General features: G+C 69.1%; 46 protein-coding genes (2 of these 46 cut by a window edge). 16 read left to right on the top strand and 30 right to left on the bottom strand.

Annotated elements, in window-relative coordinates; translation table 11 throughout:
- The 18 genes from MANAM107_RS05795 to serC form a co-directional block, all read right to left on the bottom strand.
- On the bottom strand, nucleotides 1-606 hold the start of the coding sequence (locus tag MANAM107_RS05795; RefSeq protein ID WP_223912320.1) for an NCS1 family nucleobase:cation symporter-1. 900 nt of this gene lie to the left of the window's left edge; only the first 606 of its 1,506 coding nucleotides appear in the window; its start codon is at nucleotides 604-606; its stop codon lies off the left edge, out of view.
- A 127-nt stretch (nucleotides 607-733) separates the two neighbouring features.
- Nucleotides 734-2,521 (bottom strand): glyoxylate carboligase, encoded by a 1,788-nt coding sequence (gene gcl / locus MANAM107_RS05790; protein WP_308443645.1) that lies wholly within the window; start codon nucleotides 2,519-2,521, stop codon nucleotides 734-736.
- Nucleotides 2,522-2,527: 6 nt separating this feature from the next.
- Nucleotides 2,528-3,493: an NAD(P)-dependent oxidoreductase gene (locus tag MANAM107_RS05785; RefSeq protein ID WP_223912312.1), complete on the bottom strand. Its 966-nt coding sequence runs from the start codon at nucleotides 3,491-3,493 to the stop codon at nucleotides 2,528-2,530.
- Between the two features lie 13 nt (nucleotides 3,494-3,506).
- Nucleotides 3,507-4,427 carry a sugar phosphate isomerase/epimerase family protein gene (locus MANAM107_RS05780; protein WP_223912307.1) on the bottom strand — a complete coding sequence of 307 codons (921 nt, stop codon included), beginning with the start codon at nucleotides 4,425-4,427 and terminating at the stop codon, nucleotides 3,507-3,509.
- Nucleotides 4,428-4,505: 78 nt separating this feature from the next.
- Nucleotides 4,506-5,447 (bottom strand): transketolase family protein, encoded by a 942-nt coding sequence (locus MANAM107_RS05775; protein WP_223912304.1) that lies wholly within the window; start codon nucleotides 5,445-5,447, stop codon nucleotides 4,506-4,508.
- Nucleotides 5,444-6,265, bottom strand: coding sequence for a transketolase (locus MANAM107_RS05770; RefSeq protein WP_223912301.1), 822 nt, complete (start codon nucleotides 6,263-6,265; stop codon nucleotides 5,444-5,446). Before MANAM107_RS05770 ends, MANAM107_RS05775 begins: the two co-directional genes overlap by 4 nt.
- Nucleotides 6,266-6,339: 74 nt before the next feature.
- Nucleotides 6,340-6,753: a DUF3830 family protein gene (locus MANAM107_RS05765; protein ID WP_223912298.1), complete on the bottom strand. Its 414-nt coding sequence runs from the start codon at nucleotides 6,751-6,753 to the stop codon at nucleotides 6,340-6,342.
- 51 nt (nucleotides 6,754-6,804) lie between these two features.
- A complete protein-coding gene (locus tag MANAM107_RS05760; protein WP_223912295.1) occupies nucleotides 6,805-7,800 on the bottom strand; it encodes an aspartate/ornithine carbamoyltransferase family protein in 996 nt (331 codons plus the stop codon).
- Nucleotides 7,801-7,868: 68 nt separating this feature from the next.
- Nucleotides 7,869-9,215, bottom strand: coding sequence for an allantoinase AllB (gene allB / locus MANAM107_RS05755; protein ID WP_223912291.1), 1,347 nt, complete (start codon nucleotides 9,213-9,215; stop codon nucleotides 7,869-7,871).
- Between the two features lie 33 nt (nucleotides 9,216-9,248).
- The gene (locus tag MANAM107_RS05750) at nucleotides 9,249-10,760 is read right to left on the bottom strand and encodes an NCS1 family nucleobase:cation symporter-1 (RefSeq protein ID WP_223912288.1); all 1,512 of its coding nucleotides are present in this window, start codon (nucleotides 10,758-10,760) and stop codon (nucleotides 9,249-9,251) included.
- A gap of 65 nt (nucleotides 10,761-10,825) precedes the next feature.
- Nucleotides 10,826-11,767, bottom strand: coding sequence for a carbamate kinase (arcC, locus tag MANAM107_RS05745; protein ID WP_179900064.1), 942 nt, complete (start codon nucleotides 11,765-11,767; stop codon nucleotides 10,826-10,828).
- A gap of 20 nt (nucleotides 11,768-11,787) precedes the next feature.
- Nucleotides 11,788-12,513, bottom strand: a complete 726-nt coding sequence (locus MANAM107_RS05740; protein ID WP_223912284.1) for an aspartate/glutamate racemase family protein — start codon at nucleotides 12,511-12,513, stop codon at nucleotides 11,788-11,790.
- 299 nt (nucleotides 12,514-12,812) lie between these two features.
- The gene (locus tag MANAM107_RS05735) at nucleotides 12,813-13,088 is read right to left on the bottom strand and encodes a hypothetical protein (RefSeq protein WP_223912280.1); all 276 of its coding nucleotides are present in this window, start codon (nucleotides 13,086-13,088) and stop codon (nucleotides 12,813-12,815) included.
- A 306-nt stretch (nucleotides 13,089-13,394) separates the two neighbouring features.
- Nucleotides 13,395-14,849: a four-carbon acid sugar kinase family protein gene (locus tag MANAM107_RS05730; RefSeq protein WP_223912276.1), complete on the bottom strand. Its 1,455-nt coding sequence runs from the start codon at nucleotides 14,847-14,849 to the stop codon at nucleotides 13,395-13,397.
- Between the two features lie 146 nt (nucleotides 14,850-14,995).
- Entirely contained in the window at nucleotides 14,996-15,718 is a 723-nt protein-coding gene (locus MANAM107_RS05725) for a FadR/GntR family transcriptional regulator (RefSeq protein ID WP_223912273.1), read from the bottom strand.
- Between the two features lie 236 nt (nucleotides 15,719-15,954).
- Complete coding sequence (locus MANAM107_RS05720) at nucleotides 15,955-17,268, bottom strand: MFS transporter (RefSeq protein WP_223912270.1); 1,314 nt, start codon at nucleotides 17,266-17,268, stop codon at nucleotides 15,955-15,957.
- Between the two features lie 90 nt (nucleotides 17,269-17,358).
- Nucleotides 17,359-18,543, bottom strand: a complete 1,185-nt coding sequence (locus MANAM107_RS05715) for a phosphoglycerate dehydrogenase (protein ID WP_223912267.1) — start codon at nucleotides 18,541-18,543, stop codon at nucleotides 17,359-17,361.
- 2 nt (nucleotides 18,544-18,545) lie between these two features.
- The gene (serC, locus tag MANAM107_RS05710; RefSeq protein ID WP_223912263.1) at nucleotides 18,546-19,625 is read right to left on the bottom strand and encodes a 3-phosphoserine/phosphohydroxythreonine transaminase; all 1,080 of its coding nucleotides are present in this window, start codon (nucleotides 19,623-19,625) and stop codon (nucleotides 18,546-18,548) included.
- A gap of 171 nt (nucleotides 19,626-19,796) precedes the next feature.
- Here serC and MANAM107_RS05705 point away from each other — a divergent pair, with 171 nt between their 5' ends.
- Complete coding sequence (locus MANAM107_RS05705) at nucleotides 19,797-21,356, top strand: DUF4832 domain-containing protein (RefSeq protein WP_223912260.1); 1,560 nt, start codon at nucleotides 19,797-19,799, stop codon at nucleotides 21,354-21,356.
- Between the two features lie 80 nt (nucleotides 21,357-21,436).
- Here MANAM107_RS05705 and MANAM107_RS05700 read toward each other — a convergent pair whose 3' ends face one another.
- The 3 genes from MANAM107_RS05700 to MANAM107_RS05690 all read right to left on the bottom strand — a co-directional run bounded on the left by MANAM107_RS05700 (nucleotide 21,437) and on the right by MANAM107_RS05690 (nucleotide 25,948).
- Nucleotides 21,437-22,990, bottom strand: coding sequence for a glycoside hydrolase family 36 protein (locus MANAM107_RS05700; protein ID WP_223912257.1), 1,554 nt, complete (start codon nucleotides 22,988-22,990; stop codon nucleotides 21,437-21,439).
- Nucleotides 22,991-23,135: 145 nt separating this feature from the next.
- The gene (locus MANAM107_RS05695) at nucleotides 23,136-24,317 is read right to left on the bottom strand and encodes a Gfo/Idh/MocA family protein (protein ID WP_223912254.1); all 1,182 of its coding nucleotides are present in this window, start codon (nucleotides 24,315-24,317) and stop codon (nucleotides 23,136-23,138) included.
- 143 nt (nucleotides 24,318-24,460) lie between these two features.
- The gene (locus MANAM107_RS05690; RefSeq protein WP_223912251.1) at nucleotides 24,461-25,948 is read right to left on the bottom strand and encodes a CCA tRNA nucleotidyltransferase; all 1,488 of its coding nucleotides are present in this window, start codon (nucleotides 25,946-25,948) and stop codon (nucleotides 24,461-24,463) included.
- Nucleotides 25,949-26,120: 172 nt separating this feature from the next.
- Between MANAM107_RS05690 and MANAM107_RS05685 the strand changes: the two genes are divergently transcribed.
- From MANAM107_RS05685 to MANAM107_RS05650, 8 genes are all read left to right on the top strand, one after another.
- Entirely contained in the window at nucleotides 26,121-26,630 is a 510-nt protein-coding gene (locus MANAM107_RS05685; RefSeq protein WP_179901023.1) for an NUDIX hydrolase, read from the top strand.
- Complete coding sequence (locus MANAM107_RS05680; protein ID WP_223912248.1) at nucleotides 26,627-29,038, top strand: DUF6049 family protein; 2,412 nt, start codon at nucleotides 26,627-26,629, stop codon at nucleotides 29,036-29,038. Before MANAM107_RS05685 ends, MANAM107_RS05680 begins: the two co-directional genes overlap by 4 nt.
- On the top strand, nucleotides 29,035-33,237 hold the full coding sequence (locus MANAM107_RS05675) for a murein biosynthesis integral membrane protein MurJ (RefSeq protein WP_223912245.1): 4,203 nt from the start codon (nucleotides 29,035-29,037) through the stop codon (nucleotides 33,235-33,237). The genes MANAM107_RS05680 and MANAM107_RS05675 overlap by 4 nt, the downstream gene beginning before the upstream one ends.
- Nucleotides 33,238-33,317: 80 nt before the next feature.
- A complete protein-coding gene (gene trxB, locus MANAM107_RS05670) occupies nucleotides 33,318-34,244 on the top strand; it encodes a thioredoxin-disulfide reductase (protein WP_223912242.1) in 927 nt (308 codons plus the stop codon).
- Between the two features lie 31 nt (nucleotides 34,245-34,275).
- Entirely contained in the window at nucleotides 34,276-34,602 is a 327-nt protein-coding gene (gene trxA, locus MANAM107_RS05665) for a thioredoxin (RefSeq protein ID WP_223912239.1), read from the top strand.
- 232 nt (nucleotides 34,603-34,834) lie between these two features.
- Entirely contained in the window at nucleotides 34,835-36,268 is a 1,434-nt protein-coding gene (gene thrC, locus MANAM107_RS05660; protein ID WP_223912236.1) for a threonine synthase, read from the top strand.
- A gap of 349 nt (nucleotides 36,269-36,617) precedes the next feature.
- Nucleotides 36,618-37,925: an aminotransferase-like domain-containing protein gene (locus MANAM107_RS05655; protein WP_223912233.1), complete on the top strand. Its 1,308-nt coding sequence runs from the start codon at nucleotides 36,618-36,620 to the stop codon at nucleotides 37,923-37,925.
- Between the two features lie 8 nt (nucleotides 37,926-37,933).
- Nucleotides 37,934-38,893: a D-alanine--D-alanine ligase family protein gene (locus tag MANAM107_RS05650; RefSeq protein WP_223912229.1), complete on the top strand. Its 960-nt coding sequence runs from the start codon at nucleotides 37,934-37,936 to the stop codon at nucleotides 38,891-38,893.
- A 198-nt stretch (nucleotides 38,894-39,091) separates the two neighbouring features.
- Here the strand turns inward: MANAM107_RS05650 and MANAM107_RS13235 are convergent, their stop codons facing one another.
- Nucleotides 39,092-39,742: an MBL fold metallo-hydrolase gene (locus tag MANAM107_RS13235; protein ID WP_223912891.1), complete on the bottom strand. Its 651-nt coding sequence runs from the start codon at nucleotides 39,740-39,742 to the stop codon at nucleotides 39,092-39,094.
- Here MANAM107_RS13235 and MANAM107_RS05640 point away from each other — a divergent pair.
- On the top strand, nucleotides 39,665-40,276 hold the full coding sequence (locus tag MANAM107_RS05640) for a MerR family transcriptional regulator (RefSeq protein WP_223912226.1): 612 nt from the start codon (nucleotides 39,665-39,667) through the stop codon (nucleotides 40,274-40,276). The two genes, MANAM107_RS13235 and MANAM107_RS05640, sit on opposite strands and share 78 nt — an antisense overlap.
- Before the next feature lie 2,146 nt (nucleotides 40,277-42,422).
- Here MANAM107_RS05640 and MANAM107_RS05635 read toward each other — a convergent pair.
- The 8 genes from MANAM107_RS05635 to rpmH all read right to left on the bottom strand — a co-directional run bounded on the left by MANAM107_RS05635 (nucleotide 42,423) and on the right by rpmH (nucleotide 48,324).
- Nucleotides 42,423-43,952 (bottom strand): ParB/RepB/Spo0J family partition protein, encoded by a 1,530-nt coding sequence (locus MANAM107_RS05635; protein ID WP_223912223.1) that lies wholly within the window; start codon nucleotides 43,950-43,952, stop codon nucleotides 42,423-42,425.
- The gene (locus MANAM107_RS05630; protein ID WP_223912218.1) at nucleotides 43,952-44,857 is read right to left on the bottom strand and encodes a ParA family protein; all 906 of its coding nucleotides are present in this window, start codon (nucleotides 44,855-44,857) and stop codon (nucleotides 43,952-43,954) included. Before MANAM107_RS05630 ends, MANAM107_RS05635 begins: the two co-directional genes overlap by 1 nt.
- A gap of 101 nt (nucleotides 44,858-44,958) precedes the next feature.
- Nucleotides 44,959-45,558 (bottom strand): 16S rRNA (guanine(527)-N(7))-methyltransferase RsmG, encoded by a 600-nt coding sequence (rsmG, locus tag MANAM107_RS05625; RefSeq protein ID WP_223912881.1) that lies wholly within the window; start codon nucleotides 45,556-45,558, stop codon nucleotides 44,959-44,961.
- A gap of 36 nt (nucleotides 45,559-45,594) precedes the next feature.
- Complete coding sequence (locus MANAM107_RS05620; protein ID WP_223912213.1) at nucleotides 45,595-46,215, bottom strand: Jag family protein; 621 nt, start codon at nucleotides 46,213-46,215, stop codon at nucleotides 45,595-45,597.
- Between the two features lie 55 nt (nucleotides 46,216-46,270).
- Entirely contained in the window at nucleotides 46,271-47,467 is a 1,197-nt protein-coding gene (gene yidC / locus MANAM107_RS05615; protein WP_223912209.1) for a membrane protein insertase YidC, read from the bottom strand.
- A gap of 62 nt (nucleotides 47,468-47,529) precedes the next feature.
- Entirely contained in the window at nucleotides 47,530-47,820 is a 291-nt protein-coding gene (gene yidD, locus MANAM107_RS05610) for a membrane protein insertion efficiency factor YidD (RefSeq protein WP_223912205.1), read from the bottom strand.
- On the bottom strand, nucleotides 47,817-48,185 hold the full coding sequence (gene rnpA / locus MANAM107_RS05605; protein WP_223912200.1) for a ribonuclease P protein component: 369 nt from the start codon (nucleotides 48,183-48,185) through the stop codon (nucleotides 47,817-47,819). The genes yidD and rnpA overlap by 4 nt, the downstream gene beginning before the upstream one ends.
- Before the next feature lies 1 nt (nucleotide 48,186).
- A complete protein-coding gene (gene rpmH, locus MANAM107_RS05600) occupies nucleotides 48,187-48,324 on the bottom strand; it encodes a 50S ribosomal protein L34 (protein ID WP_026426261.1) in 138 nt (45 codons plus the stop codon).
- A gap of 548 nt (nucleotides 48,325-48,872) precedes the next feature.
- Here rpmH and dnaA point away from each other — a divergent pair.
- From dnaA to gyrA, 6 genes are all read left to right on the top strand, one after another.
- A complete protein-coding gene (gene dnaA / locus MANAM107_RS05595) occupies nucleotides 48,873-50,594 on the top strand; it encodes a chromosomal replication initiator protein DnaA (RefSeq protein WP_223912196.1) in 1,722 nt (573 codons plus the stop codon).
- 513 nt (nucleotides 50,595-51,107) lie between these two features.
- Nucleotides 51,108-52,235 carry a DNA polymerase III subunit beta gene (gene dnaN, locus MANAM107_RS05590; RefSeq protein ID WP_179900616.1) on the top strand — a complete coding sequence of 376 codons (1,128 nt, stop codon included), beginning with the start codon at nucleotides 51,108-51,110 and terminating at the stop codon, nucleotides 52,233-52,235.
- A 30-nt stretch (nucleotides 52,236-52,265) separates the two neighbouring features.
- Nucleotides 52,266-53,492, top strand: a complete 1,227-nt coding sequence (gene recF, locus MANAM107_RS05585; RefSeq protein WP_223912193.1) for a DNA replication/repair protein RecF — start codon at nucleotides 52,266-52,268, stop codon at nucleotides 53,490-53,492.
- Nucleotides 53,485-54,183, top strand: coding sequence for a DciA family protein (locus tag MANAM107_RS05580; protein ID WP_223912178.1), 699 nt, complete (start codon nucleotides 53,485-53,487; stop codon nucleotides 54,181-54,183). Before recF ends, MANAM107_RS05580 begins: the two co-directional genes overlap by 8 nt.
- Before the next feature lie 383 nt (nucleotides 54,184-54,566).
- Nucleotides 54,567-56,597: a DNA topoisomerase (ATP-hydrolyzing) subunit B gene (gyrB, locus tag MANAM107_RS05575; RefSeq protein WP_223912175.1), complete on the top strand. Its 2,031-nt coding sequence runs from the start codon at nucleotides 54,567-54,569 to the stop codon at nucleotides 56,595-56,597.
- A gap of 53 nt (nucleotides 56,598-56,650) precedes the next feature.
- Nucleotides 56,651-57,671: the start of a DNA gyrase subunit A gene (gyrA, locus tag MANAM107_RS05570; RefSeq protein WP_223912172.1), read on the top strand. It continues 1,658 nt past the right edge of the window; the window shows 1,021 of its 2,679 coding nt (coding positions 1-1,021); its start codon is at nucleotides 56,651-56,653; its stop codon lies off the right edge, out of view.

The raw sequence follows: 57,671 nt of genomic DNA, 5'->3' as shown, positions 1-57,671 counted from the left end.
CCAGATGATGGGGCCGGCCAGGCCCTGGAAGTGGCGCACCGCATCCATGCCGCGCCACACGATGAACAGCTGGATCGCCGACAGTGCCAGGAAGGCCAGCCACCCCGAGGCCCGCAGCCCCAGGATGGAGGCGTCCCAGGTCTGCATCGCCGGGATGATCCGCATGAGCAGCAGCTCCAGGGAGATCGATGCCAGGTAGGTCTGGATGCCGTACCAGGCGATGGCCACGATCCCACGCACGACGGCGGGGAAGTTCGCACCCCACACGCCCCAGGTCACGCGGGAGATGACGGGGTAGGGGGCACCGGTCTCGTAGCCCATGAGCCCCGAGATGCAGCAGGCCCCGAAGATGATGAGGGTGGCCACGAGCACGCCGATGACGATCGCCAAGGGGGTCATGCCCATGAGCGCGCCCGTCCCGATGAACAGGGCGGCGGCGAAGGTGTAGTTCGAGGCGTTGTGGGCGTCATTCATCCACAGGGAGAACAGGGAGTAGCTGTTCCATGTGCGGTCACCGGGCCGGGCAGGGGCCAGGTCGTCATTGAATAGTCGTCCGTCCGCGTCACCGCGGCTCAGCTCTTCTCGGTCAACTTCCACGGCTTTCATCTGGTTTCTCCTCACGCCGTTGTAGGGAAATGAAAGTGGATGATCGGATGTGGATTCTTCTCAGGGTGCAGTGCCCCAGGGGCACCGCCGTCGCCACGGCGCCCCTGGGATCTGCTCGTCTGTCGGGTCAGGCGGAGTCGGCCCCGCGCAGGCCCACCGCCTGGGGGGCGTCGACCGCCGGATCCTCGGCGATGTCCTCGAACTCGTTGACCGCATCGATAGCCACACCCATGGAGATGTTGGTGACTCGCTCAAGGATGGCCTCGACCACCACCGGGACACGGTCCTTCTCGGCGATCTGGCGGGCGGTGGCCAGCGCCTCGGCCAGCTCCTCGGGGGTGCGCACGCGGATGGCCCGGCAGCCCAGGGCCTCAACGACACCGACGTGATCCACCCCGTAGCCCTCGGTGGCAGGAGCATTGATGTTCTCGAAGGAGAGCTGGACCTGGTAGTCCATGTCGAAGTTGCGCTGGGCCTGGCGGATGAGCCCCAGGTAGGCGTTGTTGACCACCACGTGCACGTAGGGGATCTGGAACTGGGCGGCCACGGCGAGCTCCTCGATGAGGAACTGGAAGTCGTAGTCGCCCGACAGTGCCACCACCGGGGTGTCGGGGTCGGCCACGGACGCCCCGATGGCAGCCGGGACGGTCCAGCCCAGGGGGCCGGCCTGACCCGCATTGACCCAGTGCCGGGGGCGGTAGACGTGCAGCATCTGGGCGGCTGCGATCTGGGACAGCCCGATGGTGGTGACGTAGCGGGTCTCGGGGCCGAAGGCGCGGCACATCTCCTCGTACACCCGCTGCGGCTTCATGGGCACGTTGTCGAAGTGGGTCCTGCGCAGCAGGGTGGACTTGCGCTCGTTGCACTCCTCCACCCAGGCCCCGTAGCGCTCCAAGGGGGCGCCGTAGCGCTCCTGGGCGACCTCCAGCAGGGTGCGCAGCGCCGCACCGGCATCGGAGACGGACCAGAAGTCGGGCGGGAAGACCCGGCCGATCTGGGTGGCCTCGATGTCGATGTGCACGAAGCGGCGGCCCTCGCGGTAGACGTCGATGTTGCCGGTGTGCCGGGCCGCCCACCGGTTGCCCACGCCGATGACCAGGTCGGAGGCCAGGAAGGTGGCGTTGGCGTAGCGCTGGGAGGTCTGGATGCCGGCCATCCCCTGGGCCAGCCGGTGGTCGTCGGGGATGGAGCCCCACCCCATGAGGGTGGAGATGACCGGGACGCCGAGGTACTCGGCCAGGGCCACGAGGTCCTCAGAGGCATCGGCGTTGATGATGCCGCCGCCGGCGATGAGCACGGGGTGCTCGGCGGCGTCGAGCATGTCCAGGATGCGCTCGGCCTGGTGGCGGGACATGGCCGGGCGGGTGACCGGCAGGGGCTCGTAGGCGTCGATGTCGAAGTCGATCTCGGCCATCTGGACGTCCAGGGGCAGGTCGATGAGGACCGGCCCGGGGCGGTCGGAGCGCATGAGCTGGAAGGCCTTGGCGAAGGTGCCGGGGATCTGCGCGGGCTCCAGGACGGTGACCGCCATCTTGGTCACCGGGGCCGCCACTGAGGCGATGTCGACGGCCTGGAACTCCTCCTTGTGGAGCATGGGGACGGTGGCCTGCCCGGTCAGGCACAGGATCGGGATGGAGTCGGCGCTGGCCGAGTACAGGCCGGTGACCATGTCGGTCCCGCCCGGCCCCGAGGTTCCGATGCACACGCCGATGTTGCCCGCGCGCGTCCTGGTGTAGCCCTCGGCCATGTGGGAGGCGGCCTCGACGTGACGGGCCAGGATGTGCCGGATGCCGCCGTGCTGCTTCATCGCCGAGTACAGGGGGTTGATCGCCGCCCCGGGCACGCCGAAGGCCTGAGTGGCACCCTCCTTCTCCAGGATGAGGGCGATCGCGTCAACTGCTCGCATTCGTGCCATGACTTCTCACTTCCGGTCGTTACGGTGGGTGCCGCTGAGCAGTTCTGTCACCCGGACCACCGCAGCGTGGTCCAGGTCGGCCAGCCCATTGGCGACAGCGGCATTGAGCGTCTGGGTGACCGTCTCGGAAACGGGCAGGACGCAGCCGAGCGAGCCGGCCAGGTCCTGGGCGATTCTCATGTCCTTGGCGTGAAGCCCTGCGGTGAAGGTCGGGGTGAAGTCCCGGGAGAGGATGGTGGGGGCCTTGACCTCCATGATCCGTGAGCCCGCGAGGCCGCCGGACAGGGCCGACAGCGCGCGCTCGGCGTCCAGGCCGCTGGCCTCCAGCAGCACGACCGCCTCGCCCAGGGCCACCAGGCCGGCGCCGACGATCATCTGGTTGGCGGCCTTGGCCACCTGCCCCGAGCCGGCGGGCCCCAGGTGCGTGATCGTGGTGCCCATGGCCTCCAGGAGCGGCCGGGCGCGCTCCAGGGCCTGCTCGGATCCCCCCACCATGATGGTCAGGGTCCCGGCCTGCGCGCCCTTGACGCCGCCGGAGACGGGTGCGTCGAGGACCTCGATCCCCAGCTCCCCGCCCCGGTCGGCCAGTGCGCTCGCCTCCCGGGGGCTGGCGGTGGTCATGTCGATGAGCAGGGTGCCGGCGGGCACGGTCTGCGCCACGCCGCCGTCCTGCTCCATGACCTCGCTGACGACGGCGCCGTCGGGGAGCATGGTGATGACGACGTCGGCCCCCTGGAGGGTCTCGGTCAGGGTGGCGCAGGCCCGGCCCCCGGCCGCCGTGAAGCGCTCCAGGCGCTGGGCGTCGCGCGAGCCCCCGCGGACCCGGTAGCCGGCCTCCAGGAGCCGCAGGGCCATGGGCAGGCCCATGGCTCCCAGGCCGACGAATCCGATGGTCCGCGGCGGGGCGCCGGCGTGGCCCTCCGGGCCCCCCTGCCCGCTGGGACCGGCTGCGCCGCTGTGCGTCATCATCATGCCCCCCGACCCGTCACAGGATGCGCCAGGCCTCGCGCAGGACGCGCTTGGCCTCGGCGATGATGACGGCGGTGCGCTGGTCGCCCAGCGGCTGGACCTCAAAGGCCACGACGCTGCGCTCGGGGGCGTCCTCGCGCAGGTAGCCGATGTCCAGCAGTCCGCGCAGGAAGTCCCGCACCTGCGGCACGTTGTTCTCGCCCTTGGGGTGCCCGAAGTGGGGGTGGAGGTCGCCGTAGGCGGGGTCCTGGGTGTCGCGGATGACGCAGTTGCCGATGTGGGCGTGGTTGATGAACTCCTCGGTGGCGCTCAGCGCCTGGCGGATGGTCTCGCCCTGCATGGGCAGGTGGGACAGGTCCACCATGAGGCCGAAGTCCGGGATGGCCTTGCGCACCTCGTAGGCCAGCTCGCAGGCCAGCCGGTTGGTGCCGATGAGCGCCTTCTTGTCGGTGGAGTCGTCGAAGGTCTCCAGGGAGAGCACCAGGTCGCCCTTGGACTTGGCGTACCGGCCCAGCTCGATGATGGAGTCGGCCAGCAGCTCCAGGGCCCGGTCCCGGTCCTGCGCGGGCGGCTTGGGGCCCGACAGGAAGCCGAGCTTGCCGGCACCGACCTCGTAGGCCTGGTCGATGGCCGACTTCAGGGTGTCGATGGCCTTGCTGCGCTCCTCCTCATGGGTGGAGTTCAGGTCCAGCTTGCCCTTGAGGATGTAGGGCTGGGCCCCGAATCCCACGGTCATGCCGGAACTGGCCAGCAGGCCCTTGACGGCGTCGCGCTCGGCCTGGTCATTGACGCGGGTGATCTCGATCTCGTCGAAGAACTCGTCCTCGACGATCTCGGCCACTGATTCCGCGATCCTTCCCTCGCCACTGAGGGCGAAGGGGTAGGCCATGAAGTGGACGATACCGACCTTCATGTAGTCGTGCAGAGAATCCTTCACAGTTCCCGCTCCTTATGGTCTGACTGGCCCGGATGGGCCAGGTGGTCCTTTCCAGTACGGTTGATCTCGGTGATCGGGTCAGCTGCGGCGGGCACGGACCCGGCGTGCGGCCTCGGCGATATTGGCCGCCCGCAGGCCGAAGTGGTCGAAGAGCTCGTCCATGGTCCCTGACAGGCCGAAGACGTCCCGCGTCCCCACCCGCTCCAGCGGTGCCGGGTGCTGCTCGCCCAGGAGCTCGGCGACGGCGGAGCCCAGTCCGCCGATGATCGAGTGCTCCTCGATGGTGACCACGCAGCCCGTGCGGCGCACCGACTCCAGGATGGCCTCGGCGTCCAGCGGCTTGACGGTGTGGAGGTGGAGGACCTCGGCGCTGATGCCCTCATCCTTGAGCAGCTCGGCGGCGCCCAGGGCCTCGGAGGCGGTGCAGCCGGTGTTGAGGATGGTGACGTCGCCGCCCTCGCGCAGCGGGACCGCCTTGCCGATCTCGAAGGGCGTGTCCGGGCTGGTAACCACGGGCACGGGCAGCTTGCCCACGCGCAGGTAGACCGGTCCGGGGTGGTCGTAGACGGCGTGGACCGCCTTGCGCATCTCCACGGCGTCGCAGGGGACGATCACGGTCATGCCCGGCAGTGCCCGCATGAGGCCAACATCCTCCAGGGGCAGGTGGGTGGCGCCCTCCTGCGCGGCGGTGGTTCCCGCGTTGTGGCCCACGACGGTGACCTTGCGCTCGGAGTAGGCCACCGAGACGCGCACCTGGTCGAAGCCCCGCCCGGTCAGGAAGTTGGCGTAGGCGTTGGCGAAGGGCACCTTGCCCTGGGCGGCCATCCCAGCGGCGGTGCCGATGATGTCGCACTCGGCGATGCCGATGTTGAAGAAGCGGTCGGGGTAGGCCTCCTGGAAGCGGGCCGTGTAGTTCGGCTTGGCGCAGTCCCCGTCCAGGACGAAGACGTCGTCGTGCTCCCGCCCGATCTCCAGCAGGCCCTCGGCGTAGCCGTCGCGGGGCTCTCTCTTCTCAGTCATCGCAGCTCCTCCAGCGCAGTCTCGAGCTCCTCGGGGGTGGGCGCGAGCCCGTGGAACTTCGCGGTGTTCTCCATGAAGGACACTCCCTTGCCCTTGATGGTGTGGGAGATGATCACGGTGGGCCTGCCCCGGGTGGCCTTGGCCTCCTCCAGGGCATCATCCACCTGGCGCATGTCGTGCCCATCGATCTCGATGACATGCCAGCCGAAGGCGCGCCACTTGGCGGGCACGTCCCCCAGGGACTTGACGCTGTCGACGGTGCCATCGAGCTGGATGCCATTGGCATCGACGATGGCGCAGACGTGGTCGAGGTCGTAGGCGGCGGCGGTCATCGCGGCCTCCCAGACCTGTCCCTCCTGGATCTCCCCATCACCGAGCATGACGTAGTAGCGGGAGTCCTGGCCGTCGTGCCTGGCGGCCAGAGCGGCGCCGTTGGCCAGCGACAGCCCCTGGCCCAGGGAGCCCGAGGAGGAGTCCACTCCGGGCAGGTGGGTGTTGGAGGGGTGCCCCTGGAGCCTGGTGTGCATCTCCCGGAAGGTCATGAGCTCCTCGCGGGGGAAGTACCCGCGTGCGGACATGGCGGTGTAGTAGGCGGGGGTGCAGTGGCCCTTGGACAGGAAGAACATGTCGCGCTGGGGCCACATGGGCTCCTCGGGGCGGATGTTCAGGTGCCGGAAGTAGAGGACGACAAGCGCATCGATCGCGGAGAGCGACCCTCCGGGGTGCCCACTGCCCGCCTTGTTCGTCATGCGGACGATATCGCGCCGGCACTGACGCGCAATATCCTCCAGCTCCTGTAGTTGTGCGTCATTCATCATCATTGTCTCCTCGTCAGTCCGGTGGTCCGGGAGGCGCCTGGACGCCTCCCGGACCACCGACGTCATCTCATCGGTCAGACTTCGCGGAAGGAGATCTCCTGGGCTCCCTCCCACAGGAACTTCTCACCGAGCTCCTGGAGGTGCTCGTTGCCCTCGACGATCGTGGCGAAGTGGTTCCCGGCGAGCTGCCCGGCCTTGGAGGCGAAGTTGACGTAACCGTAGCCGATGAGCAGCTCGGTCTCCGAGACGCCACCGGGGTAGATGACGATCTCGCCGGGGTGCGGGTAGCAGGTGCCGTTCTCCGGCTCCAGCTCCAGGTCGAGGTCGCCGAAGGGGATCCAGCCGGCCTGCCCCGACCAGCGCACGTGGATGATCCGCGAGTCCAGCGGGAGCAGCTTCTCGCGGAAGGCCGCGATCGTGCGGGGGGCCGCCTCCTCCTCGTAGCGAGCCTTGAAGGTGAATCCTCCGGCCTTGATCTCAAGCATCATTGCATGTCTCTCTTTCTCAGCGGTTGTTGTTCAGGTGAGGACGATCCGGGCTCACAGGCCCAGGATCGCGGTGATCAGGGCCATGCGGATGGACACGGACTGCAGGATGGCCCGGAAGTACAGCTGGTGCGGGCTGTCATCGATGCGCAGGTCCATCTCGCCGGCGCGGCGGGGAAGGGTGTGGGTGACGTAGATCTGGTGCCCCTTGTCCGCTTCCTCCTTGAGGGTGTCGTAGCGCACCAGGTAGCGGTCCATGAGCGTCTTGAACTCATCGGCCTTGGCGCCGGCGGGCGCCGAGCAGCCGGGCAGGTAGATGAGGTCCTGACTGCGCACGAAGTCGTTGAAGGTGTCCTGCTCGAAGTCGAACTGCTCGGACAGCTCGCAGTTGAAGTCGCTGCGGATGCGCTTGGTGACCTCCTCGGGGGTGCGCCGGTCGGAGTCGGAGCAGATGGTGACATTGGCGCCTAGGCGGGCCAGGCCGTAGGCCATGGAGTGGCCGGTGCGGGCCTCGACCATGTCGGGGGAGACCACCGCGACGTTGAGGCCCTCGATCCTGCCGAAGCGCCGCCACATGGTGTACAGGTCGAGCAGGGCCTGGGTGGGGTGCTCCCAGTGGCCCCAGCCGCCGTTGATGATGGGGCAGGTCGCGGCCTCGGCGCCGCGGCGGGCCTCCTCCTCGTCGTAGTGGCGCAGCACGACGAGGTTGGCGTACTGGGACACGCAGCGCATGGTGTCCTCCATGGACTCCTCCTTGGCCACCGAGGAGGTGACCTTGGGGTTTGCCTCGACGATCGTGTTGCCGCCCAGGCGCTCCATTGCGGTCTGGAAGCTCATGCGGGTGCGGGTCGAGGGCTGGAAGAACAGCAGCGCGAGCATGTTGCCGCCCAGCAGGTCGATCTTGGAGCGGTTGTACAGCTCCAGGTTCTTGGCCAGCTCGAAGAGGTTGTAGAGCTGGTCGTCGGTCATGTCGTTGATCGAGATGAAGCTCTTGCCGACGTGGTCGACGGCCTCGACCAGGCCCTTCATCGAGCGCATGTACTGGGACATGAGTATCTCCTCACTGTGATAACGGATCGTTGGTGATCAGGGTGTGTCGTTGGGGATCGGGTGGCGGCTCAGTCGCGCTCGATGATCCGCCCCCGCTTGGAGTCGCGGTCCACGGTCCTGCCGCGCAGGATCGTGCGCTGGACGACGCCGGAGAGGGTGCGTCCGTGGTAGGGCGAGATCTTGTTCTTGTGCTCCAGCTCCTCGACGTCGACCTCGAAGGCGGCCTGCGGGTCGAGGATGGCCAGGTCGGCGTCGTTGCCCACGGCGATGGACCCCTTGCGCGGGATGCCGAAGGTGGCCGACGGCCTGGCGGCGAACCAGCGGGCGATGTCCTCCAGGGTGACGCCGAACTCCTGGCCGGCGGTCCACACGGCCGGCAGGCCCAGCTGCACGGAGGCCACGCCTCCCCAGGCCTTCCCGAAGTCCCCGGTGTCGCGGCACTTGAGGTCCACGGTGCACGGGGAGTGGTCGGAGGCGATGTGATCGATGGTCCCGTCCTTGAGGCCGGCCCACAGCTGGCGCCTGTTGGCCTCCTCGCGCACCGGCGGGGCGCACTTGTACTCGGTGGCGCCGTCGGGCACGGCCTCCGCGGCGAAGGTGAGGTAGTGGGGGCAGGTCTCCACAGTGATCCTCACCCCCTCCTCCTTGGCCTTGCGGATCATCGGCAGGGCCTCGGCGGAGGACAGGTGGAGGATGTGCACCCTGGCACCGGTGCGGCGGGCCGCATCGATGACCCTCTCGATGGCCGTGTTCTCCGCCTCTCGGGGCCGTGAGGCCAGGTACCCGGCGTAGGGCCGGCCGAAGTCCTGGGGCGCGGCGGCCAGGGCCGCGGGGTCCTCGGCGTGGACGATGAGGACGGCGCCCAGGCGGGCGATCTCCTCCAGGGCCTCCTCGACCTCCTCATAGCCCAGGCATCCGTACTCATCGATCCCCGAGTGGGCCGTGAAGCACTTGAAGCCGAAGACGCCCCGCCCCCACAGGGGCTCGAGCTGGTCGACATTGCCGGGCACCGCCCCGCCCCACAGGCCCACGTCCACCGAGAGCTGGCCCTCGGCGGCCTGCCGCTTGTCCTCCAGGGCCTGGATCGTGGTGGTGGGCGGCGAGGAGTTGAGCGGCATGTCGATGATGGTGGTGATGCCGCCGGCCAGGGCGGCGCGGGTGGCGCTCTCGTAGCCCTCCCAGGGGGTGCGCCCGGGCTCGTTGACGTGGACGTGGGAATCCACCAGGCCGGGCATGAGCACCTGGTCGTCGGGGACTGCGATCTCCTCGGCGGCAGTCACGGCGGCGTCGTAGTCCTCGATGGCGGTGATGGTCTGATCGTCGATGACCACGCAGGCGGGCCGGATGCCGTCGGGCAGGACGGTGCGGCGGGCCCTGACCACCAGGTCGTGGGTCGGTTGCTTCTCATCAGTCATGATCTTGTCTCCTGAAGTCGTCATGGCCGGTGGTCACCGGGCCACGGATTCGCGGTCGGCATCGAGGTCCAGGGCCTCGGCCTGCTGGACGGCGCGGATGACGTAGGGGTCGTCACGGGAGATGGCCAGGTGCAGTCCGAAGCCCAGTGCCGCCCCGATGAACCAGGAGAACGGGCTGAGGAACCGGCAGATCTCGGTGGGGACCACGGCCACGATGATCGAGGGGATGGAGGCCAGGACGAAGGCCCACACGGCGCGCATGTTCCAGCCGTTGCCGAAGGCGTGCAGGCCCTTGGCCCGGAACAGCTCGGAGACCTGGACCTTCTCGCGGCGCAGGTAGTAGTAGTCGGCGATGATGATGCCGAACAGGGGGCCCAGAACGGCGCCCAGGGCCGCCAGGAAGACGTTGATGATCACCGGGTTGTTGAACAGGTTCCACGGGGTGATGACCAGGGCGATGCAGGCGGAGATGAAGCCGCCGCGCACGAAGTTGATCTTCGAGGGCCAGGCGTTGGCCAGGTCGTAGGCGGGGGACACGAAGTTCGCCACGACGTTGATGCCCAGCGTGGCCACGGTGAAGGTCACGGCGCCCAGGATGATGGCCACCGGGTGGTCGATGCGGGCCACCAGGTCGATCGGGTCGAAGATGTACTCGCCGTAGATCTGCAGGGAGCCGGCCGTCACCAGGACCGAGACCACGGAGAAGGCGATGAAGTTGACCGGCAGGCCCCACAGGTTGGCCATCCACACGGCCTTGCGCGAGGGTGAGAAGCGCGAGAAGTCGCAGAAGTTGAGCAGGAGGGTGGAGAAGTAGGCCACCGTCAGCGACACAGCTGCCAGGACGGCGTGCAGAGTGCCCCACTCAGCCGGCTCGGTGGCCAGGTTGAGGGAGATGTGCCAATCGGCGAGCATGAGGATGTAGACGGTGAGGATGAACATGACCACCCACACCGCCGGCCCGGCCCAGTCCTGGAACTTGCGGATGGTCTCCATGCCGTTGCGCAGGAGCAGCAGCTGGAGGGCCCACATGAACAGGAAGGCGGCCCAGCCCAGGAGGCTCTCTCCCAGGAATCGGGCCTGGCCGTACTCGAGGATGTGCGGCCAGATCCCCCCGACCAGGACGATGACGGCCTTGGAGGCCAGCCAGGTCTGGATCCCGTACCAGCAGATGGCCACGAATCCACGCAGGAGGGCGGGCAGGTTGGATCCGACCGTCCCGAAGGTGATGCGCGCCAGGACGGGGTAGCACAGACCCGTCTTCTGGCCCGCGAATCCCACGAGGTTCATGAGGAAGAAGACGACGATGATGCCGATCGTCAGGGAGGTGAACACATAGGCCGCACCCAGGCCCAGGGCGAAGAGCCCGGCGGCGAATGTGTATCCACCAATGGAGTGGATGTCGGACATCCACATGGCGAAGAGGGAGAAGAATCCCCAGTCACGGCTCTTGGCGGGAGCCAGATCATCATTGATCAGATGAGGGTCGATGTCCGCCGGCTCCACCGGCACGCCTTCCTGGGTTGAAGGCGCTGCGCTGCTTTCCACGGCAGTGTCCTTTCAGGTGTTCTCTTGGCCCGGGCGGGCACCGTTGCCCGCCCGGGGAGGAGGTGTCAGTTGGTGATGCACGTCCCGGCCTTGCCGGCCACGGCGTCCTGGAGGGCCTCGAGGGAGGTGATGATGGCCCGCTGGCCACCGGCCTGGAGGAAGTTGAGGGCGGCCTCGATCTTGGGGGCCATGGAGCCCTTCCCGAAGTGCCCCTCCTCCAGGTAGGAGCGGGCCTCCTGTGCGGTGATCGTGTCCAGCGCCTTCTGCTCGGGGGTGCCGAAGTTGAGGTAGACCTGCTCCACGGCAGTGCAGATGACCAGGTCCGGCACGCCGAGCTCGGAGGCCAGGAGGGCGGAGGCCAGGTCCTTGTCGATGACGGCCTCGACCCCGCTGAGCCGGCCGTCCTCGCGGCTGACGGGGATGCCGCCACCGCCTGCGGCCACCACGATGCAGCCGGAGTCGACCAGGGAGCGGATGACCTCGCACTCGACGATCTCCACGGGCACCGGGGAGGGCACGACCCGCCGCCAGCCGCGGCCGGAGTCCTCGCGCACGGACCAGCCGTCCTTCTCCTCGTGCTCGCGGGCCTCCTGCTCACTCATGAAGGAGCCCACGGGCTTGGAGGGGGCGGCGAAGGCCGGGTCCTCGGGGTCGACGACGCTCTGGGTGACCACCGCGGCGACCTCGCGCTCGATACCCTGCTGGGCCAGGCATCCGCGCAGGCTGCGGGTGAAGAAGTAGCCGGTGGCGCCCTGGGTGTCGGCGCCCAGGACGTCCAGGGGCAGCGGGGGCAGCTCGTCGAGGGCGAGCTCGGCCCGACGCAGCAGGAAGCCGACCTGCGGGCCGTTGCCGTGGGTGACCACCGGGGTGTAGCCCGCAGCGATGAGCGAGGTGATGTGCTCGGCGGACTCCTGGACGGCCTCGGCCTGGCTCGCGACCGACACCTCCTTGGGGTCCTTGATGAGGGCGTTGCCACCGACGGCGATGACGAGTGCCTTGTGGGTCATGGGGTGTTCTCCTCTCCTGCTCAGTGGTGTGCGGACAATGGCCAGCCATCGATCCGCTTGGGTCGTGGGGGTGCGTAGGTGCGGGACTTCGAGGTCCTCAGGCCCAGGCCGACGAGGGACTCGGCGAGCTTGACGGCGCAGGCCACACCCTCGACGACAGGCACCCCCAGGTCTCGGCTCAGCTCGGCGTCGAGTCCGGCCATGCCGCCGCATCCCAGGACGATGACCTCGGCACGGTCCTCGGACACGGCCTGCCCGGCCTCGCGCTTGATCGCCTGGGCGGCGCGCTCGGCGTCCTCGAGCTCCAGGACTCCCAGGCCGGTGGAGCGCACGGATGCGCAGTGCGCGAGCAGCCCGAAGGACAGCAGCCGGTCCTCGATGAGGGGCACGGCCCGGTCCAGGGTGGTCACCGCGGAGAAGCGGTAGCCCAGGAGCATGGCCATATGCGCTGCGGCCTCGGTGATGTCGACGACGGGGACCTCGAGGAGCTCCATGAGCCCCTCCTTGCCGTGCTCGCCGAATCCGGCGAGGATCACGGCGTCGAAGTCGCCCTCATAGGTGGTCACGGCGTCCATGACGGCGACGGCGGCGAGATGGGACTCGAAGTTCCCCTCGACCGAGTCCGCCCCGATGCTCGGGGTGAGCTCGATGATCTCGGTGCCCTCGTTGGCCACGGCGCGCGCAGCCTCACCGATGCTGCGGGTCATGGATTGGGTGGTGTTGACGTTGACTGCGAGGATCTTCATTGCTCCGCGCTCTCTGGTTCCTGTACCTGCGTCGTGGGGATGGGATGGGGGTGTGCCGCGATGCACACTCCATCAATTCTCTGAGGTCAGTCCTCTGAGGTGTTGATGTCAATTAGATCACTGCTCGGCCGTCTTGGCAAGCCCCTCAGAACCAGGGAGGGCGGCACTCAACGATGAGTGCAACCACCTCACCCATCACCAAAGATAGACAAAAAGCAGGAGGGGGACGCCCGCGGGCGTCCCCCTCCTCGTGGTGACCGTCAGCACGTCGCGATAACGAGCACCAAACGTGTCATGAATCACATTCCAGCGCGGTGGAGCTCCCGGAAGGCGGTGCCCACGCACACGACCACGGACAGCAGCGCGCTGACGACCACGACGGGCATGGCGCCGGCCAGGGCGGCGAAGGCGGTGAACATGCCCAGGATCGCGAGGATCGCGAGCACAGTGGTCACCACGGAGATGTCGGCGTGACCAGTGGCGGCGACGCGCCGCTCCTCACGAGCCTTCTCCACCACGGGGGTGCGGACGGCCTCAACGACGGGGGTGGTGACGGGTGCGACCAGAGTCGACATGAATACTCCTGCTTCTTCTTCTCATCTCATGCGGCAGGAGCACCGCCTAGTCGGCCGTGCCCCTGCACGGCCTTGTGCGTCTCTCGTGGAGACCTGCGGCGAGCATATATCACCTCAGAGCACTGAGCGGCGTCAGATTCATCACCACCCCTGCCATAGGGCTCCGGCCCCGCCATGGGGGTGAGCCCCAGGCCGCGGCGCCCGCCTCACCGGGCCCTCGATGAGCACCCGCGCGTCCACCGCCCCGCGCCGGCCCGTCGCCCGGGGCCGGGGCGGGCCCGCTCAATCCGCTCAGCCCTCGTCGCTCTAGCGATCCTGGCCGAGCAGGACCCGCACCACTGCCGTCAGTGCCGTCTCATCCCCGACGTTGCCGGGGAAGACGATGTAGGGCACACCCTGCGCCGGGCCGTCGTGGGCCGTCCACAGTGAGACGATGCCCGGCAGCATGGGCCCCACACACTGGGCGCGCCTCATGCCAAGACCGCGGGAGGCCACATCGGAGGAAGTGATCCCGCCCTTGGCCAGGACGAAGAGGGGGCGGATGCGCTCCAGGATCCCGGCCACCGTCTCCACCACCGCCGTGGAGACCCGGCGGGAGAGCTCCAGGGACTCCTCGGCGTCGGCGCCCGTGATGAGGGTCCTGGAGGTGCGCACGATGACGGTGCCCTCCTCCAGATGCTCCACGGCCTGGGCGATGAGCTCCTCCAGATGGGCCGGCCCGGTGGTCTCATCGAGGACCTTGGGGACCTCCACCTCCAGGACGGGGGCCCCGACGTTGGCGATGAGATCCTCGAGCTGCCTGGTGGTCAGCGCCACGTGGGAGCCGACGACGACCAGTCCGCCGGCGGCGGTGCGCTCAGCACCCCGGCCTACCGCCGGCCGGCGCACCTCCTCGACCTCCCGGCTAGTCAGGGGCGGGTGGACCTCCTGTCCCAGCCGGGCCCGCATGAAGGGCGGGCCGACGCGGTAGACGAAGGTGCGCCCCTGGGCCTCGGCCACGATGAGCGCCCGGGACAGGGCCAGCAGGTCCTGCTCGCAGGCGATGTCGGGGGCGATGACCTGGCGGTGGCGCGCCGAGGCGAGGACCTCGACCAGGGCCTCGGGGCGGGTGCGGACCTCGGTGAGGTCCGGGGTGAGCACCTGGGAGGCGCGGACGACCCCGGCCGTCTTCTCCTCCACCCACTGGGCCAGGCCCGAGGCGGTGTAGCCGAAGGTCGCATCGCGGGCGAACTCGGTCTGCCCGCTGGGCAGGAAGTCCTCGCCGATGCGCGTGTAGTGGACGCCCCCCACGGTCACCCGCCCGGCCTCGGGGAAGGCCGGTACCAGGAGGATGCCGTCGACCGGCTGCCCCTCCTCCTCCAGCAGGTCGGCGATGAGCCGGGGCTCGAGCGGGAAGTGCCCCCGCAGCGTGGAGTCGGAGCGGCTGACGAAGGCCAGGCGCCTACCGGCCTGTCGGGCGGCGGCACTGGCAGCGCCCACGACCTCACGGGTGACGCGCTCGGCGTCCTGCGGCGAGAGCGAGCGCGAGTTGGTCATGACGTAGACGGCCGGGGCGCCAGTGCCCAGCGCCCAGGCGACGTCGTCCTGGGTCCAGGAGGTCAGGACCGGCAGGCCCGAGACGGACTGGGTGCCGGTGGGGTCGTCATCGAGAACGACGAAGAATGGGGCGGTGTCCGCGGCTCCGGCCGCATCTCTGACATCGGACGGCGTCAGATCGGGGGCGGGCGGATAGGGCGCCACGATCTCGCTGAGGGTAGCCACGCTGCTCTCCTTCACCAAGGAACTTAGACCTCTGAGGTCTTAGAGGTTACCACGATCAGGGCGCTCCCAGGTGCTCGACCCGAGCCCGCCCGGGGCGCTCCCCGAGGCCTCCTGGGGATGCGCGGGAGGCTCCGTGGGAGGTGCTGTCAGAGGTTCTCCGAGAGCTCCCCGCCGCGGCGCTCCCTGGCGGTGAGGATGTCTCGCCGGGTCTGCGCCATGTGCTCGTGCATGAGACGGGCGGCGCCCTCGGCGTCCTGGGCCTCGATGGCCTGAAGGATCTGGAGGTGGTGGGAGACCACCATGGCCCGCACCTCCTCGGACTCCGAGGCCCGGAACCTGGTGCCCAGCAGGGCGTCGCGGAAGGGGTGCATCGTCGAGGCGACGAACTGGTTGCCGGTGGCGGCCAGAATGGCGTCGTGGAAGGCGTGGTCGAGTCCGATGAGCGCCTGGATGTCATCGGCCTTGGCCGCGATCCGGTACTCCTCGACGCAGCGGCGCATCTCCTGAAGGTCCTCCTCGGAGCGCTGGACTGCGGCCAGTCTGACGGCGCCGACCTCCAGCATCTCCTCCACGCCGAGCAGGTCGAGCTCGACCTCCTGCACGCGCCCCTCATGGGCGGCCACGTACAGCAGGTAGCGCAGCTCGCGCCAGCGGAAGCGGGGGAGCAGGAAGGTGCCCCGCCCGTGGACGACGTTGAGGACCCCGCCCATGGACAGGTTCCTCACCGCCTCCCTCATCGTGGGTCGCGAGACCCGCAGGAAACGGGCCAGCTCGGCCTCGGCGGGCAGGGGCTCCTCCTCCACGAAGGTCCTGTCGACGACGGCGTCCAGGACGCCCTCAACGGCGCGCTCCACCAGGTCGTTGGCCATCAGGATCTCCTTGGTCACACACTCGTCACCGGTGCCGGTGGCACCACATACATCATTAGCAGCCCTCCACCGCGAATAACGGTGTCGGGAGCGGCACCTCTCTGGAGCCGGCACTCTCGCACTCCTGTGGGAGGCGAGCCCTCGGCAGGCCGATGAGAGGAGCCGGGCCGTGCCCCAATCATCTCAATGCTACTGCCGTCACGCGTTCTTATCCCCCGAAACGCCTGGTCACAGCATTACAACCGAGAATACGGCATATTCTGGGATGGTTTTGCCCGACCCCGCATGCGGAACCGAAACCACAGGGCCACGGCCCAGACCATCACCACCAGCACCCCCTGCACCCCCGGGGACCAGCCTGTATGCGGCAGCACCAGGACGGCCATCGCGGCGGCCAGGCACTCCGAGGTGTTGAACAGCACGTCGTAGATGGCGAAGGCGCGCCCCCGATACGCGTCGGCGGTGCCGGCCTGGACAATGGTGTCCACGGCGATCTTGGCGCCCTGAACCCCCACGCCGAACACGAAGACGCCCGCCATCACCCACCTCAGGTCATGGGTGGCCACCAGGACCATCTGACCCACTGTTCCCCCCAGGAGGCAGATCACCACCCAGGCGGGCGGCTCCACCCACTCGTGCGCCACCGCCGTGAGCACCACCGCCAGCGCATGCCCCGCGATCATCGCGCCCATGAGGGCGCCGAAGGCCGCCAGTCCCGCATCGGCGTCCTGCGGGGCGGCCAGGAGGTTGCGGGCCATGAGGATGAGGGTGATGAGCTCCATGCCGTAGACGAAGCGGTGCAGGGCCATGGCGGTCAGGGCCAGCGCCGGGGCGCCGCGCCGGCGCAGGTGGGCCAGGGCCCGGGCCAGCTCCGTGGCGGTGGCAGCGAGCGCCGCCGCCACGCCGGGCCTGGGGCCGGGCAGGAGGGCGGGCCCCAGCTGATCGGGTCGCAGGCGTGTGACGATGGCGGCCGCCGCGCAGTACAGGAGCGCCGCGCTCAGGAGGCTGGCGGTGTCCTGCGCGCTGCCGGGGGGCAGGAGGAGGCGCAGGAGGAGCCCGAGGGCTGCTCCCAGGGCGGTGGCCGCCCCGCCCAGAGTGGGCACGATGGAGTTGGCCACCAGGAGGCGCTCATGGTCGATGATCCGGGGCAGGCCCGCGGATAGGACGGACAGCAGGAAGCGGCTCATGCCCATGGCGACCAGGACCAGCAGGTAGATGGCCGTCCCGATCCCGGCGGTGTGCAGGATCGCCGCGATGAGGACCACCAGGCCGCAGCGCAGCAGGTTGGCGTGCAGGAGTATCTGGCGCCGTGGCCAGCGGTCGATGAGGGGGCCGGTCAGGGGGCCCACGAGGCTGAAGGGCAGCAGCATGACCACCAGCGCCGTGGCGACCCCGCTGACGCTGGTCATCTTCTGGGGCTGGAAGAAGAACAGCGAGGCCAGGCCGGCCTGGAGCATGCCGTCACCGCTCTGGGAGGCCAGCCGCACGGCGAGCAGGGTGCGGAAGGCCGGGACGGTGGCCAGGTCCCGCAGGTCCTCGGTCAGGCGCATGCCCCCATCGTTGCCGGCCCCGGCCCGGCGGTCCAGTCCGCCGGGCAGGGCGGGTCCGGGGGCCGGCAGGGCCAGGGGGCGGAAGCGGGCTCAGATGCCCCGGGCCGAGAGCACCCCGTCGATGGCCCGCAGCTCATCGAGCACCTCGGGCTGCAGGCCGCCCTCGACATCCACCAGGGTGACCGCCAGCTCGCCGCGGGACTTGTTGAGCAGGTTGGCGATGTTCTGGCCGTGCTGGGCCACGATGGTGGAGACCTGGCCCACCATGTTGGGCACGTTGCGGTTGACGATGACCAGGCGCCGCGTGCCCTCCTGGCGGGCCATGACGGCCTCGGGGAAGTTCACGGAGTTGTGCACCTGCCCGTCCTCCAGGAAGCCGCGCAGGGAGTCCACCGCCATGATGGCGCAGTTGCGCTCGGCCTCCTTGGTGGAGGCCCCCAGGTGGGGCAGGGAGATGCACTTGGGGTGCTTGTGGACGGCGGTGGAGGGGAAGTCGCAGACGTAGCCGCGCAGAGTGCCCTCGTCCAGGGCGGCAACGACGGCGTCGGTGTCCACGATCTCGGCGCGGGCGAAGTTGAGCAGCACGGCGGTGTCCTTCATCAGGGCGATCCGCTGGGTGCTCACCAGTCCGCAGGTGGCCGGGATGAGGGGCACGTGGACGGTGAGGATGTCGGCGCGGGAGAAGACCTCCTCCATGGAGGAGGCCCGCTCGACCTCGGCGCTCATGTGCCAGGCGTGCTCCACGGAGATCCCCGGGTCGAAGCCGACGACGTTGAGCCCCAGTCCCAGGGCCGCGTTGGCCACCTGCACCCCGATGGCCCCCAGGCCGATGACGCCCAGGGTGCGCCCCGGCAGCTCGAAGCCGACGAACTGCTTCTTGCCGGCCTCGACCGCCTTGGCGATCTCGGCATCGTCGCCCGGCAGCTCGTGGGCGAAGCGGGCGGCGGGGATGAGGTTGCGCGAGGCGATGAACAGGCCCGCCAGCACCAGTTCCTTGACGGCGTTGGCGTTGGCTCCCGGAGTGTTGAACACGGGGATGCCTCGGTGGGTGAGCTCTTCGACCGGGATGTTGTTGGTTCCCGCGCCCGCCCGGGCCACGGCCAGCACGGAGTCCTCGATGGGGGTGCCGTGGAGCGAGGCTGAGCGCACCAGGAGGGCATCGGGGGCCTCGACGGAGCCACCCACCTCGTAGAACTCGTCGGGCAGGCGGGACAGGCCCTTGCCGGAGATGGCATTGAGGGTGCGGATGCGGTACTTCTGCGGGGTCTCGCTCATGGTCAGGCCCTGATCCTCTCGAAGTCGGTCATGTAGTCGATGAGGGCGCGCACGCCCTCGATGGGCATGGCGTTGTAGATGGAGGCCCGCATGCCGCCCACGGAGCGGTGCCCCTTGAGGTTGGTCAGGCCTGCGGCCTGGGCCCCGGCGAGGAAATCGGCGTCCAGGGATGGGTCGGCCAGGGTGAAGGGGATGTTCATCCAGGACCGCGAGCGCTCCTCCACGGGGTTGGCGTAGAAGTCGGAGTCGTCGATGGCGCCGTACAGCAGCGTGGCCTTGGCGCGGTTGCGCTCGCCCATGGCGGCCAGGCCGCCGCCGTCCTCGATCCAGTGGGCGATGAGGCCCAGCAGGTAGATAGCGAAGGTGGGCGGAGTGTTGAGCATGGAGTCGGCCTCGGCCATCCTGGCGTAGTCCAGCACGCCGGGGGTGGTGGGGCGGGCGCGGCCCAGGAGGTCCTCGCGCACGATGACGACGGCCAGGCCGGAGGGCCCCATGTTCTTCTGGGCGCCGGCGTAGATGAGGCCGAAGCGGCGCACGTCCAGCGGGCGGGAGAGGATCGTGGAGGAGAAGTCGGCGACGAGGGGGGCCTCGGCGACGGGGATCTCGGGGAACTCCACCCCGCCGATGGTCTCGTTGGGGGTGTAGTGCAGGTAGCGGGCGTCGTCGGGGACCTCGTAGGAGCCGGGCACGGGGGTGGTGGTGTAGGAGGAGGCGGACTCCTCGGCCGCGACGACGACCTCCAGACCCTGGGCCCTGGCCTCCTTGATGGCCTTGGCGGACCACTGGCCGGTGTGGAGGTAGGCGGCCGTGTCCCCCTCGGCGGTCAGGTTCATGGGGATGGCGGCGAACTGGGCGGAGGCGCCTCCCTGGAGGAAGAGCACACGGTAGTCCTCGGGGATCTGCAGGATGCGCCGCAGAGTCGCCTCGGCGTCGGCGGCACAGGCCACGAAGTCCTTCCCGCGGTGGGAGACCTCCAGGACGGACATGCCCGAGCCGGACCAATCGGTGAGCTCGGCGCGGGCCTGCTCCAGGACGGGCAGGGGGAGTTGGGCGGGACCGGCGGAGAAGTTGTAGACGCGCACCCGGCCATCTTCGCCGCCTCGGCGGGGTGCGGCAATTCAGTCCCACCTAGTGAGGCGCACCGGGCGGGTGACGCACAGTGGTGGCCGAGGGGCTCGTGATCATCATGTGACCTGGGCGGTCCTGAATCGCTAGGCTGCCATGTGTCAGTAGACCCGACCGAGACGGGCCCCATGAAATCACGGAACGACGGCACCCCCGCCGCGGAATCCCAGGATTCCGGGGACTCCACCGGTTCCAGCGCCTCCGGCCCCTGCCGGGGCGACCCGCAGGAGCCGGGCGCCGGCACGCAGCAGGAAGGGCGCGGACTGTGGACCAGGCCGCGTATCGTCGTGGCCATCGTGAGCATCACCGCCATCATCTGCTTCGCCGCGGGCCTGCGCGCCTACCTGCCCCGGGAGTCGTGGATCGAGGTGGGTGCGGGGCCCTCCCCCGCCTCCAACCCGCTCAAGGGGATGATGCCCTTCGCCCCGGCCGACCCCGATGAGACGCCGCAGCTGGCGGACTCCGCCCCGCCCCACACGATGGAGTGGATCTACATCCCGCTCAACGAGGTTGTCACCGGGCCTGACTCCTACGACTGGCAGGCCGTGGAGGCTCACCTGGAGGCGATCTCCTCCCGGGGCCACCAGACGGTGCTGCGCTTCTACGTCGACTATCCCGGCCGCCCCAGCGCCCTGCCCGACTACCTCGTCGAGGAGGGCAGGGTGCGCACGCGCTCCTACACGGTCAACGGCAATAACGGCGCCTCGGTCTCCCCGGACTACAACGACCCGGACATGATGGAGATGCTCACCTCCTTCATCAGCGCCTTCGGCCAGGAGTACGACGGCGATCCCCGCCTGGGCTTCATCACCCAGGGCCTGGTGGGATTCTGGGGCGAGGGGCACACCTGGCCGATGAACGGGATGCGCTCACCGGCCAATCCCTCGGGCGAGAACTGGATGCCCACCGAGGCCAACCAGGAGGCGCTCGTGGCGGCATGGGATGAGGCCTTCGACACCACCCCCACCCTGGCGCGCTACCCGACCTCCGCCTCGGCCGAGCATGCGGTGGGCTACCACGACGACTCCTTCGGCTACGCGACCCTGGACAATGCGGACTGGCACTTCATGTCGCTGATGAAGCGGGCCGGTGCGACCGCCGTGTGGCAGACCCAGCCCATTGGCGGGGAGGTCTACCCCGAGATCCAGGACTGCGTCCTGGTCAGCCCCTCCGACTGCCCGCAGGCCGCACGGGAGATGAGCAGTGGGCGCAACTACGACGTCCCCGGCTCGATCCGGGCCACGCACGCCAGTTGGCTGATCAACAACTGGGCCTTCACCGCGCAGCTGGACACCACCCAGCAGGAGCGGGCCCTGGAGGCCAGCCGCGCCACCGGCTATGAGTTGGCGGTGACGCGCTGGCGGATGGATGAGGAGCAGGTCGAGGTCGAGCTGACCAACCACGGGGTGGCGCCCTTCTACTACGACTGGGACCTGGAGGTCATCGCCCTTGATGGTGCCGGCCAGGAGGTGGCTCGCACCACCTTGGACGGCGATCTGCGCACGGTGCTGCCCGGCGAGGAGGTCGCCTTCTCCGGGGAGGTGTCGACCCTGGGTGCCACGACCGTGCTGCTGCGGGCGGTCAACCCCATGGAGGACGGGGCACCGCTGCGCTTCGCCAGTGCCGGCCAGGACACCACCTGGGAGGGCTACCTGACCCTGGGGACCGTCGAGCCCGAGGAGGACTAGGTGTACTTCCTCGGGAGGGGCGCGGGGCGCACGCCCGGCGTCGTCTTCTTCCGCCACCGGCCCTGGCGCCGGTCACACCCTCACAGCGGGTAGGGGGAGGCGCTGCCCTCGATGGCCTCGGTGAGGTCGACCGTGCGCCCGCCCAGCCGGAAGCGGTAGCGCCCCAGGATCTCCAGCTCCTCCGGCTCGCGGGCCAGCCACTGGCGGATCTCGGCCCGCTCCTGCTCATCGAGCCATCCGCTCTGGTCGGACAGGCAGCGGTAGCGGCTGGCCTCGGCGACGTCGCGCAGCCACTGCATCTGGGTGCCGTCCAGGAGGTTGCGGCGGTGGCGGAAGAAGACGACGTCGGGGTCCACGCCGATGACCTCGCCGAGCCACAGGCGGTTGATGCCGGCGTGCAGGGCGTTGTAGGCCTTGGCGTCGGACAGGTCGTCAGTAGCGTAGTTCTCCCACATGGGGGCCACGTCGGGGCCCACGCGCACGGCGTCGAGGATGCCCAGGGAGGGCATGAGGAGGGCCCCGGAGCCCAGGAGGAAGGCCTCCTGCCCGGCGGCCTCGCGCACGAGGCGCAGCCCGATGCGGTAGGCCCCCTCCCGGTCGGCCTGCCCGTGGCGCACCCCGGGGACCGCGGCGGCATTGATGAAGTCGAGCTTGAGGTAGGTGAAGCCCCAGTCCTTGACGATGCGCTCGATGGTCCGGCGCACGTAGTCCTGGGCCACGGGATGGGTGGCATCCAGGGCGTGGTAGTCGGCCCCCCAGTTGGATCCGGCGATGGCCAGGCGCCCGTCGGCCTCGTGGATGAAGGCCTCGGGATGCTCGGCCAGCAGCCGGGATCCGGGCAGGGCGATGAAGGGCGCCACCCACAGGCCCGGGCGCATGCCGGCCCGGCGGATCTGCTGGGCGGCATGCGCCATGCCGCGGCTGAAGCGCGGTCCCGCCTCCCAGTCCCCGACGGCGGCCTGCCAGCCGTCGTCGATCTGGAGGGTGGCGAAGCCCAGGGCGGCGGCCTCGGGGATCTCCTCATCGAGGGCCTCTTGGGAGATGCCCTCGTAGTAGGAGTACCAGGAGCACCACACGCTCTGGGGCCTGATCTCACGGCGCCCCAGCGCCTGCCCGAGGGCTCGGGCGTAGTCGCGCAGCACCACGGTGGCCGGGCCCGCCAGGATGACCCACTGGGCGGGACGGCCGGTCTCGGTGAAGGCCTCCAGGGCGGCCTGGTCGGCGCGCAGGCGGGGGGTGGGCCCCTCCAGGCAGCCCACGAGGATGGCGCCTCCCTCGTCCTCCAGGACCGCCACCCAGGAGGAGTGGTGCCGCACAGGATCGTCCCAGGCATCGTCGTCGGCGGTACGACGGCGCTCATCGTCCTCGATCCGCATGGGCGCCTCGTCCAGGCGCCGCCAGCCCGAGGGCGACCAGGAGTTCTGGCCGGTGCGGTAGACCTCGCCCTCGCGCATGTCGTGCAGGAGGCTGAGGTGCGCGGCCTCGACGCGCACGGCCTGCACTCCCGGCGGCGCTGCGGGGGCGCCCTCGGGATGCGCGACGGCGCTGATCCCCGGTCCGGCCGCAGGGCCCGTCACGGTGCCGTCGGTGGCCAGGGCCAGGGCCCGGCCGGCGAGCTCGATGTGGTGGATCATGGGTGCTGTCCGTCCCTCCGCCCCAGGTGGGCCTTGTGGGGCCCGCGGGCCCTGCCGTCACTGCACCACCCTCCCACACGGCCCCCGCCCGGGCGGCCCCGGCGGCCGAGTCGGGTCGGGCGGGTCGGGCCGCCGTGCGTGCCGCTCAGGCCTCGACCTGGCCCCGCTCGAAGTAGGCGGCCAGGCCGGCCTCCAGCTCGGGCACGTCCCGGGGCTGGGAGCCGGCGCGCAGGGAGGCGGTGGCCAGCGCCCCGGCGGCCACCGCCTCGCGGGCCGCCACGGGCGAGGTCTCGGTGGGCCCGCCCTCGCGCACGAAGCGCAGGAACTCGTCCATGGTCCGCTGGTCGGCGCCCTCGTGCCCGGTGCCCTCCTCGATGATGGGGTACTCGGCACTGCCGTGCTCGGCGTACCCGGTGCGCCGCGTCCACACGCGCACCACCCCGCCGTCGCCGTCACCGAGGTTCTCGGCCCGCCCGCGCGTGCCGATGACCGTGTAACTGCGCCAGTAGTCGGGGGTGAAGTGGCACTGCTGGTAGCTGGCCTGCACCCCATTGCGCAGGGTCATCATGACCATGGAGTGGTCCTCGACGTCGATGACGGGGTTGAGGCCGGTGACCTCATCGGCGGGCCAGTGGTCGTGGCTGAACCAGTCCTTCATCGTCATCCCCGCGCTCGTCCCGGGCTCGCGGCGGGGCCGGGATCCGTAGACCATGAGGCCGCCCATCCCCACCACGCGGGCGGTGGCCGACCCGGCGATCCAGTGCATGACGTCGATGTCGTGGGCGGCCTTCTGCAGCAGCAGGCCGGTGACCCGGGAGCGCTCGGCGTGCCAGTCCCGGAAGTAGTAGTCCCCGCCGTGGCCCACGAAGTGGCGGCACCAGATGGTCTTGACCTCGCCGATCTCACCGCGGTCGACCACCTCCTTGAGCAGGCGCACCACCGCCATGTGGCGCATGTTGTGCCCCACGTACAGGCGGGTGCCCGTGCGGCGCGCGGCGGCCAGGACCCGGTCGGCGCCCTCCAGGGTGATGGCCAGGGGCTTCTCCAGGTAGACGGGGATCCCCGCCTGGAGGAAGTCGATGGCCAGCTCCTCGTGCGTGTCGTCCGGCGTGGTCAGCACGACGCCGTCCAGGCCGCGGTCCAGCAGCCGGCGGTGATCGCGGGCCACCTCCACGCCCTGGGGCAGGAGGCGCTCGGCCCGGGCGGCGGCGTCGGGGGCGGTGTCGACGGCCGCCACGAGCCGGGCGGGCACCGGGGAGGAGTCGGCCAGTGCGGCCAGGGGGCTGCGCGCCCCGATGCCGACGACGCCGATACGCAGCTGGTCCATGCGCCTCAACCTACTCGCCCGACGGCCCATCTCCCCGGGGCCCGGCCGGTGGGCACGGCGCAGATCTCCCCTTCTGGACGCAGACTGACCCGCTCTTACCCGGCCAAGATGCGTCTGAAGGGGGAGAAGTGCGCGGGAGCCGGTCAGTCCCGGTGCTCCGGGCGCGCCGCCCACCAGGAGTGCAGGGCCTCACGGGCCGCCTCCGGACCCAGGGGCCCCCGCTCCATGCGCAGATCCAGCAGGAAGCGGTAGGCCTGGCCCACCACCGGGCCGGGGCCGATACCGAGCTCGGCCATGATCTGGCCCCCGTCCAGGTCGGGGCGGATGGCGGCCAGCTCCTCGGCCTCCTTCAGGGCGGCGATGCGCTCCTCCAGGTCGTCATAGGCGGCGTCGAGCATTCGGGCCTTGCGCCGGTTGCGGGTGGTGACGTCGGCCCGGGTCAGCCGGTGCAGGCGCTCCAGGAGGGGGCCGGCATCGGTGACGTAGCGGCGCACCGCCGAGTCCGACCAGCCGGAGTCGGCGTAGCCGTGGAAGCGCAGGTGCAGCTCGACCAGGCGCGAGACGTCCTTGATGGTCTGCTTGTCGAAGCGCAGGGCGCGCAGGCGCTTGGCGCTCATGCGGGCCCCCACATGGTCGTGGCCGTGGAAGGTGACGGTGCCATCGGGCAGGAAGCGCCGGGTGGCCGGCTTGCCGATGTCGTGGAGGATCGCGGCCAGGCGCAGAACCAGGTCGGGGCCGGGAACAGGGCCCTGAGGGCCGGTCTCCAGGTCGATGGCCTGGTCCAGGACCGTCAGGGTGTGCTCGTAGACATCCTTGTGGCGGCGGTGCTCGTCCACGGTCTCGCGCAGGGCCGAGAGCTCGGGCAGGACGACGTCGGCCACCCCGGTGTGGACCATGAGCTCCAGGCCCCGGCGCGGCCAGGGGGAGACGAGCAGCCGCTCCAGCTCGGCACGCACCCGCTCGGCCGAGACGATCTCCAGGCGGGGGGCCATCGCCTCCATCGCCTCCATGACCTCCATCTCGACGTCGAAGCCGAGCTGGGCGGCGAAGCGGGCGGCCCGCAGAATCCGCAGGGGATCGTCGTCGAAGGACTGCACCGCGCTGACCGGGGTGCGCAGGACCCCGGCGCGCAGGTCCTCCAGCCCCCCGTGGGGGTCGACGAGCTGGAGGTCGGGCAGGCGCAGGGCCATGGCGTTGACGGTGAAGTCACGGCGGGTCAGGTCGCCCTCCAGGGTCCTGCCGTACTCCACGGCAGGCTTGCGGGAGCCGGCCTGGTAGGACTCGGTGCGGTAGGTGGTCACCTCCACCACCACCTCGCCCTTGCGCGCCCCGATGGTGCCGAAGGCCCGCCCCACATCCCAGCAGGCGTCCCCCCACTGGGTGAGGATCGCCTCGGTGTCCTGGGGGTGGGCCGAGGTGGTCAGGTCCAGGTCGTGGGGCGGCAGGCTCAGGAAGGCGTCACGGACGGGCCCACCCACCAGGGCGATCTCATGGCCGGCGCGGGTGAAGGCGTGGGCCAGGGCGGCCAGGGCCACCGGCAGGTCCGCGAGCGCGGTACGGGCCGTGGGCGTCAGCCCCCCGGCGTCGACGGGCTCCTCGGGCAGGGATGTCGGGTTCGGGCGTGGAGTCATCGGGCCAAGCCTGCCATGCCGGGTCGCCCCACCGCTGAGGGTCCACTCCCCGGGCACTGCCCGGGTCCTGCCCATCCCCTGCCCACGGTGTCGCGCGCCGGCGGGTCATCCATGCCGAGACGCACACGGGGCGCGCCAGCATCCCGGGCCTCGGAGCACCTACAGTGTCCCTATGCCGACTCACCGCACTCGCACGACCCACACGGCTGACCCGGCCGGTCGCACGAGTGCACGCAGCCTGCCCGTGGTCGATGAGACCAGCGCGGGCGGCCTGGTTGTCGATGTTCAGAATGGGCAGGCCTTCACCGCCGTCATCGCGCGCAGGAACCGCGGCGGCCGCCTGGAGTGGTGCCTGCCCAAGGGGCACCTGGAGGGCCGTGAGACGCCGCAGGAGGCGGCCGTGCGCGAGATCGCCGAGGAGACGGGGATCACCAGTCGCGTGCTGCGCCACCTGGCCACCATCGACTACTGGTTCGCCGGTGATGAGCACCGCGTCCACAAGGTCGTCCACCACTTCCTGCTGGAGGCGATGGGCGGTGACCTGACCACGGCCAACGACCCCGACCATGAGGCCGAGGATGTGGCCTGGGTGGCCCTGGACGATGTCGCGCGCCGCCTGGCCTACCCCAACGAGCGCCGTATCGTCGCCGCGGCCCGCAAGATCCTGGTGGGGGATGAATGAGGCTGCTCAGCCACCGGCCCCGCAGATCGGTGCCCGTGCGGGCCATGGTCAGGCTGGCCGCCCTGCTGGGGGTGCTCAGCCTCGTCCTGGCCTTCACAGTCCTGCCCCAAGAGCCCGCTCCGAGCACCGGGCGCTCCGATCCCGCCGGCGCCCAGTCGCACCTGGCCGGCCAGTCCACCATCGCGGATGCCCATGCCGACCCCGCGCCGGCCGGCGCCCGGGCCGAGCCCGTCGCCGGCCAGGTGACACTGAGCCTGGAGACCCTGTCCCCCGAGGTGCTGCGCAATGGCGGCGAGCTGTCCCTGAGCGGCACCATCATCAACGGCACCGATGACCCGGTCTCGGGCCTGTCCCTGGCCACCCAGGTCCAGGAGCGCACCGAGATCACCACCACCGCCCTGTCCCTGTGGCTTTCCGAGGAGCGGGACACCGCCCTGTCCCAGGCGGTGCACACGCCCCTGGGGCAGGAGATCGCCCCCGGCCAGAGGGCTGCCTTCTCGGTGACGCTCAGTACCGAGGAGCTCCCCCTGTCCGAGTCCGACCAGTGGGGGCCGCGGGGCATCCAGGTGGCATTGACCAGCGGCGGCGCCACGGTGGCGCAGGATCGCAGCATCCTCATCTGGGACAGCGGCGCCTCGGTGGAGCCCGCCGCCATCACCACGGTGGTGCCGGTGACGGCCTCTCCCGAGGAGCTCGCCGTGCTGACCCTGCCCCCGGCCCAGGACGCCGAGACCGATGTCAGCGTCCACACCATCCGTCAGCGCGTCACCGGCCTGCTCGAGCTGGCGGGCAAGGGCGTCGTCCTGGCGGTCGATCCGGCACTGACCCAGGCCCTGGGAATCGATGCGAGCTCCTTCCAGGGCACCCTGGCCGGCACCGCGCCGCCGCCCCAGGGCCAGAGCCCCGCGGCGCCCTCCCCGTCGCCCGACGACGGCGCTGCCGCCAGTGCCGGGCCCACCGGGAGCGCGCCGGCCCCGACCTCCACCGGCGCCCCGGCGCCTGCGCCCTCGCCCACCCCCTCGGGGCCGGAGGGCCCAGGGCAGGAGGGCCAGTCAGCCGACTCAGCCGACGAGATCGCCGAGCTGACCGCGGCCCTGACCCGGGCCATCGCCAACGGCGAGGTCATCGCCCTTCCCTGGGATGATGTCGATGTGGCGGCGATGGCGCACACCGGTGGCACCAGCCTGGTGTCCTTGGCCCATGAGCGCGCCCGATCCTCCACACTGGCCGGGGCCGGCGCCCAGGCCGGTGTGGCCTGGCCGGCGTCCTCGCAGCTGGACGCCGCCACCCTGGAGGCCCTTCCGGAGTCGGCCACCACGGTCATCGCCCCTCCGGGCTCCATGCCGGCCGCCGAGGATCTGACCTACACGCCCTCGGGGGTCACCAGTTTCGAGGACCGCACGATCATCCTGCCCGATGAGGGCCTGTCCCTGGCAGTCTCGGGGCGCCTTCCCGAGGATCTGGCCTCGCCTGAGGCCCAGCAGCTCAGTGACCTGGATTCGCGCCAGCTGCTGCGCGGGCAGACCGCGATCATCACCCGTCAGGCCCCGGTGCTGGCCCGCAGCCTCGTGGTGACCCTGGACCGCCAGGCCGCCTCCGCCCTGGATGCGCCGACGGTCGAGGCTCGCCTCAACGCGCTGCGCGACACCCCGTGGACCTCCGCCCACAGTCTGGGCGACCTCACCGATGTGATGGACCGCGCACGGCAGGAGGGCGGTCAGGCCGTGGTCGAGCGCCTGGCACCCTCGGAGGAGGAGGTCATCGATGAGACCGAGGCCTCGCGCACCACTGTCATGCAGGCCCGTCAGGCGGGCAGGCAGCTGGCGTCGATCGCCTCGGTGCTCTCTCAGCCCGCCGCGGCTCTGGGCCGCTGCGACGATGTGGAGTCGGTCGTCTCCTCGGCCTCGTGGCGCGCAGCACCGCAGGCGCGCAGCACCCATATCGACCAGGCGCTGGCCGCGGGCGAGACGGTCACCTCCTCCCTGAGCGCCTCGCCCTCCTCGACGATCAACATCATCAACTCCGAGGCGGTCCTGCCGGTGAGGATCGCCTCCTCCCTGGACCAGGACGCGACGGTCCAGGTGCGCCTCATCTCCGACAGCCAGCGCCTCCAGATCCCCAGCACCACCATGGTCGAGGTCCCCGCCAACAGTGAGGCCACGGCCAAGATGCCGGTGACCGCCGTCGGCTCGGGGGAGGTCAACCTGACTGTCCAGGTGCTGGCGGCCGACGGCACCCCTGTCGGCGCGCCCTCCACCGTGCACCTGCAGGTGCGCGCAGACTGGGAGTCCGTGGGCACCGCGATCATCGGGATCGCCCTGGTGCTCATCCTCGTGGTCGGCGTTGTGCGCACCGTGCGCCGCGGCCGGCGCACGGCCCCGCCCCCTGTCGCACAGGAGCCCGCATGACCACACCCCGCCACGCCCGCCCTCGGCGCTCCCTGCTCTCACCGAGCGCCAACCGCAGCCAGGCCTCCCTGGCGCGGTCCTCGGCGATCATGGCCTCGGGGACACTGGTCTCACGCATTCTGGGCCTGGTGCGCAACGCCCTCATGGTGGTGGCCCTGGGGGCCACCGGATCGGGGGCCGCGGACGCCTTCAACACGGCCAACAACCTGCCCACCAACCTCTACAACATGATGATCGGCGGCGTCCTCAACGCCATCCTGGTGCCGCAGATCGTGCGCGCCCTGCGCAAGCGCAACGGCGAGGAGCTGGTCAACCGGCTGCTGACGGCGGCGGCCACCGTCATGCTGCTCCTGACCTGCATCATGACGGCGGCGGCCCCGCTCATCTTCTTCATCAACGCCTCCTCCCTGGCCTCGGGGCGCTGGCAGGGCCTGGCCTTCGCCTTCGCCTTCTGGTTCATGCCGCAGATCTTCTTCTACGGCCTGTACGCCCTGTGGGGCCAGGTGCTCAATGCCCGCTCGAGCTTCGGCCCCTACATGTGGTCGCCGGTGCTCAACAACATCATCTCCATCGCCTCGATCCTGGCCTACCTCCGCATCTACGGCTCCTACACCGACGGGCAGGGGCCCGAGGTCTGGGATGCGGGCCGCATCACCCTCATCGGGGCCATGACGACCCTGGGGATCGTGGCCCAGGCCCTCATCCTCTACATCCCCCTGGTCCGCTCCGGCTTCCGCCCCAGGATCGTCTTCGGCATCCGGGGCCTGGGGCTGGGGCAGAGCTCGAAGGTGGCCATGTGGGCCCTGCTGGGCGTGGTCATCGTCTCGCTGAGCACGTGGGCGACCTCCAACCTGGGCTCGGCGGCGGTGACGGCCTCCGAGCTGCCCGAGTACGCCGATGTCATCGTGCCCTCCACGACGATGTGGTCCAACGCCTACCTGGTCTACATCCTGCCCCAGTCCCTGGTGGTCACCTCGATCATCACCGCCCTGTTCACCCGCATGAGCGAGAAGGCCTCCGCGGGCGACCGCCGGGGAGTGCGCGACGACCTGTCCCTGGGCCTGCGCTCGGCGGGGGTCTTCACCATCCTGGCCACCGCCGGGATCTGCGTCCTGGCGGTGCCCGCCCTGCAGGTCTTCACCCCCTCGATCTCCCTGGCCGAGGCCCAGGCCAGCGCCCCGGTGCTGGTCTTCCTGGCCCTGGGGATCGTGCCGCAGGGCTTCTGGTTCACCGCCCAGCGCGTCATGCTGGCCTATGAGGACACCAAGCGGCTGCTCATCGCCGATACCGTCGCCGGCGTCCTGCCCATGCTCATCTGCGGCCTGGCCTACCTGGCGGCCCCCGCCAACCACTGGATGGCCTGGGCGGCGCTGGCCAACACCCTGAGCCAGGTGGCCGCCTGCGTCGTCGTCGTCCCGCTGATCCGCCGCCACCTGCCGAGCCTGGACGGCCGCCGGGTGACGGCCACCCATGTGCGCCTGGTGATCGCGGTCGCCCCGGCGGTCATCGTCGGACTCATCCTGCTGGCCCTCATGGGGCCGGTCGACGCCCAGGCCAGCCTCACCAGGCTCCTGGGGGCGCTGGTCCAGGTGCTGGTGGTGGCCGCGATCATGTCCCTCATCTACCTGGTCATGGGCCGGGTGGTCCACGTCGAGGAGATCGTGGTGGCCTTCCGCCCGGTCTCGCGGATCGTGGGCAGGATCGGCCGCCTCCTGCCCGGACCGGCGGGGCGCGCCCTGCTGTCCCTGGCCGCCTGGATGTCCCCGCCGCCACCGCCGGTGCGCCTGCCCCCGCCGCCCCAGGCCGACGGCGCCGCCCCCGTCAGTGCGCCCGGCCCGGCCCCGGCCAACCCCGGCGCCCAGGCTCCCGCCCACCCGCCACTGCCCCCGGCCCTCCCGCCCCGGGTGCCGCCGGCCGCCCATCCCGCGGCTGTGCCGCCACCCGCCGTGCACCAGGCCCCGTCGGCACAGCCGACCCCCGCAACGCCGCCGACCCCGGCCTACGGGGCGCAGCGCGCAACCATGGTGCCGCCTCCCCCTGCGCCTGCCGCGAACATCCAGGGAGCGGGTCGATCCGCGCCACCTCACGGTCCGGCCGCAGTTCCACCGCCCCCACCGCCGCCTGGCGCCCCGGATTCTGGGGAATCATTCATGGTTTCCTCCCAATCCGGTCACATTGCGCCTGTACAAAGCCCACAGGCGGTTACGATGGGTCCACCGAACATTCATGGACAGACTGCCCAGGGAAGGAGACGCATGTCTGAGGCGACCCCTATCGGCAGTGGCCGTTACGGGCTCCTGGGAACCCTGTCCACCACGCTGCCCCGGATCGTGCGCCATCGCGGCGTCGATACGATCCTCGACCGCGAGGTGACCATCCTGGTCCTCACCGACGCCTCCGTGCATCGGGACAATGTGCTGGACTCCGCCTCGCGCGCCGTCCTGGTCGAGGACGAGCGGCTCCAGCAGGTCTACGACGTCGAGCGCGCCGAGCCCTCGATCATCGTCACCGAGCCTCTGACGGGGCGCACCTTCTCCGCCCTGGTCTCCCGGGGCATCTCACCGGCGCAGGTGCGCGCCATCATCGGGGAGACCGCCCAGGCCCTGGACGCCGGAGCACGCCGGGGCCTGCACCACCTCAACCTCTCGCCCGAGTCCATCCGCGTCCTTCCCGGAGGGGAGGTCAAGGTCAGTGGCCTGGGGATCGAGTCGGCGGCCCTGGACCTGGAGAACAAGATCGCGGGGAACGATCCGCTGGCCGCCGACCGCGCCGATGCGCGCGCCCTGGTCGAGATCCTCTACTACGGCCTGACCGGGCGCTGGCCCGGCAAGCGCCCTGGGATCCCCTCGGCCCCCCGCCTGGGCGGCGTGCCGGTGACGCCCTCCACCCTGGTCTCGGGCATCGACCCGATGCTGGACGACCTGTGCGTGCGCACCTGGAGCGGCCAGCCGCCGATCTCGGCCTCCGAGGTGGCCCGGGCCCTGGGCACCTGGGATCCGGTCAAGGGGTATACCACCGAGCCCAAGCCCGCTTCCGCCCCCACCTCCCCGAGCCCCTCGACGGCCACCACCACGGCGACTGGGGCGGCGGCCGTGGCCAGCGCCGCCCGCGGGGTCCTGGGTCGCCTGCGCCGCTCGGGTGCCGGTGCCGCAGTGTCCACCGTCTCCCCGGCCAAGCAGGAGGTCCCGGCGCGCAAGCCCATTCTGGGAGGCTCCTCCGCCGCGGCGCCGGCCATCGACCCGGGCCCCTCCGGGACGGCGGGACTGCCGCAGAACCGTGGACAGGACGCCGCCTCAGAGCCCACAGGGCTCCAGCGCACGGAGTACCAGGGGGCCGATGCGGCCGCGCCGGCCCCCGGCACCGGCTCCGCCGACAGCGCCGGCCCGGCGGGCCACGAGCAGGACTACGTCCAGGTCACCGGCCCGATCAACCCGATCCCCAGCGTCCTGACCAATGTCTCCGAGACCGCCCCGGCGACGGCTCCCGTTCCGGCCGAGCCCTTCACCGGCAGTTTTGAGGTCAACTTCGATGACTATGAGGACGAGGAGGACGACCCCGAGGTCACCCGGTCAGTCAGCCGCACCACCACGGGAGTCATCATCGTCATGGTCCTCGCCCTGGTCGTCGGCGTGGGAATGGCGGTGGCCAGCCTCCTGAGCCTGGCGGGCGTGAGCTTCACCGACCCCGACCAGGCCGCGGCCGACACCGTGCCCTCAGCCTCCCAGTCGGCCAACGGATCCGGCGGCGGCGAGCAGCCCGCGCCCCAGGAGGAGCCCCCGGCCCCCATCACCGTGGCCAGCACGCAGGCGATCGACCCCAGTGGCAATCGCGCCCACCCCGAGCTGGTCCACCTCCTGACCGACGGCGCCACCGACCGCGAGTGGTTCACCCAGTACCACAACAACCCCGACCTGGGGGCCAATGGCCTGGGCGTCGCGGTCATCCTGGAGCAGCCCGCCACGGTCTCGCGCATCGAGATGCAGGGCACCGGCCAGGGCGGGCATGTGCAGATCCGGGCCACCAGCCCGGAGGACCCCCAGGGCGGCACCGTGCTGGCCGAGGGCGAGTTCACCCAGGGCACGACCTCCTTCGACCTCACCCCCACCGAGACCTCCTCCATCGTCATCTGGGTCACCTACATGCCGCGCTCCTCAGACGGGGACAACAAGGCCACTATCTCGGAGATCACTCTCCAATAGGCCCTCCCACCGGGAACAGCGCCGTTTCATCGGCGGTTACATCGTGTGACACTGCCCGAGCCCCTCACCACAGGAGAGTCATGATTCACGACGTCGTCATCGTCGGTTCCGGTCCTGCCGGCTACACGGCCGCCATCTACGCGGCCAGGGCCCAGCTCTCGCCCCTGGTCCTGGCCGGCTCGGTCACCGCCGGTGGAGCGCTGATGAACACCACGGAGGTGGAGAACTACCCCGGTTTCATCGAGGGCATCATGGGCCCCGCTCTGATGAACCAGATGCAGGAGCAGGCCGAGCGCTTCGGCGCCGAGGTCCGCTACGAGGACGTCACCGCCATGGAGCTCCAGGGCGAGATCAAGCGGATCACCACCGATGAGGGCGTCTACGAGGCCCGCACGGTCATCATCTCCACCGGCTCGGAGTACCGCCACCTCGGCCTGGAGGGTGAGGAGCGGCTCTCGGGGCACGGGGTGTCCTACTGCGCCACCTGCGATGGCTTCTTCTTCAAGGACCAGGACATCATCGTCGTCGGGGGCGGGGACTCCGCCATGGAGGAGGCCACCTTCCTCACGCGTTTCGCCAAGTCGGTGACGGTGGTCCACCGCCGCGATGAGCTGCGGGCCTCGGCTGTCATGGCCAAGCGCGCGCAGGACGACCCCAAGATCTCCTTCGCCTGGAACTCGGTGGTCGTCGAGCTCCAGGGCGAGGACTCCCTGACCGGGGTGACCCTGGAGGACACCAGGACCGGGGAGCGCCGCCAGGTCGAGGCCACCGGCATGTTCGTGGCCATCGGCCAGATCCCCCGCAGCGAGCTCGTCGCCGATGTGCTGGATCTGGACGAGGAGGGCTACATCCGCGTGGACGCGCCCTCGCAGCGCACGAGGATCCCCGGGGTCTTCGCCTGCGGCGACGTCGCCGACCCCACCTACCAGCAGGCGATCACCGCCGCAGGCTCCGGCTGCCGCGCCGCCCTGGACGCCGAGCACTACCTGGCCGATCTTCAGGCCTGAAACCCCACCCACCTCAAGGAGAAGAAGCACCATGTCTGATGTTCTCGCCGTCACTGACGCCACCCTGGACGCCGAGGTCATGAAGTCCGAGACGCCCGTCGTCATCGACTTCTGGGCCGAGTGGTGCGGGCCATGCCGCCAGATGGCGCCCGTGGTCGAGGAGCTGGCCACCGAGATGGGCGACCGCGTCAAGTTCGTCAAGATCGACGTCGACTCCAACCCCTCGGCCGCCGCCTCCTTCGGCGTGCGCTCGATCCCGACCTTCGCGGTGGTCCGCGACGGGGAGGTCTTCCACCAGTTCGCCGGCGCGCGATCCAAGGCCTCCTTCAAGTCCGAGGTGGAGAAGGTTCTCAGCTAGGACCGCCGGCCCGGCCGCACTCATCCGATCGGTGCTGGTCGGCGCTCACCGCGGGCCATCACCGAGCCGCCAGGGGCTCCCGCTCACGCAGAGCGGGAGCCCTCGCGCATGCCGCCGCAGACTGCCCCGGCCATCCGGCTGTCGCGCCCCCACGGCCGGGGTCCGCGGGATGATCGCGACCGGAGGGCGGGGTCCTAGAATGGCCCCGATCGATCCGCTGAGAGGGCAGGGCATGCACTACATCTCCACCCGGGGCTCCATGGACCCCGCCGGCTTCACCGACGTCCTCCTGTCGGGACTGGCGCCCGACGGCGGCCTGGCCATCCCGGCACAGATGCCCTCCGTCAGCGCCGACAGGCTCCAGCAGTGGCGGGCGCTGGCCTACCCGGCACTGGCCGCGGAGGTCATCGGGCTCTTCGCCACCGACATCCCACGCGAGGATCTGGCCGCCATGACAGCCGCCGCCTACGGGCCGCAGCGCTTCGCCGCTCCGGTCGTGCCACTCACGCCCCTCGACCTGGGCGAGGGGACCGAGGGACTGGCACTCGTGGGGCTCTCCGAGGGGCCGACCATGGCCTTCAAGGACCTGGCCATGCAGTTCCTGGGGCAGGCCATCCCCTATGTGCTGGCCCAGCAGGGGCGTGTGCTCAACATCCTGGGGGCGACCTCGGGCGATACGGGCTCGGCGGCTGAGCACGCCTTCCGCGGCCAGGAGGGGGTGAGCGTCTTCATGCTCTCGCCCGCCGGCCGCATGAGCGCGGTGCAGCGGGCGCAGATGTACTCCCTCCAGGACGCCAATATCCACAACATTGCTGTGCGCGGGGTCTTCGACGACTGTCAGGCCCTGGTCAAGGCTCTCAGCAATGACGCCGCCTTCAAGGCCGAGCACAGCCTGGGCGCCGTCAACTCCATCAACATCGGCCGGATCGCCGCCCAGGTCGTCTACTACGTGTGGGCCTGGCTGCGCCTCACCGACGTCCTGGAGGATAGGGGCCGCGCCGGCCAGAGGGTTGATGTGTGCGTCCCTTCGGGGAACTTCGGCAATATCTATGCCGGGCACCTGGCCCGCAGCATGGGGGTGCCGATCCGCCGGCTCATCCTGGCCACGAATGAGAACAATGTCCTGGAGGAGTTCTTCACCACCGGTGTCTACGCCCCGCGTGCTGCGGAGGCGACCCTGGCGACCTCCAGTCCTTCGATGGACATCTCCCGGGCCTCCAACCTGGAGCGCTTCCTGTGGACCCTGCTGGGCCCCGAGGCCTTCGTCGAGCGCTGGACGGAGCTGGAGTCCACCGGCCGCCTGGACCTGTCCGACCAGGTGGAGCGCATGCGCGAGGACTTCGGCTTCGAGGCCGGCGCCTCGACCCACGCCGACCGGCTCGCCGCGATCCGCCTCGTTCATGAGCGCACCGGCACCGTCATCGACCCGCATACGGCCGACGGCGTCACGGTGGCCCTGCGCCTCATGGAGCGCGGTGTACCGACCCTCGTCATGGAGACCGCCAAGGCCGCGAAGTTCCCCGACACCGTTGATGAGGCACTGGGGCACCAGGCCGTCGACAGCCGCGTCGTCGAGCTCCTGGATCTACCGCAGCGCGTCGAGACCATCGACAATGCCGAGGAGCCCTTACGCTCGATCATCGCCCAGCGGGCGATACACGCCTGAGCCCGCCTCCCCGCCTCAAGAGGTGCCGGGGCGGGGCGGTGGGCACCGCACCGGACTGGCCTCATCGACGGATGATACGAGTGAGCCACCACCTGGACGGGACAGCCCTGGGATCGGGCCCCGACGATACCGTTTACTTCTAAATCACTTTATCCGGCTCCCTCACCTGCCAGTGGTGGGGCGGGTGGGCTGCGCAGCAACAGTGGGCAGGCGCCTGGGAGGCGGTGCCACTGGCTGGCGGTCAGGTGCTCTGCGCTCCTGGCGCGCATCGCGCACAACTCACTGCCTGGGGTGGACGTGGCAGACTTGGCGTGCAGGCCCACAGTGGACCTCAGGAAAGGACATGCGCATGAGCGAAGCACCGCAGGGGAAGGGCAACCGACTCGACCCATGGCTCGACAACTATGCTGCTCGAGCCCATGGCCTGCGTGCCTCGGAGACCCGGTCGCTCTTCGCCGTCGCCTCACGCCCCGAGGTGGTCTCCTTGGCGGGCGGCATGCCCAATCTCAAGGACCTTCCGCTCGACCGCCTGGCGGAGGCCACCGCCAGCATGATCCGCAAGGACGGTGGCAAGGCCCTCCAGTACGGCAATGGGCAGGGGCTGCCCCTGCTGCGGGAGCAGATCACCGAGGTCATGGCGCTGGAGGGGATCGACGCCGATCCTGAGGATGTCATCATCACCACCGGCTCCCAGCAGGCAGTGGACATCATCACCGAGCTGTTCACCGATCCGGGGGATGTCATTCTGGCCGAGGCCCCCACCTACGTCGGATCCCTGTCGATCTTCTCCACCTACCAGGCCGACGTGCAGCAGGTGCCGATCGATGCCGACGGGGTCATCCCCGAGGCCCTGGAGGAGAGGATCATCAATCTGGAGAGGGAGGGGCGACGGATCAAGTTCTTCTACTGCCTGCCCAACTTCCACAACCCGGCGGGGGTGACCCTCAGTGAGGAACGGCGTCCTCAGGTGATCGATATCTGCCGTCAACACCACATTCTTATTGTTGAGGATAATCCCTATGGTTTGCTGGGCTTTGAGGGTCAGACATACACGGCGCTGAAGACTCTCGCGCCGGAGGACGTGGTCTACCTGGGATCCTTCTCCAAGATCTTCGCCCCGGGCTACCGAGTGGGCTGGGCCGTGGCTCCTCCTGCAGTACGGGAGAAGATGAAACTGGCCTCCGAGGCGGCGATCCTGTGCCCCTCATCGGTGGGGCAGTACTCGATCTCCATGTACCTGGATCAGTTCGACTGGCGCCAACAGATCGAGGACTTCCGTGGCATGTACAGGGGCCGCCGGGACGCCATGATTGCGGCCCTGGAGGAGCACATGCCGATGTGCCGATGGAACGTTCCCGCGGGAGGGTTCTACGTGTGGGTCAATCTCCCCGAAGGCGTCGATGCCAAGGAGATGCTTCCCCGGGCGGTGACCAACCTGGTCGCCTATGTCTCGGGGACGGCCTTCTACGCCGGAGGCAGGGATGGCCGTGATCACCTCCGGCTCTCCTTCTGCTACCCGGAGCCTGCGGAGATCCGCGAAGGGGTGCGCAGACTCTCCGAGGTTGTTTCACGTGATCTGGAGATCCTGGAGCTCTTCGGACCTGTTCCTGAGCGGCCGGCCCACGGTATCAGCGCACCCGCACCCGACCAGATTTGAGGTTGACCATGAACGAGCATGTTTCCAAGGAGCCCCTGCGCATCGCCCTCCTCGCGGGGGGTCTGAGCCACGAGCGGGACATCTCCCTTCGCTCCGGGCATCGCGTGGCCCAGGTCCTCAAGCATCTGGGCCACTCCGTCCTGGTCCTGGATATCGATGCGCGGACCATCGGGGCGCTGCGCGCCTACAGCCCCGATGTCGTCTGGCCACTCGCCCATGGCGGCCACGGGGAGGATGGAGGGCTGCAGAACATCCTCATTGCTCTGGAGCTGCCCTACGTGGGGAGCCATTCGGATGGCTGCCAGCGCGCCTCGTTCAAGCCCACGGCCAAGGCGACGGTGCGCACCGGCGGCGTCCTGTCTCCTGACTCGGTCACTCTTCCGCGCGCCTATTTCAGCCAGTTGGGGGCGCAGGAGGTGCTTGGACTCGTGGCCGGGCACCTGGGATTGCCGGTCGTGGTCAAGCCCAACCAGGGCGGTTCCGGGCTCGGGGTCTCCTTCGCCTCGGATGCCGACGAGTTGCGCTCCGCCATGGTGGCCTGCTTCTCCTACGATGAGCGCGCACTCATCGAGCGCTACGTCCCAGGGGCGGAGATCGCCGTATCCGTGGTGGACACGGGAGAGGGGCCCCGGGCTCTGCCGCCGGTGGAGGTCGTCTCCGAGGGTCAGTACGACTTCGATGCCCGCTACAACCCCGGGCGCTCCGAGTACTTCGTTCCTGCGCGCCTGAGCGCTGAGCAGCTGGACCTGGTCCAGGAGACGGCTCTCACCGTTCATCGGACGCTGGGACTGGGGAACATCTCGCGCACCGATCTCATTCTGGACGCAGACAACACGCCGTGGTTCATCGACGTCAATGTGGTGCCAGGCATGACCGAGAACTCGCTCTTGCCCATGGCCGCTGAGGCCGACGGTGATCTTCCCTTGCTCTACGAGGCGCTCGTGAGGAACCCAGCCGTCTGTCCGTAGTGCTTCATGCGACGTAGTGGCCCGCATATCGCATATGCGGGCCACTACTGCTCTCTGGGCGCACGGGATGGCCGCCCTGTGATCGGAGCGGCTCTCCTCCGTTCCGGGGAGGATGCGTGGGAGGAGGGCGCTCTCTGTTTCACGTGAATCCATCTCGTTCGCTGTTTCACGTGAAACACGCGACCTGGAATCACAAGTTCACCGAGTCCTCCGGAGCCCGTGCGCACACACGACCTCGATACCCTCTCGGTGTCGCTCCTGGAGCCATCGCCGGCTCCTCCTCCACACCTGTGCGTCCTCGCTTCTCGTCATCCGTTCGAACATCCGGAGACCAATGGGAGCGGGCTCTCCTTCGAGGGTACTGAAGGAGAAGAAGGCGTCGCCCGCATGAATGAGATCGGCCCGATGGTCACAAGAAACGAGCACGCCGCAATGACCAGGCAGATGCCCGGGAAGAGAGACGAGGCCGATGCCCCGAGAGACTGACGCATAGGCTGCGCCGCGGTATCGCTCTGTCAACTCGATCGGATTCCAGTGTGGATCGTGATCCCACTGCTTCGTCACAAGCCTCCGCTGGAACTGAGGATAAGCGCGCGCATCCAGCAGGTCGTACTGCTGTCGGGAGAGATGCACCATCGCCCACGGGAAGTCCGCAAGACCACCGGCATGATCTACGTCGAGATGAGTGAGGACGATGCTCTCGACCGCCTCCGGCTCGATGCCCAGAGCTTCGACCTGTGCTCGCGCTGTTTCACGTGAATCCAAGGCAGGGTGAGTCAGCCTGACGAACCGCGTACCAAGGCGCCGCTCACCTTCGGTGCAGTCCTGGGTTCCGAGGCCGGAGTCGATGAGGGTCCAGGATTGGCCATCAGTGGAGACAAGAAGGCAACGGCACACCAGCCGCGCACGTCGAAGGAGTGTGCCATAACCGTTGACCAGGCGCTGGGAGAGGGGGTGAAGACTGGCACAATTGAGTTCGTGAATGATCATGAGCGCAAGGATTCCGCTTCAGGTCGACCTCAAGGCAAGTCCATCGGCGACGCGGCGGCACTTGTTGGGGTAGCACCGCATGTTCTGCGCCACTGGGAGGATGAGGGCGTCATTCGCCCTTCAAGGGATGCGCTGGGTTATCGCAGATACTCCGATGATGACATCGCGGTCGGGAGAAGAATCAGGGAGGGGCAGACTCTGGGCCTATCGTTGGCGCAGATGCGGACCTTTCTTGAAGGCACTGCCTCCAGGCGGGTAGAGCTTCTTCGTTCTCATCATGACCAGCTCATCAGCCGTGCTCAAGAGCTCTTGCGCTCGGCATCGGACATCTCCCGCCGACTGGCCACTGATGATGGCGGCGGTCACTGCCCCTACGGCGGGCCCTCTGTCTGAGATCCTGGCAGGACGAGACAGCAGTGTCGTCGTCCGTACCCGCCGCATCGTGCTTGTTTCACGTGAAACGGCAGCCGTTGGACAGGCCGCCATCGCCATGCCTCAAGAGAGCCGGATCCCTGTTTCACGTGAAACCAACCGGGCGGCATACCTCGATCACGTTTCTTAGAGATCAGCCAGGCTGTCTTCGTTTCACGTGACACGCACCTGCACTCCCTCAACACCTCGGTACCGGAGCGGCCGATTCTTGGCCGGCCCATGGCCATGGCGACAGGAAGCAGGACGCAGGAGAGCCTCGGCCCGTTCCCATCCGCATACTCAGGCCGGTAGGCCCACCAAAGAAAAGACAGGAGCCGCCATCAGGAGAGGCGGGCTCTGCCTCGTATCTCCGGTTGCTCGCACTGTATCGACGGATGATAGCCAGACGCTGGGACGGATGGGGCGGAGAGGGTCCGGCCCTGCACAGTCATCTCTTGATCCGACCGGCATCAACGAGGCCGCGAGAGTGGGGCGCGGGCCTGATACGAGCAGTTCCCGCGCGGGGCCTCGACTCCTCCATATCGTCCTGGAGCCCGCTCATGCATGGCAGCCTCTCATCCTAGAGTCTCCGGGAGGAGGGTGGTTTCACGTGGAACCACAGGATCGATCGGAGAACGGCCCCGTCCCTGCCCCCCATCCCATCTACCCTCCTCTCCTCCTTCACCAGGGCCGCCCTACTCCAGAGGGTGGAACCATGACAGGGCATCGCATGCGACTGCGGTTCCTCTTCGGCATAGGCAATGGAGATGTCGAAGTGAGCGCTCCAGGTAGCGCCGCGATCCGCGGTGCCGCTCCACGATGCGACGCTCGGAAGAAGTCCTACCGACGATCCATGTGGATACTCCCGCACTACCTCCCAGACGGGACTGTGCCTGCTGGGACAGCACACTCGGCACGGGATCTCCGCTGTGTTTCACGTGAAACACAGTGACGATGACTCTCCCATCACGACGCGCTTCGCCGCGTCATCCTGAGGTGTCTTTGGATACCGGCAGAGGCCTACCAGGCACGAACTGGGAGTTGTCGCGAGTCGATCTCAAAGCGGCAGGAGACACTGCCGCAGAAGCGCCCTGGCGTCCGCAAAGACCCATGCCCATCTCGAACCGCCTTACGATGACCTCGATACACCGGCTGTATCAGTGCCAGCATTGTCTCTGGGCGCACACGCTCCATCTCCGTACTGTCAGGGCTGTCCTTCGCCGCAGTACTCATCTCACAGAGCTCCACCACGACGGTCATCGGGGCCGTCCTGGCCAAGGAGCAGGGGCAATCATGCAGCGGGAGAGGGGCTGTTTCACGTGAAACATGAACTCCTTGATCGCCCGCGGCTCATATCGCGGCGGGCTAGTGCTCGTCGCGGAAGGATGCGTGCCGATGGCTCATGTGGTCCTCCTCGAGGGATGCGGCGCAAGCTTCCGGAAGCCGGAGCGGTCGCCACGAAGTAAGCGTCGACGCCGGTCGCGATGATCATCGCTGAGAGCGGGACCGAGACTTCTCCTGCAGTGAGGACAGGAATGCGGCGGGTGCGCAGTATCCGACTCGCGCACCGACATCGTCACCTCTATGGTTTCACGTGAAACCGGACCGGCGGATCTCATCCTCACCGCTGCCATCCTTGCCACCCCACTCCAAGCGAAGCGTTCCGACACGCTCAGCTCATCGCAGCGATCGCCTTGCGGCTATCGCTGCATCATTCTCGTAAAACTCTTGGCGCACCTGCACTGCCTTCAGGCCGATGCAGGTCCTAGTGATGTGAAAGCGCCTTCGCGCAGCAGTAGGCGACGTATCCAGCAGCACCGACCACTCTGCAGAGGCGGCACCGACGTGCACTCCCACATCACACCCGCCGGTTCCGTCATGCAGGTCGGCTGATGTGCACGTCGACCCCATCGATACGCTCATGTCCGGTCCACAAGGTCATGGCGCATAGGATCCCCGGGCACAAAGAGCTCTTCCGCGGTCAACGCTCCTCACTGCCGAGCATCGGCGACGGGCATGGCGCCGTGTTTCACGTGAAACATCTCGTCAGGACTGCTGTCGAAGGCAAGAGGGGCCCGGCAGCATCCGCCGCCGAGCCCCTCTATCAGTCCTTTCTGTCGATCCGTGCCTACTCCTCCTCCAGGGAGGTCCCCGGAGCGAGGGCGTCGACGATGCGGGCGAGGTCCTCCTCGCCGGCGAACTCGATCGTGATCCGCCCCTTCTTCGCTCCCCGTGTCACCTTGACCCGGGTATCGAAGGTGTCGGAAAGACGAGTCGACAGCGCGGGAAGTGGAGTGCTACGAGCCCTGAGTGTCTTGGATGGCATTCCACCCTCGGGCTCATCCTGGAGCGCTACGAGCTCCTCCGTCGCCCTCACGGACAGCCCTTCGGCAACGATCCTCTGAGCCATCCGCTCCATCACCGCAGCGTTGGACAGGCCCAGAAGGGCACGGGCATGCCCTGCAGACAGGACGCCAGCCGCCAATCGCCGCTGCACCAGAGGCGGCAGCTTCATGAGCCTCAGCGTGTTGGAGATCTGAGAGCGGGATCGAGCAATCCGCTCGGAGAGCTCAGCATGCGTGCAGTGGAAGTCCTCCAGCAACTGCTGGTACGCCGCTGCCTCTTCCAGGGGATTGAGCTGCACCCGGTGCAGGTTCTCCAGAAGAGCGTCCCTCAGCAGGTCGACGTCGTCAGTGTCGCGCACGACGGCGGGAATGGTCTCCATCCCCGCTTCCTTGGATGCCCGAAGACGACGCTCACCCATGATGAGCTCGTAACTCGGCTCATCAGCCGTAGCATCCGGAGCGAGCCGGACGACGATCGGCTGGAGAAGACCGACCTCCTTGATCGACGCCGCAAGCTCGGCGATATCATCCTCGTCGAAGACCTGCCGGGGCTGGCGAGGATTGGGGTGAATGAGTTCCACCGGCAACTCGGCGAAACTCGCACCGGGGACCGGGACCAGAGCCTCCTCCTGAGCAGGGCCGGAATCCTCAATGTTCTCAGAGGCTGTTTCACGTGAAACCTCGCCGGCCACCGCTGCGTCGAGGGCATGAGACTCAAGAGCATCCTCACCCTCCGACGGCTCCACTACGGGCGCGCTCTCCTGAGAGGCTGGGTCCTCCCCGGCTTCCACCGGCTGTGGCTCCCTCACTGGCGCGGTGGAGGAGTGGCGTGGCCCGGGTGAAGGCACAGGGTCCTGCACGGTCGGGGTATCCGCCTCGATGCGTTGAGAGGCCGCTTGAGGAGCCTTCTCCTCAGCCGACGCCGGAGCCTTCTGCGCCGTTGTCCTGGTTCCACGTGAAACCGAGGTCTTCTTGGCGCCGCCGCGTCGGGAGGAGGCCGTCGCACTCGAGCTCGCCGTGCTCTCAGTCGCCGCCTTGCGGGAGCGCGCTCCGCGTGCCCGCTTGGGCGGGGTGAGCAGCGTGGAGAGGTCGTTCCCGCTCGGGCGGTCCTCCTTCGTCGGCCTGGAGCTCCCCTCTTCCTGCCCGGCCCGAACCTCCTGATCAGGCGCGGTACTCACCGCACCATCCGTATCACGGGAGCGGGAGTCGGGGAAGAAGACGTCGGAGGGACGACGAGCACTCACGGTCTCCTTCTGGGAGTCGGGAATGAGCGCCTCCAGACCGCGTCCCAGACCGCGCCTTTTCTGTGCCATCAGGCCTCCTCGCCTTCCTTGACCACGGGTGCTCCTCGCAGGGCCACCTCATGAGCCATCTTCTTGTATGCCACCGCACCCGAGGAGCGCGGATCCCAGAACACCACCGGAGCGCCGAAAGAGGGGGCCTCAGCAACCCGGATCGAGCGAGGCACCTTGGTCTCCAGGGTCGCGTGCGGGAAGTAACTGCGCACCTCGGACTCCACCTCCCTCGCCAAGGTGGTGCGTCCGTCGAACATGGTCAGCACGATCATAGAGACGCCCAGCTCTGGGTTGTGGATGCGCGCAATCCTGTCGATCGATCGCGTCAGCAGGGCGAGTCCCTCAAGAGCGTAGTACTCCGCCTGCATGGGGATGAGGACCTCGGCCGCCGCGACGAAGGCGTTGATCGTCATGATGCCCAGGCTCGGCGGGCAGTCGATGACGATATAGTCCAGTCGCGGCAGCCCCTGTGTTTCACGTGACGCGAGGTAGTCGTTGAGCGCGTAGCGCAGTCGGGATTCGCGCTGTGGGGTGTCGATGAGCTCGATCTCCACCGCGGCGACGTCGATGGTGGCCGGTACGCACAGGAGAGTGTCATTGAAACGGGTGTGCGTCACCACATCCTGGATGGCCACGCCGTCGACGAGGACATCGTAGATCGAGGCGTGCTCCTCCCCGTGCTGAACCCCGAGCGCCGTCGATGCATTGCCCTGAGAATCGGCGTCGATGAGCAGGACGTTCAGGCCACCTTCCGCCAGTGCTGCAGCGAGATTGACGGCCGTGGAGGTCTTACCCACGCCGCCCTTCTGGTTCGCAACCGCTATGATGCGTGTGTGCCCCGGACGCGGATAACCCTCCTCGGCCACCTCATCAAGGGCGATGTGATCGGCCTGGAGCTGATCGAAAATAGACGATCCAGACAAACCTGCTCCTCCTGGGACGACTGCCCGACGGCTGGAGCCAGCCAGGCATCAGCAGTCTACGCGAGGACGCAGGAAGCCACGCGATAGCACTCCGTTGTGCCTCAAGCCTTCTTCGGGCGGCGAACCTCGACGATCATCGTCACCTCATCACCAGGCGTAACAACCTCATGAATAACGGCCTTTGATAACTTATGCTTCTTTATGACGTAGACCGCATCCTTGACCTCGGTCTCAGCCTTCGCGCCCTTGAGGGCCAGGAGGGCCCCGCCGGGGCGCAGGAGTCCAGAGGTGAGGCGCACCAGCTTGGACAGGTTCGCCACCGCCCGAGCCGTCACCGCGTCATAGCGCTCCTTGACCTCCTCAGCCCGAGCACGCCGGAGCGTGACATTGTCCAGACCCAACTCATCAACCACCTCGCCCAGCCACTCGGCCCGGCGCTCCATCGTCTCGATGAGGGTGATCTCCAGGTCAGGCCGCAGCAGCGCCACGACGATCCCCGGGAAGCCGGCCCCTGAGCCGACATCGGCCACCGTCCCCCGCGAGGGCAGGAAGGGCACCACCGCCGCGGAGTTGACGATATGGCGGGTCCACAGGCGCGGCAGCTCACGCGGACCCAGCAGACCGCGCAGCTCGCCCTCCTCCTGGAGCATTCGGGCATACCGCTCCGCGCCGGCGAAGGCCAGCCCGAAGAGCTGGCGCATCTCCTCCGTGGGCTGCTCGACCTGGGTCTGCTCCACTCAGTCCTGCTCCTGGTCCTGGCTCGGCGCGCTCGAGGCACCTGCGGCGTCCTCGCCCGAGGCGGCACTCGGCGCCGCCTCCTCAGCAGTCTGCCCGGTCTCGGGCGCCTCCTCCGCCGGAAGAACGACGACGTAGCGCTGCGGCTCGACGCCCTCGGACTCGGAGTACAGGCCGGCGGAGGCCACGACATCGTGGCAGACCTTGCGCTCAAAGGGATTCATCGGCTCCAGGGAGACCGCGTCCCCGGTGGCCAGCACCTTGGTCACCGCCTCCTGGGCCACCTTGGTCAGCTCCACGCGCCGCGAGGCACGGTAGCCGTTGATGTCGAGCATGAGGCGGGAGCGGTTCCCAGTGCGGGCCTGGACTGCCAGCCGGGTCAACTCCTGGACGGCCTCCAGCACCTCGCCGTCACGACCCACGAGGTCCTCGAGCTCGCGCTCGTCCCCCTCCTCGGAGGCCACCACAGCGATGGAGGCGCGGCCGTGGTCGACGTCGATGTCGATATCGCCGCCCAGGTCGGCGATATCAAGAAGCTCCTCAAGGTAGTCGGCGCCGATCTCGCCTTCCTCCTCAAGGCGCGAGACCGTGCTGGAGCCTGTGGACGTGGTGTTCTCACTCATGTGCTCATCCGTATCTGTGTGGGGAGATATGTCTTGTGAATCCGATCCCGCGCACTCAGCGCGGACGCCTCTTCTTGGCCTGGCGCTTGCGCTTGGCGGCCGCCTGCTGACGGGCCCGGGCGCGTCTCTCATAGCGCCGTCGGGCGATCTCCTCCTCCGTCAGCCCGCCGAAGGCCGCGGATGAGGCCTGCTCCTCTCCGGCGCCGGACTCAGCGTCATCCTCGTGGTCGGCGTCCTCAATGAGGCCGTCGCGCTGAGCGGCGCTCTCAGAGGCGGTGGAGCCGCGCTTCTGCCGCTTCTTGCTCATGGGCTGGACGCGCTGGCCCCCGGTACGCCCCTCGGCCTCGGCCTTGGCGGCCGCCTGGGCCCTCTCCTCCTCCTCCAGGGAGGGCAGGCCCTTGCGAGCGCGCTTGGCGTTGACCCGGGCCCGGTAGGACTTCTCGGCCTCACTGCCCGGGGCCGGCATATTGCGGATGGTGAAGAACTGCTGTCCCATGGTCCACAGGTTGGAGGTCACCCAGTAGACGAGCACCCCGATCTGGAAGTTGACGCCGGTCACGGCGAAGACGATCGGCATGACCGTGATCATGATCCGCTGGGATCGGATCATGGGGTTGTCGGAGTTCTTCGTCGACTCCGGCATGTTCTTCATGCTCAGCTGCGCCATGGTGTACCACTGGGTCACCGACATGATGATGATCATGATGACCGTGACGATCTTGACCTGAAGACCATCGCTATTCATGAAGGAGGAGGACAGGCTCGCCCCGAAGACGGTGGAGGCCTGGACATCCCTGGCCAGCTCGGCGGTCAGCGGCCCGATGGAGCTGTGCCCCGCATAGGTGCCCTCCGCCACATTCTGCAGGCTGGCCAGCACGCGGAACAGGGCGAAGAAGATCGGCATCTGCACCAGCATCGGCAGGCAGGAGGACAGCGGATTGGTCCCGTGCTTGCGGTACAGGGCCATCATCTCCTCCTGCTGCCGCTTCTGCGACTCAGGATCCTTCTTGCCCTTGTACTTGGCCTGGAGCGCCTGGAGCTCGGGCTGCATGAGCTGCAGGCCGCGCGAGGCCCTGATCTGCCTGACGAACAGCGGCATGATGAGGATGCGCACCACGATCGTCAGGCCGATGATCGACAGCACCCAGGCCACTCCCGGCCCGTCGGGCAGGCCCAGGAGAACGAGCCCCTTGTGGATATAGACCATGACCCAGGCGACGACCACCTTGAGGGGCCACAGCAAGCTGTCCATCTGTACTCCTTGAATATGGTGCGGGTCTGGGACCCGTTGGCCGGCCAGCACCGGCCCCCCGCTCACCGGATGGTGAACCGGGCGACGTCGTGGGGATAGTGGTAGCGCCACCTGCCAACGTCAGGGACATGGTCGACACCACCGGGGCTCAGGGGATTGCAGCGCAGTAGCCGCCAGACCGAGAGGATGACCCCTTTGAGGGGTCCGTGGCGGTCCACGGCCTCAACCGCGTAGGTGGAACAGCTCGGGTAGTAGCGGCAGCAGGGCGGCAGCGCCGGGGAGATCCAGCGCCGGTAGAGGCGCACGGGCACGAGGATCGCCCGGCCCACGGCGGCGCTGATGCGGCCGCTCATCGCTTGCGACCCTGTCGGGCCAGTTCGCGGCAGCGCGCCAGCAGGAGATCGATGTCCCGCCCGAGCTCGGCGCTCGAGGCGCCCTCGGCTCCCGCCAGCCCCCGGATGACCACGCGCGACCCGGGCTCGAGCCGGGCCAGGCGGGCGGCCATGACGCCGCGGATCCTGCGCTTGACCCGGTTGCGGTGGGTGGCCAGGGGAATCTGCTTCTTGGGCACGACGACGCCGACGAGAGCCGGGGACTCATCCCCGGACTCGCCGGCGCAGTAGTGGACGACGAGCCTGCGGCTGCCGCGGCGGGCACCAGTGCGCACTGCGGTGGAGAAGTCCTCACCCCGCAGTAGCCGGTGCTCCGCGTCAAGCACCTCAGGCGGCGAGACGAGCGCGGCCCTTGCGGCGGCGCGAGGCGAGAACGGCCCGGCCGGCACGGGTGGACATGCGCTTGCGGAAGCCGTGCACCTTGGCACGACGACGGTTGTTCGGCTGATAGGTCCGCTTGCTCACGGGTGTACTCCTGCTTGGGTGATCGGAACAGCGCGTCACAAGGATCGCGGGCTGTCGCTCGCACGGCTGCCCCATGGACCGGGACCTGACTCCGCGCGAACGTCCGCACCACAATACGTTTCGCCTTCCCGCAGGGTCAAACGAATGTGACCCATGCCGGGTGAGGTCCCAGCCACGCTAGCCACGCCCCGCAGCACCCGGCAGCACGGCTCCCCATTCCTCCACGGGTTGTCCCCATCCGGTGGAGGAGCATGGGGGTATCCCTCCACAGCCGGGACGCATTGTGACCAACCCCCGCCCACAGGCCTGTGGACCTGTGGACGCAGGAACCGCTCCCACCTGCGCCATTCTTGTCATTCACAGCGGGCGACCCACTCGGCACGCTCATCGCGGGCACCGCATCCACAGTGCTGTGGACAAGGGCTCACAAGTGTCCCCAGATGTGGACAAGTCTGTGGAGAGCCTTCATCATGGATGACCCGGCCAGCGCCCGACCGAACGGTACTGTCCACACCTGTCCACATCCATTGCCCCACGAGGAGCCGATCGTGCCCGACGCCGCCAACACCCAGTGGCTCTCAGCCCTGGAGGTCCTCTCAGCCTCCGGCGAGCTGGGTCAGGGCAAGATGTCCATGATCCGCATGACCCACCTCATCGACGTCGACGGCACCCTCGTCCTGGTGGTCGGATCCGCCTTCGCCAAGGACATCGTCGAGCAGGCCCGCGGACCGATCAGCACTGCCATCGCCCAGGTGTGGGGTCAGCCCATGCCCATCGAGGTGACCATCGACACCTCCTCGGAGGCCTCCCTGCGCCCCCCCAGCCTCCAACCGCTGCCGCCCCCCGGCGCCATGGCTCCCGAGCCCATGTCCGGCCCCCCGGTCAACCTGCCCGCACCGCCCGCCCTGGGCCAGGCCCCCGACCAGACCCCCTCCTCTCCCTCGGCAGTCAGCGGTTACGGCTCCTTCCCCTCCGCCACGTCGGCCCCGCCCGTCCAGGCCCCCATCCAGGCCCAGGCCGGCGCCCTCACCGGCGCCCACCCGGGCGCCGTCCCCATGGGCGCCCCCAGCCCCGGGACGGTGGGCGAGCACACCCCGGCCCCCATGCCACCGGCAATGCCCTCGGCAGCCTCCTCTCCCTCGGCAGGTGCGCCCTCGATGCTGTCCTCAGGACTGTCCTCGGGCCTTCTGAGCCCCACGGCCGTCGACGGCGCCTCCCAGCTCAACCCGCGCTACACCTTCGACACCTACGTCACCGGCTCATCCAACCGCTTCGCCCACGCCACCGCCCTGGCGGTGGCCGAGGCCCCGGCCCGCGCCTACAACCCCCTGTTCATCTACGGGGGCTCGGGCCTGGGCAAGACCCACCTGCTGCACGCCATCGGCCACTACGCCCGGACCCTCAACCCCGGGATCCGGGTCAAGTACGTCAACTCCGAGGTCTTCGTCTCCGACTTCATCGCCTGCGTGCGCGACGGCAACCAGGACGACGGGCGCATGGAGGGCTTCAAGCGCCGCTACCGCGAGGTCGACATCCTCCTGGTCGACGACATCCAGTTCCTCCAGGGCAAGGAGTCCACCCTCGAGGAGTTCTTCCACACCTTCAACTCCCTGCACTCCTCGGGCAAGCAGGTGGTCCTGACCTCCGACCAGCCGCCCAAGGCCCTGGGAGGCCTGGACGAGCGCCTGCGCTCGCGCTTCGAGTGGGGGCTGCTCGCCGACGTCCAGCCCCCGGACCTGGAGACCCGCATCGCGATCCTCTCGCGCAAGGGCACCGCCGAGGGCCTGGACCTGCCCCTGGATGTGCTGGAGTACATCGCCTCACGGGTGACCACCAACATCCGCGAGCTGGAGGGCGCCCTCATCCGCGTGACGGCCTTCGCCTCGCTCAACAAGCAACCGGTGGACCAGACACTGGCCGAGATGGTCCTCAAGGACATCATCTCCGACCCCGAGGGCCAGGAGATCACCACCTCCCTCATCATGGCCCAGACCGCGGACTACTTCGGCATCACCATCGACGACCTGTGCTCGGCCAACCGCTCGCGCACGATCGTCTCGGCCCGGCACGTGGCGATGTACCTGTGCCGGGAGCTGACCGACCTGTCCCTGCCCAAGATCGGCCGGGAGTTCGGCGGCCGCGACCACACCACCGTCATGAGCGCGGACAAGAAGATCCGCACCCTCATGGCCGAGCGCCGCTCCACCTTCAACCAGGTCACCGAGCTGACCAGCCGCATCAAGCAGGCCGCCCAGGCGCCCCAGCCCTGAGTCCCGCCTGCCCTCATCGGGCCCGCCGACCCCGGAAGGCCGGCCGCGGGGCCCGGGCGCCGCCCCGCGGGGACGCTGTGGAGGGCACTGGGGAGCCGCGGTGGACATCCCGGGGCCCGCCTGTGGGGCACCGGCGCACCGCTGTGGAATGACATGACTGTCATTCACTGCTGTCCACTGGAGCCTCCGCCGGCCAACCGAACCACGCATATGTCGTTCCACAGCGCTCTTGGCGGGATACCGGGGCAAACCGGGCTTCTCCCCACAATCCACACGTGCTACTACTCCTACAGACCAAAGTACATGGCGCGATGAGCACCGCCGACGTAGCCGGGCGCGAAGGCCGGGTCCCGGGCGTCCTGGTGGTCCGCGCCGTGCGCGCCTCCCCGTGCGATGTGGTTTGCGACTACACTCCTGGTGTCGTGTGCGCGCTCCCACGAGCAGCGCCCATGCGAGATCCGTGATGGCCATGCGGACCATGGCCCACACCCACCACCAACGGAGGCACTCATCGTGAAGCTCAGGGTCGATCGCGACATCCTTGCCGAGGCCGTCACCTGGACCGCCCGCTCGGTGCCCGCCCGCCCGCCGGTACCCGTCCTGGCAGGGGTGCGCTTGGAGGCGACCGGTTCCACCCTCATCCTGGCCTCCTTCGACTATGAGGTCTCCGCCCACTGCGAGGTCGCCGCCGACGTCGAGGAGGAGGGCGTGGTCCTGGTCTCAGGACGCCTGCTGGCCGACATCGCCAAGGCCCTGCCTAACAAGCCGGTGGACCTGGAGCTCGACGGAACCAAGATGGCAGTGACCTGCGGATCCGCCCATTTCTCCCTGGCTGCCATGGCTGCCGATGACTACCCGGCACTGCCCGCGATGCCGCCGGTCGCCGGAACCATCGACGCCCATGACCTGGCCCAGGCGGTCGCGCAGGTCTCCATCGCCGCCTCTCGGGACGAGACCCTGCCGCTGCTGACCAGCGTGCAGATGGAGGTCGAGGGATCCTCCCTGGTGCTCATGGCCACCGACCGCTACCGCCTGGCCCTGCGGGAGATGACCTGGTCCCCGAGCCAGGAGCTGAGCACCAGCGCCCTGCTCAAGGCCCGCACCCTGTCCGATGTCGCCAAGTCGCTGACCTCCTCGGGCGAGGTCACCCTGGCCCTGACCGAGTCCTCGCAGGCCTCCAGCCTCATCGGATTCCAGGCCGGTGGGCGGCGCACCACCTCCCTGCTCACCGACGGCGACTACCCGCCCGTGCGCCGCCTCTTCCCCGAGACCACCACCATCCACGCCACCGTGGGTCGCGAGGAGCTCATCGCAGCAGTACGGCGCGTGAGCCTGGTGGCGGACCGCTCCACCCCCATCCACATGAGCTTCACCGAGGGCAGCCTCGAGCTCGACGCCGGTCAGGGCGACGACGCCCAGGCCTCCGAGCAGCTCGTCGCCCATCTCGACGGTGAGGACATCACCACCGCCTTCAACCCCACCTACCTGGTCGACGGCCTGGGCGCCCTGACCCAGCCCTACGTGAGGTTCGACTTCACCCACGCCTCCAAGCCGGCCGTGCTCACCGGGGTGGAGTCCATCGGCGGGCAGGAGGATGAGAGCTTCCGCTACCTCATCATGCCCATCCGCTTCGGGGCCTGAGCGCAGCCCTGGCCGACCCGGGTCCCCTGCGTGTTCGTCTCCGACCTGTCGCTGGACGACTTCCGCTCCTACCGCAGGCTCGTGCTGTCCCTGGAGGCGGGCCCCACGGCCTTCATCGGGGCCAATGGCCAGGGCAAGACGAACCTGGTGGAGGCCATCGCCTACCTGGCGACCCTGTCCTCTCACCGGGTGGGCGCCGACACCGCCCTGGTGCGCCGAGCCCGGCCCGGTGAGCCCCAGCCCGCCGGGGCGGTGGTGCGCGCCAAGACCATCCACGGGCAGCGGCCCACCGTCGTCGAGATCGAGATCATCGCGGGCCGGGCCAATCGCGCCCGCCTCAACCGCGGATCCTGTCGCCCCCGGGACCTGGTGGGAGTGCTGCGCACCGTCGTCTTCGCCCCCGAGGACCTGGCGCTGGTGCGCGAGGAGCCCGGCCTGCGACGTCGCTTCCTGGACGATCTGGCGGTGATGATGCGCCCCGGCCTGGCCGCCGTGCGCGCCGAGCACGACAAGATCCTGGCCCAGCGGGCCAGCCTGCTGAAGTCCGCCCGCGCCTCGCGCTCCTCGGGGGCCGCGAGGTCCTCCATGCTCTCGACCCTGGAGGTCTGGGACGCCCAGCTCGCCGCGGCCGCCTCCCGCCTCATCGCCGCACGGATCGAGGTGCTCTCGCGGCTGCGCCCCTGGGTCGAGGCCGCCTACGAGGAGGTCTCGCAGGTCTCGGGGCACGCCTCCGGCGCTCAGCTGGCCTACCGCTCCAGCCTGCTCATCCACGACGGCGCCCCGGAGCCCGACCCGCGCGATGAGCAGGCCTGGTGCCAGGGCGAGGCGGGGCTCGCCGACGCGGCGGCCACCGCCGCCCGCCTTGAGGCGGCCATGAGCGCCCTCCACACCCGGGAGATCGAGCGCGGTGCCAACCTGGTGGGTGCGCACCGCGACGACCTCGCCCTGTTCCTGGGGGGACTGCCGGCGCGGGGCTTCGCCTCGCACGGTGAGCAGTGGTCCCTGGCCCTGGCCCTGCGGCTGGCCTCCTACAACATGCTGCGTCACGACCTGGAGGCCTACGGCGGAGACGGCGAGCCCGTGCTCATCCTCGACGACGTCTTCGCCTCCCTGGATCAGCGCCGTCGGCGGGCCCTGGCCACCATGGTCAGCGGCGCCCAGCAGGTGCTGTTGACCGCCGCCGTCGACCAGGACGTGCCCGAGGAGCTCAGCGGGGCGCGATTCCGTGTTGAGGGCGGGGAGGTGACCCGTGGCTGAGGCATCGCGGGGAGCCGGCGAGCCCCAGCGGGCCGAGGGTGCGGCCCGGTGGGACTGGTCGGTGGACCAGCAGGTCGATGCGCTGGCTGAGCGGACCCTGGTGCGCGCCCAGCGCCTCGCCTGGGAGTCCGGTCAGGGGCGCGCCCCCTCCCGGCGCGGAGCGGAGCAGGACGCCGGGGCCCCCGCGCCCTGGGACCAGCGGCGCGAGCGTGCCCGGGCCCTGGGTGAGGATGAGGAGGATCCCCATGATCGCGGTCCGGGACTGCCCCGTGGGCGGGACCGGCCCGGGCCCACGCGCTTCGACCCGCGCACCGGCCAGCGCGAGCTGGGCCGCATGGTGGAGGACCGGGGCTGGGGCGGCAAGCTGGCCGCCGCCTCGGTGGTGGCCAGGTGGGAGGAGATCGTGGGGCCTCAGATCGCCGAGCACTGCACCGTCGAGTCCTTCGAGGCCGGACGCATCACTCTGCGCGCCTCCTCCTCCAGCTGGGCCCAGCAGCTGCGCCTCATCCAGCCCTCACTGGAGGCCACGGTGGCCCAGGCCATGCGCGGGGCTCCCGGTGCCCCCCGGGTGGCCGGCGCCGCGGGCAGTCGGCCGATCGAGATGCGCATCCTGGGCCCTGCCGGCCCCTCCTGGAAGCGCCGCGGGGTGGGCCTTCGCGGTGCGCGCGGGCCGCGAGACACCTATGGGTGAGGTCCGCCCGAGAGGAAGACCCTGGCGGCCCGGGTGCTGGCGTGGGTGGCGGAGCGCCCCGCGCCGTCGTCGAGCATGACGATCCCCCATCGGCGCCGAGACTTGGGATCAACCCGGGACAATTGTGATGGGGGCGTGATCAGGGTGATGACGGGCACGTCCCCGCGGGGCGCGATCGGGCGGCGATGAGGCCTGACTAGGCTAGAATGCGTTGAAACCGCCCATGGTGCGCTCAGGACCGTCCGACAGTACCCACCTACACGAGAGCGAGATCCCTCCCAGGACCGGCGCGAGAGGACGCCCTACGGGGACATCGGACCACACAGGATCGGCTGAGGGCCTTCGCGGGGCCATGACGCACACGAACGAGGAGCAACTGACACGTGTCTGACCAGGACGCCACTGCGGCCAACGACTACGGAGCCTCGGACATCACCGTCCTGGAAGGGCTGGAGGCGGTGCGCAAGCGCCCCGGCATGTACATCGGCTCCACCGGTGAGCGCGGGCTCCACCACCTCGTCTACGAGGTGGTCGACAACTCGGTGGATGAGGCCCTGGCCGGCTACTGCGACCACATCATGGTCACGCTCCTGGACGACGGGGGCGTGCGCGTGGTCGACAACGGCCGCGGCATCCCGGTCGATGAGCATCCCACCGAGAAGCGCCCCACCGTCGAGGTCGTCATGACGATCCTGCACGCCGGGGGCAAGTTCGGCGGTGGCGGCTACGCCGTCTCCGGGGGCCTGCACGGCGTGGGCATCTCCGTGGTCAACGCCCTGTCCACCCGGGTGGACACCGAGGTGCGGCGCCAGGGCCACGTCTGGCGCATGTCCTTCGCCCAGGGCGGCAAGCCGGTCACCGAGCTGGTCAAGGGCGAGCAGACCGATGAGACCGGCACCACCCAGACCTTCTACCCCGACTCCTCGATCTTCGAGACGGTCGACTTCGACTACGAGACCCTGCGCCGTCGCTTCCAGCAGATGGCCTTCCTCAACAAGGGCCTGCGCATCACCCTGACCGACGAGCGCGCCGGGGTGCAGGACGCCGGTGACGAGATCACCGGGGACGAGGCAGGGCCGGCCGACGACCCGGTGGTGGGCCACCGCCAGGTCAGCTACTGCTACGAGCACGGCCTGCGCGATTACGTGGAGTTCCTCAACAAGTCCAAGAAGAGCGAGCTCATCCACCCCGAGATCATCGACTTCGAGGCCGAGCAGGCCCTGGATGAGACCCACGGCATCAGCCTGGAGATCGCGATGCAGTGGACCAGCGCCTACTCCGAGTCGGTCCACACCTACGCCAACACCATCAACACCACCGAGGGCGGCACCCACGAGGAGGGCTTCCGCACGGCCCTGACCACCCTGGTCAACAAGTACGCCCGCGACAAGGGCCTGCTCAAGGACAGGGACGACAACCTCACCGGCGACGACATCCGCGAGGGGCTGACCGCCGTCATCTCCGTCAAGCTCTCCGAGCCGCAGTTCGAGGGCCAGACCAAGACCAAGCTCGGCAACACCGAGGCGCGCACCTTCGTCCAGCAGACCGTCTACTCCCAGCTGGGCGACTGGCTGGACTCCCACCCCGCGGATGCCAAGGCGGTCATCAACAAGGCCACCCAGGCCGCCGCCGCCCGCCTGGCCGCCCGCAAGGCCCGTGAGGCCACCCGCCGCAAGGGCGTGCTGGAGTCGGCCTCCATGCCCGGCAAGCTGCGTGACTGCTCCTCGCGTGTGGCCGAGGACTGCGAGATCTTCATCGTCGAGGGCGACTCCGCCGGCGGCTCGGCCGTGGGCGGGCGCGACCCCGAGCACCAGGCGATCATGCCGATCCGCGGCAAGATCCTCAACGTGGAGAAGGCGCGCCTGGACCGGGCCCTGTCCTCGGACACGATCCGCTCCCTCATCACCGCCTTTGGCACCGGCATCGGTGAGGACTTCGACCTGTCCAAGCTGCGCTACGGCAAGATCGTCATCATGGCCGATGCCGACGTCGACGGCCAGCACATCGCCACCCTCCTGCTGACCCTCCTGTTCCGCTACATGCGGCCGCTGGTGGAGAACGGGCACATCTACATCGCCATGCCGCCCCTGTACCGCCTCAAGTGGTCCAACAGCGAGCACGAGTTCGCCTACTCCGACGCCGAGCGGGACAAGCTGCTCAGGGCCGGGACCGAGGCCGGGCGCCGCCTGCCCAAGGACGGCGGGATCCAGCGCTACAAGGGGCTGGGCGAGATGAACGACCACGAGCTGTGGGAGACCACCATGGACCCCACCACCCGCATCCTCAAGCAGGTCACCCTCGATGAGGCCGCCGACGCCGACGAGACCTTCTCCATCCTCATGGGCGACGACGTCGAGCAGCGCCGCTCCTTCATCCAGCGCAACGCCTCCGACGTGCGCTTCCTGGACATCTGAGTGACTGAGCGACCCCGAGCAGCCCTGCGCAATCTTGAGCACGAAGGAAGACTGTGAGCGACGACGTTGAACAGATCATCGGCAACGAGGGCCTGACCGATGTGGTGGCCCCCGAGCGCATCCAGCCGGTGGACCTCCAGATGGAGATGCAGCGCTCCTACCTCGACTACGCCATGAGTGTCATCGTCGGGCGCGCCCTGCCCGACGTGCGCGACGGCCTCAAGCCGGTCCACCGCCGCGTCCTGTACGCCATGTACGACGGCGGCTACCGGCCCAGTGCCTCCTTCTCCAAGTCCTCGCGCATCGTCGGGGACGTCATGGGCAACTACCACCCCCACGGCGATGTCGCCATCTACGACGCCCTGGCCCGACTGGTCCAGTGGTGGTCCCTGCGCTACCCGCTGGTGGCCGGGCAGGGCAACTTCGGCACCCCCGGCAACCTGGGCCCGGCGGCCCCGCGGTATACCGAGTGCAAGATGGCGCCCCTGGCCATGGAGATGGTCCGGGACATCGACGAGGACAGCGTCGACTTCCAGGACAACTACGACGGGAAGAACCAGGAGCCGGTCATCCTGCCGGCCCGCTTCCCCAATCTCCTGGTCAACGGCTCGGAGGGCATCGCGGTGGGCATGGCCACCCGCATCCCGCCGCACAACCTGCGCGAGGTCGCCAACGGCGTGCAGTGGTACCTGGAGAACCCCGAGGCCTCCCGCGAGGAGCTCCTGGAGGCCCTTATCGAGCGGATCCCCGGGCCGGACTTCCCCACGGGGGCCACCATCCTGGGGCGTCGCGGTATTGAGGACGCCTACCGCACAGGGCGGGGATCGATCACCCAGCGCGCGGTGGTCAATGTCGAGGAGATCCAGGGGCGCCAGTGCCTGGTGGTCACCGAGCTTCCCTACCAGGTCAATCCCGACAACCTGGCCGACAAGATCGCCCAGCTCGTGCGCGATGGGCAGGTCACCGGCATCGCCGATATCCGGGATGAGACCTCCGGGCGCACCGGCCAGAGGCTGGTCATCGTCCTCAAGCGCGACGCCGTGGCCAAGGTGGTGCTCAACAACCTCTACAAGC

Origin of the sequence: Actinomyces capricornis, assembly GCF_019974135.1 — a bacterium.
GTDB lineage: Bacteria > Actinomycetota > Actinomycetes > Actinomycetales > Actinomycetaceae > Actinomyces > Actinomyces capricornis.
This window is presented reverse-complemented; position numbering and strand designations above follow the sequence as displayed.

Excerpts from the sequence above, each read along its gene's own strand:
- MANAM107_RS05705 (WP_223912260.1), top strand. The coding sequence starts at position 19,797 with ATGAAATCACGGAACGACGGCACCCCCGCCGCGGAATCCCAGGATTCC.
- MANAM107_RS05650 (WP_223912229.1), top strand. The coding sequence starts at position 37,934 with ATGAACGAGCATGTTTCCAAGGAGCCCCTGCGCATCGCCCTCCTCGCG.
- allB (WP_223912291.1), bottom strand. The coding sequence starts at position 9,215 with ATGACTGATGAGAAGCAACCGACCCACGACCTGGTGGTCAGGGCCCGC.
- rsmG (WP_223912881.1), bottom strand. The coding sequence starts at position 45,558 with ATGCGCCAGCTCTTCGGGCTGGCCTTCGCCGGCGCGGAGCGGTATGCC.
- MANAM107_RS05635 (WP_223912223.1), bottom strand. The coding sequence starts at position 43,952 with ATGGCACAGAAAAGGCGCGGTCTGGGACGCGGTCTGGAGGCGCTCATT.
- MANAM107_RS05675 (WP_223912245.1), top strand. The coding sequence starts at position 29,035 with ATGACCACACCCCGCCACGCCCGCCCTCGGCGCTCCCTGCTCTCACCG.
- MANAM107_RS05620 (WP_223912213.1), bottom strand. The coding sequence starts at position 46,215 with ATGAGTGAGAACACCACGTCCACAGGCTCCAGCACGGTCTCGCGCCTT.
- MANAM107_RS05685 (WP_179901023.1), top strand. The coding sequence starts at position 26,121 with ATGCCGACTCACCGCACTCGCACGACCCACACGGCTGACCCGGCCGGT.
- MANAM107_RS05715 (WP_223912267.1), bottom strand. The coding sequence starts at position 18,543 with ATGAGCGAGACCCCGCAGAAGTACCGCATCCGCACCCTCAATGCCATC.
- gcl (WP_308443645.1), bottom strand. The coding sequence starts at position 2,521 with ATGGCACGAATGCGAGCAGTTGACGCGATCGCCCTCATCCTGGAGAAG.
- thrC (WP_223912236.1), top strand. The coding sequence starts at position 34,835 with ATGCACTACATCTCCACCCGGGGCTCCATGGACCCCGCCGGCTTCACC.
- trxB (WP_223912242.1), top strand. The coding sequence starts at position 33,318 with ATGATTCACGACGTCGTCATCGTCGGTTCCGGTCCTGCCGGCTACACG.
- MANAM107_RS05735 (WP_223912280.1), bottom strand. The coding sequence starts at position 13,088 with ATGTCGACTCTGGTCGCACCCGTCACCACCCCCGTCGTTGAGGCCGTC.
- MANAM107_RS05775 (WP_223912304.1), bottom strand. The coding sequence starts at position 5,447 with ATGACTGAGAAGAGAGAGCCCCGCGACGGCTACGCCGAGGGCCTGCTG.
- arcC (WP_179900064.1), bottom strand. The coding sequence starts at position 11,767 with ATGACCCACAAGGCACTCGTCATCGCCGTCGGTGGCAACGCCCTCATC.
- yidC (WP_223912209.1), bottom strand. The coding sequence starts at position 47,467 with ATGGACAGCTTGCTGTGGCCCCTCAAGGTGGTCGTCGCCTGGGTCATG.
- MANAM107_RS05695 (WP_223912254.1), bottom strand. The coding sequence starts at position 24,317 with ATGGACCAGCTGCGTATCGGCGTCGTCGGCATCGGGGCGCGCAGCCCC.
- MANAM107_RS05785 (WP_223912312.1), bottom strand. The coding sequence starts at position 3,493 with ATGATGATGACGCACAGCGGCGCAGCCGGTCCCAGCGGGCAGGGGGGC.
- MANAM107_RS05760 (WP_223912295.1), bottom strand. The coding sequence starts at position 7,800 with ATGTCCCAGTACATGCGCTCGATGAAGGGCCTGGTCGAGGCCGTCGAC.
- MANAM107_RS05655 (WP_223912233.1), top strand. The coding sequence starts at position 36,618 with ATGAGCGAAGCACCGCAGGGGAAGGGCAACCGACTCGACCCATGGCTC.
- MANAM107_RS05740 (WP_223912284.1), bottom strand. The coding sequence starts at position 12,513 with ATGAAGATCCTCGCAGTCAACGTCAACACCACCCAATCCATGACCCGC.
- trxA (WP_223912239.1), top strand. The coding sequence starts at position 34,276 with ATGTCTGATGTTCTCGCCGTCACTGACGCCACCCTGGACGCCGAGGTC.
- MANAM107_RS05680 (WP_223912248.1), top strand. The coding sequence starts at position 26,627 with ATGAGGCTGCTCAGCCACCGGCCCCGCAGATCGGTGCCCGTGCGGGCC.
- MANAM107_RS05700 (WP_223912257.1), bottom strand. The coding sequence starts at position 22,990 with ATGATCCACCACATCGAGCTCGCCGGCCGGGCCCTGGCCCTGGCCACC.
- MANAM107_RS05770 (WP_223912301.1), bottom strand. The coding sequence starts at position 6,265 with ATGATGAATGACGCACAACTACAGGAGCTGGAGGATATTGCGCGTCAG.
- yidD (WP_223912205.1), bottom strand. The coding sequence starts at position 47,820 with ATGAGCGGCCGCATCAGCGCCGCCGTGGGCCGGGCGATCCTCGTGCCC.
- MANAM107_RS05690 (WP_223912251.1), bottom strand. The coding sequence starts at position 25,948 with ATGACTCCACGCCCGAACCCGACATCCCTGCCCGAGGAGCCCGTCGAC.
- MANAM107_RS05765 (WP_223912298.1), bottom strand. The coding sequence starts at position 6,753 with ATGATGCTTGAGATCAAGGCCGGAGGATTCACCTTCAAGGCTCGCTAC.
- MANAM107_RS05725 (WP_223912273.1), bottom strand. The coding sequence starts at position 15,718 with ATGGCCAACGACCTGGTGGAGCGCGCCGTTGAGGGCGTCCTGGACGCC.
- MANAM107_RS05720 (WP_223912270.1), bottom strand. The coding sequence starts at position 17,268 with ATGCGCCTGACCGAGGACCTGCGGGACCTGGCCACCGTCCCGGCCTTC.